This is a genomic window from Crocosphaera sp. UHCC 0190 (assembly GCF_034932065.1).
Taxonomy (GTDB): Bacteria; Cyanobacteriota; Cyanobacteriia; order Cyanobacteriales; family Microcystaceae; genus UHCC-0190.
Genome location: NZ_JAYGHP010000004.1, coordinates 230,686 through 287,970 on the forward strand (window position 1 = coordinate 230,686; position 57,285 = coordinate 287,970).

Here is a 57,285-nt window from a genome sequence, read left to right on the forward strand (position 1 = left end):
GTCCAAAAACTCTTCAACTAAATCAGCAAGCTTATCTAAATTAGCCTCTCGCTGTTCTCTATGATTAGGAATTCCTGTGGGTAAAGACCCCAAACCTCGTCGGTTTCTCAAATAATTTAACCAAGTTCTTCGCCAGGCCCCGTTATCAAAAACCCCATGTAAATAACAACCCCAAACTGACTGATTATCATTAACAATACCTAAACTAGCATCTTCAAATAAAGCATGGATCATGGTATTAGCCGGTTTCTGGGATCTTTTCGCTGCACGGGTGATTCCTTGGTGAATTTCGTAACCCGTGACAGGAAATCCTGGATAGGGATAAACCGAACAAGTTTGTCGCTGACGAACAATTTTATCAGGAGTAATTATGGTTTCTAAAGGCAGCAAATTTAACCCAGGATAAGATTCATTTTTTCCTTCTAATTGATCGGGATCAAATACCATTTCTCCTAACATTTGAAATCCGCCACAAATGCCAAAAACAACCCCTCCTGCTGCTAGATAATCTTGAATTTGTTTGGCCATTCCACTCTCATGAAGAGCAATTAAATCATTAATCGTGGTTTTTGACCCTGGAATAATCACCGCATCAGGATAACCTAAATTATCCTTAAGATTGAGATAGTTGATGGAAACAGTATTTTCAGCATCAAGGGGGTCAAAATCTGTAAAATTGGCGATGTGAGGCAGACGTAAAACACTGAGGTTAAGTTCTTTTTGCCCTTGAGAGGTTCGCCTATCTAATAAATCTAAAGAATCTTCGGCAGGAAACAACATCTCGCGCCAAGGAATGACTCCTAATACGGGAATTCCGGTGTAATTTTCTAACCATTCAATCCCCGAATCTAATAGAGATTTCTGTCCCCGAAACTTATTAATCACAACCCCTTTAATTAAAGCTCGTTCATCTTCATCTAATAATTGTAACGTTCCCACCACATGAGCAAAAGCCCCCCCGCGATCAATATCTACTACTAAAATTGTCGGAGCATTGAGATGTTTAGCAATTCTCATATTCGTTAAATCTCGATGTTTGAGATTAATTTCTGCTGGACTTCCTGCCCCTTCACAAACCACAAAATCATATTCTCTTGCTAAACGTTCTAGGGATTTTGTGATAGTTTGCCATCCCTTTTCAAAATACTTTTCATAATACTCTGATGCGGTGGTTATTCCCACTGCTTTTCCCCCCATAATCACTTGTGAGGTCATATTTCCTTGGGGTTTGAGTAAAATGGGGTTCATTTCTACCCTAGGGGTAATTCCCGCGGCCCAAGCTTGTACCGCTTGAGCATGACCAATTTCCCCCCCATTAGCAGTAACATAAGCATTAAGAGCCATATTTTGCCCTTTAAAGGGGGTGACGTGCCAGCCTTGACGGGCTAAAATGCGACAAATGGCAGTAGTAATAAAGGATTTTCCGGCGTGGGAGGTAGTTCCCACTACCATCATTGCTTTCATTAAATATTATTGACCTCTCGGTTATTCAGTTTTGGAATTTTGTAGGGGTCAACGGCCGTTGACCCCTACAGATGTTAAAACGGTAGACTAAACCAACGGGTAAACTTATTAACCAGTCGCTCCCACCAAGAGGGTTGAGGCAACTTTTCTCCTTGTGCTTTCCATTTTGCCACTAATTGCCGTCCTAACGGGGTTAAACGAAAACTATCCGTAATTCCTTGTCCATCTACTTCTCGTCGTAATAATCCTACCTGAATTAACCACATCAAGTCTTTTTCAACCCGTTGTTCTGATAAAGGTTTGAGGGTGTAACCTTGTTTAACTCCCCTTTCCCCCGCAATATTGGGCAAAGGGACACTGTCTGTCTTCATGGCTGTAAATAAGTTTAACTGAAAGGGAGCGCAGCCTAAAGCTCTTTCTGCCCGTTTTAGGGTGTTATTGGTATAGGTAAGGTTCAGGGGAGGAGTTGATGTTGTCATAAGGATCGCAGCTTTGAAAGCGTCTTCTAGGCCAATATCTTTATTATGAAAGGTTTCTTATTGTCATGTAAAGTTTTATGATCAAGAGTGACAACTCAAAATTCAGGAATGAGAAGCTATGGCTTTAGCTGTTGGAACTGTTGCACCTGGCTTTACCACCATTGATGATGAGGGCAAAACTGTCTCTTTATCAGACTATAAAGGTAAAATCGTCGTCTTATACTTCTATCCTAAAGATGATACTCCTGGTTGCACGAAAGAAGCTCAAAGCTTCCGCGATAATTATCAACAATATCAAGATAAGGATATGGTTGTCTTTGGGGTGAGTATGGATGATCAATCATCTCATAAAATGTTTAAGGAAAAGTATGGTTTACCTTTCCAATTGTTGGTTGATAAAGACGGAACTTTAACCAATGCTTATGATGTGTCTGGTGGTGCTTATTCTAAGCGTGTCACCTACATCATTGATGGGGAAGGTAAAATTAGTTATGTGGATGAAAAAGTACAAACTGCTACCCATGCTCAAGATATTTTAGGCATTGTGGGTTAATCTTTTAATTAACTCGAATTCATGTTTCCTCACCTGATGGTGGGGTTTTTTAATTTTAATAGTTCCTTTGAACTCATATCTAGTCCAGAATTTCTCTAGTGCTAGAGTTTTTTTGCTCCCGCGATCGCTAACTAATGTTTGAGAATTGTTATAATTTTCCTAGCTCTAATCCAGTCTTAATGAGGAGTGTAGTCGAGATGAAAAAGATCATACTTTCGTTACCATTTTTATTTGGGGTGATGGGAATACCTTCTCAAACCTTAGCCCATACCATGCAAACTAATTATTTGTTCTCTGATAAATTAGAATTTCAAACGGTTTACAGTACGGATGAAGTAGCGAAAAATGCTGATGTGATTATTTTTGCGCCAAATGATACGGAAAAACCTTGGTTAGAAGCGAAAACCGATGAACAAGGAAGGTTTTCTTTTTTACCTGATACCTCCATTCCTGGAGACTGGGAAGTACAAATTATTGATGAAGGCCATGGCGAAATTTTGATTGTTCCTGTTACTGAAAAAGGGGTTGAAGTGGATAAAATTAGCCATGAATCTCAACAAGATTTACATTATAGTTCTTTTCCTACATCTTCTGTTCAAAGTTTATTGATTACCGCAGGAGTCGGGGCTTTATGGTTTATGTTTCGACCTAAACGTTAAGCAGTAAAGTCAAAAATTGATGGTTAATTATTGGGTTGCTAATCCCAAACCATCAATTTTTTGGGGCTAATTAGATTTCTTGAATAACTTAAATATATTCATAAAAGCTTGATAAAAATCAAGTACAATCGCTTTATTTTGTTCTGTTAACATAAGAATGTTCCTTTTGACTGGGATTTGATTAGTAAGATAGGAATGCTAAAAAAACAAGATGGCAGGTTGCAAACTCTTTGACAATATGAGATAATAACCGTTTGTGTGTAAATTAAATTAATTGAGTGATTTGCTAAATTAAACTATGGCCAGCAAAAAAGGGGTTCGACTGATTATCACCTTAGAGTGTACAGAATGTCGGACAAATACAGACAAGAGATCGCCTGGGGTTAACCGCTATACCACCAGCAAGAACCGTCGCAACACCACTGCAAGATTAGAACTGAAAAAGTTCTGTCGTCACTGTAACGCCCATACCGTCCACAAAGAGATTAAATAATTGCCTAGCATAAAATAAGGAAAAAGTCAAGACCATGAGTTATTATCGCAAACGTCTTTCCCCAATTCCCCCCAAGCAACCCATCGACTATAAAGATACGGAACTGTTGCGGAAATTTATCACCGAACGGGGAAAAATTCTGCCCCGACGCATTACGGGGTTAACGGCCAAACAGCAAAGAGCCTTAACCAACTCAGTCAAACGGGCCCGGTTTCTAGCCTTACTTCCCTTTGTCAACAAAGAAGCATAACCTTTTTCTTTCTTAGGGTGTAAGGTGTCGTCAGTCAAAAACTTGTCCCGACACTTTACCCCCCGTACCCCTATGGCCGAGAGTCCAGTCAAGTTAGACTGGAAGATAGAATAGTAAAAGATCTGCATAAAACAATTAAGGCGAAAAGCGGGTGGAAAAAGGAAAACTCATTGAATTTAGAGTTAACGGAGAACGTCGTCTGGCGGTGGTTGATCGTCCAGAAGGCAAAAAAGACTGGATAGTGATTGATAGTGGGAGTCACGCCCATAAACTGCGGCCTCAGCGCGTAGAATATGAAATACAAGGGGGCCCCTACACCACAACGGATATTGGGCCTTTTCTCCGAGAAGTTCAACCCTATCTAGAGCCATCTAGTTTAGAGGTGGCCTGGGAATTATTGGTAGAAGAAGGAGAGGCCGTCAGTCCAGAGGAATTGGCGAATTTTCTGTTCTCTGAACAAACTCCCGTGCTATGTTATGCAGCCCATAGTTTGCTCTGTGACGATAAGATTTATTTTAAGAAAAAAGGCGACAATTACGAACCCCGTTCGGCCAGTCAGGTTGAGGAAATTAAACATCAACTCGATGTTGAACAACAACGTCAACAAGAAAAAGCGACCTTTTTTGGCCATCTTCAACAGGCGATCGCAAAAGAAGCTATTGACTGGACAGAAAGCGATCGCACCAGGTTAGAACAGTTAGAAAAATTTATTTTACAACCAGAGCAAACCCATCGCAATGCTCAAGATCTTCTCAGCGAAATTGGGCGACCCACGACCCCTGAAGCTGCCTTTCAATTATTGGTAGAGTTAGGATGGTGGAGTCGTCATGAAAACCTCTTTTTGCGGCGTAGCTCTTATCCGATCAATTTTCCGAAAAAGGTACTGGACGTGGCCTATTCTTGCTTACAAAATCTACCCCCCGACGCTGATAGTGATCGCTTGGACTTAACCCATCTGAAGGTTTACACCATTGACGATGAAAGTACGGAAGAAATTGACGACGGGTTAAGTGTGGAATTTTTAGACGGGGATAGGGTCAAGTTATGGGTGCATATTGCTGATCCCACCCGTTTTCTTACCCCAGGAGATGAGCTAGACTTAGAGGCCAGAAGACGCAGCACAACCCTCTATTTACCGACGGGCATGATCTCGATGTTCCCGACTGAGTTAGCAACGGGCCCCATGAGTTTGCGTCAAGGAAAAATTTGTCCTTCTCTGAGTTTTGGGATTATCTTAGATGAGAAAGGGGCAGCACAAGATTATTCGATTCATGCCAGTCTAATTAAACCAACTTACCGCCTCACTTATCATGATGTGGATGAAATGTTGCAGTTAGGCATTACTGCTGAATCAGAATTAGCGGTGTTGGCCAGTGCCGCAAAGCAACGACACCAATGGCGACAGTCTCAGGGTTCAATCACCATTAAAATGCCAGAGGCGGTGATTAAGGTCAAATCGGAAGATGAGATTATTATTGAATTAGTGGATAATTCCATTTCTCGTCAATTGGTGGCAGAAATGATGATTCTTGCGGGAGAAGTGGCCGGACGTTATTGTCAAGAACATAATATTCCTGTTCCCTTTCGGGGACAACCCCAGCCAGAATTACCCTCAGATGAAGAGTTGTTGGTCTTGCCAGCAGGGCCAGTTCGTGCTTGCGCCTTACGTCGTTGTATGCCCCGTAGTGAAATTGGTACTTTACCCAATCGTCATGCGAGTTTAGGGTTAAATACTTATACTCAGGTAACTTCCCCCATTCGTCGTTATACGGACTTATTAACCCATTTTCAGTTAAAAGCCCATTTACGGGGTGATCCCTTACCTTTTCCTTTGGATGTGATGCAACAGATTTTATATAGTGTCACTCTCTCAGCCCAGGAAGCAACCTTAGTGGAACGACAAACCAACCGTTATTGGGGGTTAGAGTTTTTACGTCGGAATGCGGATCAAATTTGGCAAGGAGTGGTTTTACGGTGGTTACGAGAGGATGAAAAATTAGGGGTTCTCCTCTTGGAAGAATTGGGGTTGGAATTGCCTCATCGCTTTGAACGCACGGTTTCTTTAGGCGATCGCTTGAATGTTCAAGTGAGTCGCGCTGATCCCCATCGTGATGAAATTCGTTTCCGTGAGATGCTTGAAAATGAAGTTCAGTCAACAATGATTTAGATTTTATGACTGAAGTTGCTTTATTTAGTCCTCATCAAATTGTTTGTTTAGAACATGATGATCACCGTCTTTATTGTGAAGTGATTCAAGTGGTTGAGTCACGTCAACGGTGTTGGGTTCGTCCTTTATTTTTGGCGGTTATTGCTGAAGATAGACAGGTTTATCATCGGTTATCAATGCCTAAAATTTTGATTGATGTTCGTTCAACGTCTGATTTATTATATCCCATAACTCTTTTTAGGGTGGCTTTAGATACAGAAGTTATTCCCTTATTAACTCACTTAGAAACTCAAATATCTTCCCCAGAAAGTCTACAAGAAGCTAAAGAAAAATTAAGGCAGTTTATTACTCAAGTTTGGCAAGATCATCCTGAAAAGTTTAGTAAATTATAAAAGTAAAAAGATCGCCCTTTTACTGTAGAGGACGATCTTTTTGAGGATTAGATGATTAAATCAGTCTACAAGGAGACAAAATCAGCAGAATTAATCACATTGGCATCAACTCCCGACAAATACCGCCGTCGATGTTGTCGTTACCGCTAGTGCCAACCAGGTTATCGTCACTATTACCATTACCGCCTGTAATGTTAGCACCAACAGCCACAGTAACAGCCGCAGTACCAGTCAGGCTAGCATCGCCAAGGGTGTAGTTAAAGCTGGCATTACCACTGTCAGGAAACGTCACCAAGCGTTGAATTTCATCCCCTTGTAACCCAATTGCTTGAGCTTGCCTTACCCCTGGCAACACCACCACATCAAACAATTCTTCGATCATCGTCTCAAAATACAGCCAATGGACAGGTTTTCCCGTTTTCAGGTCAATCACCATTAAGCCACAGCGCGGACTGTCTCCCATCTCCATCAGGCGTTTTTCTAAGCCTAACCCCGTAAAAGTCTGGGAACGTAACTGAGATAAACCCGAAACAATAATCTCATTTTGCGCCACATCTGATACCAAAATATTCTGAAATTCCCAGATTTGGTAACGGGTACTAAGGTATAAGCGTCCTGTATCGCCGTAGAGTCCCATAGGTTTATCTAACAGTCTTTCATGGACTTTCAGCCTGCCATCGATACCACTACCAATAAAACATAGGCGGTTGGTTTGATAGGTAGTAAAGGCCAAGCTTAAAAGCCTTTCCGTTAACCACTGAGGGAAATTAGGAGAGCAAGACAGAGTTAAACCTTGGTTGTCCATGTATTAATTTTTTTATGGTCAATTATGTCCATTTTTGCAAAACTTACCTTTTATAACATAAATTGTTTGATCTGTCAAGATTTAGTAAATTCTAGGTTGCGTAGGCAACCTTTGTTTGTATAGCTTAACTCTTTAGAGTTAAAGTCTATTTATTACTAAATATGTCAACAAATTAGTTAAAAATCTGTTTAATATTTTTAACTCCAAGAATGATTAAAAACAAAACAATCATTGTGATCCCTAAGATTAAACTATTTTGCTGTACTTTATCATTAGATGGTGTAACTTCAAATTGACTTACTATTTCAGGCTTTTGATTGAGAATTTCTGGGGTATTTTTTTCGATTTCTGCCTGAGAATAGGGGTTAATTCCATAGGTAGTTACTGTCAATTTTTGTGTTACTCTATCAATCTCGAATTCTGTCCAGCCAAAGGTATGAGTCGCCGTATAATTCCCTGATAAAAGTTTAGCATTAATTAATCCATCAGCAATCGGTAAATTATAATCTAACCCCACTGGATCATAACCTAATGGGATAATTTGTTGATTCAATAATTGTTTAACAAAAGCTTCTTTTTGTGCAATGGGTAAACTTTGATAAGTCTCTATTTGTTGAGGTTTAAGTAAATTCATTTTGGCAGCTATGTTGATAGCAGTAGGCCCTAATGGTTCATAAAATGCGATTGATCCTGTGGTAATTTCAAAGGCATTAATGGGAATTTGTTGACCCCCAGGAATCTCTTGATAGGTTAAATTATTAACAACAGTTCCATGAATATCTGCGGCAACAAAAACCACATTATTAATGTTATTATCTTTGATAAATTTAAGTATTTCTGTTCTTTCGGCGGCGTATCCTTCAAACCTATCAGAAGCAGCAGTTACCCCTAAATTTTGAATGGGTTCAGGAACCATGATAAACTTCCAAGTAATTCCTGCTTTTTCTGCCGCTAATAAATCATTTTTTAGGTCTTTAAGTTGTACTTTTCCTAACATAGTTCTTTGGGAATTAAAGGACGCTACTAAAAATTGGGCAACTTGGGCTTTATCTGTTGGATCTTGTATATTACGAAGGGCAGAATCTCGAAAAGAACGATTATCTAAGACAATAATGGCTGCATCTTTTCCATAGGTTTGAAAGCGATAGAGTTGTCGTTTATTCGCTGTTCTAGTATCACCTGTTACACCATAAAATTTATCTTCTAAGGGATGATATTCTTGAAATGCTTGCAATCCATTTTTATATAAACTACTTTCATTAATTAGGGTTCCTGGTTTATCTTTAAATCGAGGATCAGTCTTAACATCTGCACCTCCCGCAAAATCATTAATCACTTCATGATCATCAATAGTCGCTAAAATTGAAGTAGTTTCTCTCACTTTTTCCCAACTATTTACCCCAAACCTTGTGCCATAAACTTCACCATATTTTAAGCGAAATTCTTCTAAACTTTCTGCATTAGGTTTAGATAAAGCAAGAGAAGGATAATCAGCATAAATTGTATCTCCATGCAAGATAAAAACCGATAAATTCCTATTAGGAATATTCTCAATAGAAGGATAGGGACTTAATTCCCCTCGATTATCTCCAGACACCCCAAACCTTAACCCTTGATAACTATTTTGATCCGCAGCAGTAATTAATTTTCCTTTGTTAGTTACTTGCTTAGAATCTGTGACTCGATAATAATATTGTGTCCCTGATTTTAGTTGAGTAATTTTTACTTTTACAGGTATTTTAGCATCAGTTATTTTAGCGGTTATTTTTCCTGTAATTAATTGAAAATTAGGATCAGTAGAATATTCAAAAATGATGTCCCCAAGATTATCACTCTGTCCCCATAAAACCGTTGACTGTTGTGTGGTATCTCCACTAGCAATATTAATCATTCAAACTTTGTCCAAAATTGTGAGCAAACAAACTATATTCTATAATTTCAAGGATAACCTTTTAAGCCACTAAGCAATAAAACTTTAATTTTCTTATAAAAATCTCATAATGTTTCCCATAAACTGCTATATTAAATAATTCATGAGTTTAAATCGAGGTTAATTCCTTGCAAAAACTACTTCGTATTGCCAGCATTATCGACAGTATCAACGAATGGATAGGCCGACTCAGTTATTGGTTAGTATTATGGATGGTATTAATTGGGGTTTGGAATGTCGTTGGACGATATTTGGGCAGATTTCTTGGTGCAAGTTTAACCTCTAATGGATTAATTGAGATGCAATGGTATTTGTTTGATCTAGTTTTCCTTTTAGGGGCAGCTTATACTCTCAAACATGATGAACACGTTAGAGTTGATTTATTGTATAAAGATTGGTCGGTAAAACGCAAAGCATTAGTTAATTTTATTGGTGTTTTTATCTTTTTAATTCCCTTTTGTTTGATGATTATTTTTTATTCTTGGGGAACTATTATCAACTCTTGGAACAGTTGGGAAATGTCCCCTGATCCTGGCGGTTTGCCTCGTTATCCCATTAAATCTATGATTATTGTCAGTTATATTTTACTGATAATTCAAGGCCTTGCTGAAGCCATTAAAAATTGGGCTATTTTTACTGAACAATTAACCCCCCAGGAGGAACACCATGACCCTAGCTTATGAATGGTTAGGCCCTTTTATGTTTTTGGGGGCTTTAATTTTACTTTCCTTTGGTTATCCTGTTGCCTTTTCTTTGGGTGGTGTATCCATTCTTTTTGCCATAATAGGTGTGGTTTTAGGAGTATTTGATCCCGTTTTTTTAAGTGCCTTACCCAGTCGAATTTTTGGCATTATGGGAAACTATACCCTCTTAGCAATTCCCTATTTTATCTTTTTGGGTTCAATGCTAGAAAAAACAGGCATTGCAGAAAGATTATTATTAACCATGGGAATTCTATTTGGTAAACTCAGGGGTGGACTTGCTTTAGCAGTTGTATTTGTGGGGGCATTACTAGCAGCAACTACCGGAGTTGTAGCGGCAACAGTTGTGGCTATGGGGTTAATTTCGCTGCCTATTATGTTACGTTATGGCTATAACAAAGAATTAGCTGCGGGGGTCATCATGGCATCAGGAACCCTCGGACAATTAATTCCTCCTAGTGTTGTTTTAGTCGTATTAGCAGATCAATTGGGTATTCCCGTTGGCGATTTATTTATCGGTGCAATTATTCCAGGATTAATGATGGCTGGAGTGTTTGCCCTTCATGTTATTATTGTGGCATTTTTACGGCCAGATGTGGCTCCTGCTTTGCCCCCAGAGGAGAGAAATATCGGCAAAAAAGCCTTAATGAAACAAGTCTTACAAGCGATGTTTCCTCCCTTATTATTAGTTTTATTAGTGTTAGGAAGTATTTTTTTTGGCATTGCAACTCCGACAGAAGCAGGAGCCGTCGGGGCTTTAGGAACGATGATTTTAGCCGCATTTAATAAACAGTTAAGTTGGGCATCAGTTAAACAAGTTTGTGATGCAACCCTACGAATTACCACTATGGTCATTTTTATTTTATTTGGTTCCACGGCCTTTAGTTTGGTATTTCGAGGATTAAATGGAGATCACTTTATGTTGGATGTTTTAACCAACCTTCCTGGGGGAAAATATGGGTTTTTAGCAGTTAGTATGTTAACCATTTTCTTTTTGGGTTTCTTTATTGATTTCTTTGAAATTGCTTTTATTGTTATTCCAATTTTTAGGCCCGTTGCTGAAACATTAGGAATAGATTTACTGTGGTATGCAGTAATCATTGGGACCAATTTACAAACATCCTTTCTAACCCCGCCCTTTGGATTTGCACTCTTTTATTTAAGAGGTGTTGCCCCACCAGAATTAAAAACTGAAGATATTTATCGCGGGGCAATTCCTTTTATTTTGTTGCAAGTTTTAGTGCTGGCGTTAATCATTATTTTCCCTCCTTTAGTCAGTTTCTTGCCTTCTTTAAGTACCGCAGGACAATAATTGTAGTATTCTATTGACACTAAATGCTGCTTATACTGCCAAAGGTTTCAGAAAATGCTAGTTTAGTAAATATTCTCTACAGAGAAAACGCTAAACTCCGAACAATGGTGACTAAAAAGCGTCTCTTGTATTGAAGTTGCCTATTCCAAATCGCTAAGGAAACATTATTTTATGTATAAATCCATTTTAGTGGGAGGAGTGATGACTATTGTTGGGTTGTCAGTGCCAACAACCGTCATGGCTCAATTTCAAGTTCCCTTATCATCAACGGTAGAATCCTCCCAAGCTTCACAACCAGCAGTAAGTCCCTTAGAATTGCAACAATTTGTCCAAGTAATTAAGCAATTCCAAAAAATTGAGATGCAAACTCAACAACAAATGGCCAAAGCTATCGGTAAAGAAGGATTAACCCCCCAAAGATTTGTCGAAATTAATGAAAGTCAAAGAAATCGTAATCCCCAGGCGAATGTATCTTCTGATGAGTTAGACAAATTTAAAAAAGCTGTTGTTAAAGTTAACGAAATCATGAACGCATCGGAAACAAAGCGACAACGTACCGTAGAAACCCAAGGATTAGAGCTTAAGCGGTTTCTAGAAATAGAGTCCACGATTTCCCAAAATAAAGCCTTACAAGCGAGAGTACAGCAAATGTTAGAAAATTAATACCGTTGGTATAGAGACGTTATAGATAACGTCTCTACCTAATTAATTAAACGATTTATTCCTCAACAGCAACAGCTTCTGGTGCTTCTGCTTCCACTTTAGCTTCTACAGGTGCTTCTACAGGTGCTTCCACTTTAGCTTCTACAGGGGCTTGTACAGGGGCTTGTACAGATGCTTGTACAGGTGCTTGTACAGGGGCTTCTTCTTCTGGTGCTTCTTCTTCTGTCGTGTCTGAAGCCACTGTATCTAACTTAATTGTTAGATAACGCATGACTTCTTCCCCTAAACGCATCATTCTTTCTAAGGGCGCAATTTGTGTCCCATCTGCTTGATAGTTCATTTGAACGTAAATGCCATCAACCTTTTTTTGAATGGGATAAGCAAGACGACGTTTTCCCCAAATCTTGGTTTGAAGGTCTGTGGCGTTATTTTCAGTTAAAAATTCCTGATATTTGCTCACTTCTTGTTTAACCTGCTCTTCCGACAAATCAGGACGCAGGATATAAATCATTTCGTAATATTGACTCATTGAGTTAAACTCCTTATGGACAGGTTGGCTTCTTAATTGGTCATCACATAGACCTTGAGAAGCAAGGATCATGGAAACTAATCAAGACAGGAAGATGTCTTGGGAACAGATTCCTTTAAAATCATACTACGACGGCATGACTAATTGCTACTATATGGGATGGCATATAGTAGAAGTCAGAAGTTTGAAGTCAGAAGTCAGAAGTAAAACCCTTATGGGTAGTGGTTTTAAACCTAATGCTTTGTACCTCATTCAACTGCACACCGCTATATTCGTCTTTTCTTAACCTAACTGACTGCTCAATCTTATGGCGCAACGCTACGTTCGAGTAAAAACAACTCAAGGAAACATTCATTACGGCTCCCTTAATCTTAACCGCAGTGTCGCGGTTTTTGATGCTGCTCCTTGGGAGGGAGGACAACCGAGTGGAGTGGTTTTAAAAGCAGATACCTACGATTTCTTAGCTCCTTGCGCTCCCTCTAAAATTGTTGCGGTGGGCAGAAATTATCGGGCCCATGCTGCTGAGTTAGGTAATACTGTCCCAGAGGAACCATTATTATTTCTGAAACCCCCTTCCACTCTTATCGGGGAAGGACAAACCATTTATTATCCCGTACAGTCTCAACGAGTAGATTATGAGGGGGAACTTGCTTTAATTATTGGGGAAACGACAAAAGATTGCTCACCCCAAGACGCTCGCTACAAAATTTGGGGCTATACTATCGCTAATGATGTTACAGCCCGTGATTTACAGCAAAAAGATAGTCAGTGGACAAGAGCAAAAGGATTTGATAGTTTTTGTCCTTTGGGGCCTTGGGTGATTCGAGAATTAAGTGCTGGAGCGAAAATTCAAACTTTTATTAACAATGAATCTGAACCAAGACAATCCGCTTTGGTTCAAGATATGGTATTTTCCCCTCAAGCTCTTGTTTCTTATATTTCTCATATTATGACTTTGCTGCCTGGGGATGTGGTTTTAACAGGGACACCTGAAGGTGTGGGGCCGCTTCAGGTAGGGGATATCGTTAGGATTGAAATTGAAGGTATTGGTAGTCTAGAAAACTCTATCATGGCAGTGGTTGAACCGTCTTAACCTACCAACGCACCTGAGAATAGGCGGCCTCAGAAATCGTAGGAATTTCCGCATAGCGTCCTAATGCTGATTGAATCATGGAAAAATAGGACGCAGCTAGTCCCCCCAAGAAAATGACATTAAATAGGGTTTCCATGAGAATATTATTTAACCCTAATGCTGGGATGAGAACCCATTGCATTACCAAGTCTAATAGGGCTAAAAGAATTCCAATCAGAATGGATTGCATGGCATTATAACGGATAAAATGGCTGACTCTTTCGTTACGGACAACGGCCAAAAATAAAATCATAAACAGGATAAAGCTGCCAAACTGCCCAAAAAACTGTCCAAAAACCCCGTAAATAAAGCCAATAGGAACCGCAGGAATGAGCAGAAAATTGAACACGGGAAACTGATTTAATAAGAAACTGCCAAAAGACAAGGTGTCAAAAATGGCAAAACAATAGACTAATGTTCCAAAAATACGGTCTGTAATACCGATAGACCCACGCCACGTCATTGTTTATTGCTCCTTTACAAAATTATTACGGGCTATTCTTACAATGTACAACATTTGTTAGATTACGGTTAAGCTGTTGTGCATTTTACTTATTATTGATCACTTTAAATCTAATAATCCTTGTCCTTTCAGTTTTGGATTAAAGCGTATTTCCATTTGATTACCTCTATTTTTTAAAGTTTCTATGATTTCTGCTTCAACTCTTCTAGCAACTTGTTTTAAGAGTTTAGTTTGAGTCAGTTCATCGCTTTTATTATAGGTTTCTTTTTCTTCTGCTGTCATCCCAGGTTTAGCATCAATAGGTTGAGTCCAAGCAGCTTGATTTTTCTCATTATTGACACCCAAATCGCCGTTTTCTGCAATCCAATTATTTTTTATTTCTTCTAAAATGGTGCGACTGGGACGAGTAATAGTCTGAACTTTTAGCCAATAACAATAATTAGGTTGACGGATTAGATGCTGTTTTAAACTAGAATAAATATCACGGGAATAGCCAACAAATTTTAGGTTTTTTTCTTGATCAAAAATACTATAAACCCCAATTTTTCCCTGTAAATCTTCAGCAATTAGTCCATTTTTATCAAGATAGGGTAAGTATTCTAGGCTGTTGAGGGTGGGGATTTCAGTGTGAGTTGTCATAGGAAATAGTGAAGAAAATAATTAGAATTTTTAAGAGAAAATCATTTTATTTTACGATAAATAGCACAAAGACGACTGGGATTAAAAATCTTTGCCTTAAACATAAAATTAGGGGGAACATTAACAATAATGTAATCATCAGACTTGTAATACATTTCAAATTCTGGAGGCATTCCTTTGGGAGTTTGGATACTATAAGGAACAGGTTGAAACAAAAGTTCAGTAAATTCGAGGGAGGTTTCGGAGAATTGTTGACTAATTTGCTGAATAAAGTCTGAATTAGTTAATAAATTAAACAGGGTTTCTTTTGCTTCTGGGGTAAGGGTAAAACTAGCATCAAAGTTTTCAACAATTTTTAAACCCATTATTCTCAAGAGATTCAATATTAAGGAACTTTAGTTATCATACATGAAAACCATGAACCGATTACAAGCATTATGACTGATTTTGTAATGAGACTTAACATTATCTCGCTCTAGAGACGCTAGAAGTTGTCTAAAACGTCTCTATTTATCATCATTTCTTAAGTTAATTCATTAACTTTTGTGGGTTTCTGGATAAGTGGGAAAATCAATATAACCTTCTGCACCAAAAGAATACCAGTCTTTCATCTCAGCAGGAGGATTTAATGGCCAATTATTCGCAAATCTTTCCACTAAATCAGGGTTACTAATATAAGGTCTTCCAAAGGCAATTAAATCAGCATTGTCTGCTTTAATTGTTGCCTCAGCACTATCTTGACTATAACCACAATTTCCCATTAATGGGCCATCAAATACTTCTCGAAACTCCCTTAATGTCATGGGTTCTCCTAATTGATGAAAGCCAAATTCTAAGCCATCAACAATATGAAGATAACCCAATCCATAACGATTTAATTGTTGAGCAACATAGATAAATAATTCCCGATATTCAGGGGAACCCATATCATTAAAATTACCATTAGGAGACAATCTTACAGCAACTTTTTCGGGAGAAAATACTGTCAAAATTGCTTCAACAATTTCTTGTAAAAAGCGATAACGATTTTCTATCCTTCCTCCATATTTATCAGTACGTTGATTAGTTTTTGATTGTAAAAATTGGTCGATTAAATAACCATTAGCTCCATGAATTTCAATGCCATCAAAACCCGCTTTTTTAGCCCTTTCAGCACCTAAGCGATAGTCTTCAATAATGCGGGGAATTTCTTCTATTTCTAAAGCGCGAGGGGTTTCATAAGCTTGTTTACCAATAGGTGTATGAATATATTCACCATTCAGTTTAATTGCAGAGGCAGAAACAGGTAATTGATTGTTTTCTTGGAAACTGCTATGAGAAGCTCTTCCACAGTGCCAAAGTTGTAAAAAAACAGGAGTTTCTGTTTGATGAAGTGCCTTAGTTATCTGTTTCCAAGCTTCAGTTTGTTCTTCTGAATAAATCCCTGGACTTTGTACCCACCCACAACCTTGTTGAGAAATAACAGTTGCTTCCGTAATAATTAATCCGGCAGAGGCTCTTTGGGTATAATATTGAGTCATCAGGGCATTAGGCATCCTTTCTACTCCTGCTCTAGCACGGGTTAAAGGAGCCATAATTACACGGTTTTTTAGGGTCAAATCCCCTAATTTAAAGGAACTTAATAGGGTGGGTGAGGTTGTGGTATCCATATCTTATTTCGTGAATTAATTTAGTAAACATTTTAAACTAATTGGGGACAATGAATTAAAGAATATTTGAGATATTCAGTCCTTCAAACTCCCTCAAGATTAAGAATAAGTTATGATTGATTATTGATGAACTTTCTATGATTTATTTCTCAATTAAGCAGCATTATATTAGGATTCATTGTTGATGGTTGACCGTTGACGGATAACTGTTCACGATTCACGGTATAATAGGAAAACACCGATAAACCAAAGCCCCTGGAGAGGTGGCAGAGTGGTTGAATGCGGCAGTCTCGAAAACTGCTTTGTCGCAAGGCAACGAGGGTTCGAATCCCTCCCTCTCCGCTTTTTAGAAGTCAGAAGTCGTAGGGGCTTAATATTATTAAGCCCCTACAGGTTGTTGAGTAAACTTAAGAAATCCTATATATATTTAATGAGTCCATATAAAATAATTATTCCTAATAAAAGAGAAGACATTAATAAAGGCAGAACATTAAACATTCCCAAAATAATTAAAATTAATCCTAACCCATCAGCCCATAAAATAGTCAGCCGTTGAGATATTCCCCAAGATTGAATCATTATTTCTGCTGAGGGTTCGAGTTGAATTTTAGCAAATAAGTTAAAGAAAATTAAACTAACTAAAATAACGATAGCCCCCCAATATAGGGAAAAAAAAGCAAGATAAAAACCCAATAACTCTATAATTATCGTCACCATAGTAACGATAAAAAAAATATCAAGGCGATGATCTTGACATTTTTCTTTAACAATTCTAATATTTTCTAGGTCTACAACAGCCATTCTAGCTTGTTCTAAACACATCAAAAAAAGGGTAAGGGCTAATAATTGATGACTCAAAGGATTATTGAAAATTTGCCAAAGAATACCTAAACTTGCCGGAAAAAACAACAAAAACATCAATGATCTATGGTTAAACAAGGAAGAAAAAATAAATGAATTGTGTTGATTTTGCATGAATTTTAATCTGCGCTGACTTCTTTAAGGGCTTAATATTATCAAGCCCCTACTGACTTTTGACTTATTTAATCATCCATTTGCCAAGCTTCTAAAAGATTATTTTCATCAAAAATCTTCTTGGGACGTAACACAATAATCAGTTGACCCAATAAAGGAATGGATGGTTGTTCAGGAAACCATTGAAAGGTCAATTCTCCCTCATCTTCCACCAAAAAATAACTGTTATCATCCCAATCAGTTATGGCCAGATCAATTAATACTAAAACCTCCTCTGGTTTCCCTGGAATAGACTGAGGTAAGCGATCGCTTGAGGTAAAAATAGCGACAGGATTAACCGATTTTAAGACTGCCTGCCACCCTGGAAGGGGAACGATTGATCCTTCCCCAGAATAGGACACAGAATTAAAAGGCCCCACCTTGTCCAATGGCCTCACCCCTTCCACATCATTTTTGCTCAAGGGAAGGGTTCCCACCAGGGGAACGATGCAAGACATCTCTTGTTGCTCTTCCAAGCGGTAGAGGGGCATTAATGGTGCGCTACGCTGAGGAATTGCAGTGAAGTCCGTAAGCAATTTTTCAATCGCTTCCCTGGCTGTCATTGAATGGGCAAATTTTAACCCTTTGGCGATCAAACGGGTACGATCTTGGAGATCCTTTTTTTGTTTCCCTTGTTTCCAACATTGATAGGCGATCGCGTCCCCAGGATGAAGAGTAAAATTAGGGGGAAGTTGAGGCAGACGGGAAAAGGTTTGAAAGGTTTTGGCCACCTCTTTCGTATCAAGATAATCCAAACCCTTATCTTTTGCTAATTGGGCCACGATAGCTCGCTGTTCTTGGTTGAGAATGCGTAATTCGTAGAGAACATCACTTTTAGGGCCTCGATAATAAGTTAGCAGGTCTTCCGATACTTTCGATGTGACCAAACTTTCGTAAACTTGGGCCGCGACAATAATTAAGTTTTGCTGACTTGCTTGAAACCCCGTTTGTTCAAAGAGGGTTTGACTGTTATATCCTGCTTGTTGTAGCTGATGACAGGTTTTCCCCCAGTCTACCCAGGTTCCCTCTTTATGGAGGAGCGATCGCAACAGTTGATTAGCTTCTTCTTCGGAAATTTGGTTAGATGTCTCTTGGGGCTGATCGTTCATCAATTATGTCAAAGGTAATACTGCCTAATTTATATTACTCAAAGTTATCACAAGCTTGAGTAATCTTAAGCCATGATTAATGATAACGCGATACACTAAAGGATATGGAAACAATCTATTGACCGCTATAGATGCCTTGGAAACGCTTAATTTTCTTACATGACTAAACTAGCAGCTTCAAACCCACGCCAAGCCCCACGACAACGCATGAAATCATCTCACTTACCTAGTGATAGCGCCCTCGGACTTGTTTCAACTAAGAGCTTCCCTGCCATTGTGGGAACCGCAGATATGATGCTTAAGTCGGCAGACGTAACCTTAGTTGGCTATGAAAAAATTGGCAGTGGCTACTGTACCGCTGTGATCCGAGGAAAGGTGGCTAATGTTCGTCTTGCCGTTGAAGAAGGGGCAAAAACAGCAGAAAAGTTTGGTCAACTCCTTTCTAAGTTGGTTATTCCCCGTCCCATGCCTAATTTAGAAGCAATTTTTCCCATTGGTAGTCACTTAGTGGAAATTGCTCAACAACAACAGGGTTATAGCCGCTTAAGTAACCGTTCGATTGGACTGTTGGAAACGAGAGGGTTTCCGGCCATGGTGGGGGCAGCAGATGCCATGTTAAAGTCCGCCGATGTTCAATTAGCTTCCTATGAAATTATTGGGGACGGGTTATGTACAGCGATTATTCGAGGTTCGGTGGCTAATGTGGCTGTGGCGATTGAAGCGGGAATGCACGAAGCGGAGAGAATTGGGGAACTACACGCGATGATGGTCATTCCTCGGTTATTGGAAGATCTTGAACACACTTTACCTGTGGCTAGTTGTTGGGTTGACCAAGGGGACGCATTACCGATGTTAATGCCTACTACGGTGAAACAACGGGAATTAATTGCTTTACCAGAGTTGGAAAAAAGACCTTTGGTCATGAAGAAACCTGCCGAAATTGTCGAGCCTGTGGAAGTGGAAACCCAGGAAACATACGAGGATTTTTGAACCTGCTATGATAGCTAAGATCAAAATATTACAGATTAGCTTCCTAAGTTGTCCTACTATCATCAATATTCCGAAGCGTTTTCTCCCAAATACTTAAGTGAGTTACAAGGGCAAATTTTAGCCTCTCCTTATTTTACGGTTAATAATCTCAATCGTGATTTTGTGGGAACAAAGGGGTTTTCTCTTGCCTTTCAGCGATCGCATTTAAGCAATGTTATACAACGCTTTCCTTACTTCAAACTTTATCTAAACCGAGCCATACAAGAGGAGTGTAATGCGTTTTACCTCAACCCTTTATTACTAGAACAGGGTTCTCGCGTTGATCCTCATATTGATCGTTCTTTGCGTTCCTACTGTGACAAGATTTTGCCACCTCTTGTGGTTAGTGTTCTTTATATTCAGGTTCCCCTCAATTTAGAAGGGGGAGAATTGATATTGCGCTCGAAAAAACGCCAGTTAGGACAAATCTCGCCCCAAGTTAATACTTTATTATTTTTTCAGGGAGATTTAATTCATTCAGTTAATCCGGTTAAAACCCCTGGTATTCGTTTAAGTTTGGTTTGTGAACAATACAATCTTGATGAGTCACAATTAAGAGAAATTCCCGAAATTAAATTAGAATCAAGGGCAGTTAAACAGAAGCAAAAAGTAAAAAGTAAAAAGTAAAAAGTAAAAAGTAGATGCTGATATCCGAAAGGATTCACCTATCAATCCCCAAGCCCGCGAAGGCGGACTTTTTTTGTATAGCCCCAGGCTTTAGACTGCGGGAATAGGAAAGAATGAAATGCCCCTATAGAGAAATCATCAAACAAAACGAATATTATCTTCTGTTTCAGTCAAATGGGATGTATCTCCTTGTAATTCTATTTGCCAATTATTCCCTTCTTTTACGATTTTAACCAAACAACATAAAGAAGCTTTAAATGGTGGATTATCAGGCATTAATCCCTGAGTAATTCCTATCACTGATGCACCATGACCAACTAATAAAATATCCTCGGAATAATCAGTTACTAATTTCCCGACAATTTTAGCCATTCTCATCATCATTTTTGCTTCATTTTCAGGATATTCAGGAACAAGATAAGAGGCATAATTCCAGTCAATCCGAGGATAGTCTTTTTCTAATAATTCTCTGGGATGAATTTCTGGATTTTCACTCATCCACTCAGGATTATGCCATTCCCCTAACCCTGCTTCTAGTTTAATGGGTAAATCAAGCATTTCTGCCACTTGATTTGCGGTTTGAATAGTGCGTAAAAAAGGAGAGGCGAAAATATGGGCTATCTTCTCTGATTGTAGTCTTTTTCCTAATTGTTGGGCTTGAATTACCCCATCTTCTGATAAGGGGGGATCGTAACGTCTAACGGCAGTATTAAACCACTCAGGATTGACAAAATCAAGACGGTTTCCATGTCTTGCGATCCAAACAGTTTGTTGAAATGACATTGAACTATATAATTAGTAAAGGTGTTAGGAAAAATTATGTAACGAAAAAGAAACATTTCATGATTTACTAATTTTTGGTCAAAACAGGCCTGAGATTGTCATTTTTGATAATAGCACAAGGGGGTCAAATGGCGCAAACTCATTTGCTTATTGCTAATACTTCTCAGGAAGTTTTCCCCATCAAGGACTTAATTCAATAGATTAAAAATTTAAAACAGTTTCTAAGATTTAATTTAAAAAAATTATATTATCAGATTTTCTAGGGATGAAGGGGATCTAAAAATCCTGTGACCAAGTTGAGGTAAACTCAAAATGATAGTCATGTTTGTAATTATAACTTTTATGAATCAGACAACAACTTATTCCGCCAATCATCAACAGTTATCTCAACTGATGCAGTCAGCTAATATCACCAATTTTGATCAATTGAGTGAGGTTTCTGGGGTATCTCAATGGCAGTTAAATCGACTATTGGTGGGGTTAATGCCCAAACTACCTATTGAAACTCTATTAAAGTTATCTAAAACCTTACAAGTTACCTTAGAACAGTTGTTGACTTCTTTTAAAATCGATGACTCCTTAGCAGAAGATTGGCAAATAGGCAATCAATTAACCTCATCCTTTAGCCCCTCAAGTGCCGAGCATTTACAACAAGAATATCAACATCTACAACAACAACTAGAGCAACAAAAAGAAACCTTAGAACAAGAGTTTCAAAAATCAAGTTTAGCTGTCTTAGAATCTTGGTTACTTCAATGGCCAACGGCGGCAATTGTTTCTCAAAAAAATCCCCAACTTTCTGCGGTTAAATTATTACCGTTAGTTAAACCTATTTTTGAGTTACTGAAACAATGGGGACTAGAAATGAACGCCACCGTTGGGGAAACTATTCCCTACGATCCGCAATTTCATCAACTCTTAGAAGGAGGAGGAACCGCAGAACCAGGGGAGCTTGTTGTCGTTCGTTACGTGGGTTATCGCCAAGGAGACAAACTGCTACACCGAGCAAAAGTTAGTCCTGTCAAAAAAGATGAAGAATAGCGACTCAAACCCTCATTTTCGTTACAAAGATTCATAGAATGCTCAATTTTTTTCTGGGTTTGAGGCGTTTTTTGTCAGAATTAAATGACATTTAGAAGAAAAGGCTCGTTTTAGTTACATTTGATACTTACAGCAAGGACGACCTCTTTCTATGCTTAATGGCTAAGGTGTCTGATGAGTTTGTCTCTATCGGGCTTTTGCCTGAGTTGAATTGGGAATTAATGACCTATGGCCCATCATGGAATTTTCATGCTTTTAGAAAAATATCCCCATTTACGGCCAATTATTGAACAAGGTCGCTTTTTACTGGGATATACTGATGGCCGTGCTGATGCAAAACAAGTCCCTGTGTTTTTGCTGCGTTCTCCCTGGACTCAATTTTGTATTTGGGCCACCGCTAGTGATTTGCTGATTCCTGCGGGTGGGGTGTTAGTGCTGACAGATGATCCACAATGGAGTCTGGAGAGTCACTGGAAAGCCTATAGTTTAGTCACCCCTCGTCCTCACTCTCCCCTCGGCAAAAATGCTACTCAACGGCGTTATCGTGGTCGTCAGCGAAGGGAAAATACAGTTTCTCCTCTGACAACCTTAGCTGCTGAAATTGCCACAGAAGCTGTGCAAAAATCTTCATCCCGTACGCGGGAAATGACTTCCTTACACTGATTAACAAATTCTGGGTAATTGTTCCCCACTTAACATATCAACGATACGGTTTGCCCCAATTCTACTCTCTAAGGTGACTAAGCCTGTTTTGCTTTTTTCTGGGGCAACTTGACCAATAATACAAGCATCTTGAGCAAAAGATTGCATAATTTCTAAAGCTGTATCGACGGAATTTGGGGGAATAAACGCCACAAATCGGCCTTCATTGGCCACATAAAGGGGGTCAAATCCTAAAATTTCACAAGCCCCCTGCACGTCTTCTCGCACCGGAATCGCCGTTTCTTTAATGTTAATCCTTACACCTGCACTAACGGCGATTTCATTTAAGGCACTGGCTAACCCTCCTCGCGTCAAATCTCTTAAACAGTGAATGTCAACCCCTTGATTGATCATTGCTAGGATAATCTGATGTAGGGGGGCGCAGTCACTTTCAATGGTGGTTTCAAATTCTAATCCTTCTCTCACTGCCATGATAGCAATTCCATGACGACCGAGATCTCCACTGAGTAAAATAACATCTCCTGGTTGCACACTTTGGGGGGCAATTGTTTGATTATGTTCAATAATTCCCACTCCTGCGGTATTAATAAATATGCCGTCTCCTTTACCCCGATCAACGACTTTTGTATCTCCTGTAATAATCTTAATGTTAGCAGTTTGAGCCGCTTTTTGTAAGGATTGAACTACCCGCCATAGGCTTTCCATTTGTAGTCCTTCTTCCAGGATCAATCCTACACTTAAATATAGGGGACGGGCCCCACTCATGGCTAAATCATTGACGGTTCCATTAATAGCTAAACTGCCAATATCTCCCCCAGGAAAAAAGAGGGGATGAATCACATAAGAATCAGTTGTAAAGGCGATTTTATCCCCAGGAAGGGTGATTACAGCAGAGTCATGGGGGGGGGAATCATTAGAGGTTTTAAAGGCAGGAAAAAACATCTTTTCTAGTAACTGCTGCATGAGCTTACCACCCCCACCATGAGCGAGTAATACTTGGGGATATTGATCGAGGGGAATAGGACAGGAAAGGTTAAAATTGGTCATTCTTTCTTTTTAAACAGAAACAATTTCATTTAATAATTGGTTAATTAGGGAATTTTTTTACCCTGTTATAGTCATAATAATATAAATTATCAACTTTAAAATGGGATAGGAGCAATCTGATAATAATTAGGATTAGTTTTATGAAGGCTAATAAAAAGACACTCAATGTCTCTCTTGCGAGCTATTAAGCAATCTTGACCAATGAGTAGATTTTTCTCAATAATAGGAGGAAGTAATGGATAAGCTTGTATGCTAATGATGCCAGGGCGATAAATCTCAAAATCGTGCCGATTGATAACTTGATTTTCTAATTTATCAACAATTGTGGCGTTTTGCTGATAGTTACATAAATCTGCAATAACGATCAAACTGCCTGATGGTACCTGATTAATTAAGAAATTAAAATTGTCTTGAACAGTGGATAAATTGTAAATTTCATTAAGGCAATTTTGAAAAATAAATATTTTGCTTTCGCTGATTTTTTTATTTAACGCATACAAACAGTTAGATTTACATAAATCAAGTTGATCACTATGAAATTCTAATTGCCCTTGCCATATTTGAGGTATAACAAATTTTTCTGTAACTGCTCTACTCAAACTCCATTCATCTGAAGCAATATCATATACATTAGCAACCAATTTTTTAACGCCTTGATAATAGATTGACAATAGCTTAGCTAATCCTACTATTTCTGGACAAGGGCCAGCACCAAAAAAACAGATTTGTAAAACTGTATCCATTAAGTTTCCTAATACATTCTGGTTATGTAAAATATTGAAAATCTGCAAAGTCATATAAGCATAATGTGGATAATATCTGATTAAATAAGCAGCTTGAATCGAAGAATCAGAATACTCAACTTTTACTCGATCAAAGCGATAAGATTTCCATAGTTTTTTGGCAGGTTCTTGTAGTGATTGCAAATAATATTCAAATGTTCTATGGACATTTTGATCGTAGAAGTTACCTGAATTCTGTAGTCCTTCAATTATATAATCATATAATGTCATTAATTTTTTTAGCCTTTAATTGGTAGTAACTTTTTCTATCAACTACCAGTTTAAAGCTCTTAATGACTTTTAATTTCAGTATTTTTAGTAAAATAAATACATTAGCTAAAAGCTTCTCTCAGTAATGATACTGATGATCAGTTAATAATTCTAAATGTTAAATTAATTCTTGGTTTAACAGCTTGTTGAGTTTTAGGGATTTGATGTAACCAATGATGCTGAATTTCTCCTTTCATCAGCAAAAAACTTCCATGGGGTAATTCAATATCAACTTTTCGCTCAGGTATATTTTTATGTTTTAAGCAAAAGCGACGAGTACCACCAAAACTAACCGACCCAATAATGGGATTTATTCCTAGTTCTGGTTCATCATCACTATGCCATGATACGCTATCTTTTCCACTGCGATAAAAATTAAGTAAAACACTATTAAATTTTACATTAGCAACCTCTTCAATTCTCGATTTAATCTTTTTCAGTGTTGGAGTCCAAGGAGAGGGATGTTGTTCTATTCCTGAATAGATATAAGATTTTCCTTCATCTCCATACCAAGCTGTTAATCTTGGTAAATCTATAGATTTACCATAAAGTTTAATATGGTCTTGTCTCCAATTTATACTATTTTCTAACTCGCAAAAGAATTGATCACTTTCTTCAATCGTAAAAAAAGTACGATAAAAAATAGCTTCACCATCAAGGTTAATGACTATTTTTGCTTGACAGGATTCTTGCTCTCCAAACAAGTTTAGTTGCTGTTGATACATAACGTTAATTCAAATTAAAGAAATTTTTAGGATTTTCGATTTGAGTAATAAGTGGTAAAAGTGTACTCTGATATTATACCAAACTACAAGTGATTTTTTCAATGAGAAAATGAGGTTTTGAGACTTTTACTTGTGGCGAGTTTTCGACAAATTGCCTTATGTCGAACTCAGATTATAAAGTAAATGTTAAGGTGGCTGCAGGTTTTCTTGATGGTGGGTTACGGTGGATAATTAATTAACAACTTAGCTGCATAGGATATCCCCACCTAACCCACCCTACTCATCTAAATATGATTCCTAGACTTTCGCCCCAAATAACTATTAATCAAAATATTGCTGATTTTTTGAGCCGTTTACAAGATACTCCATTTTCTGGGGATATTAAAGGTGATTTTGCTAATCGTTTAATTGCTTCAACTGATAACAGTATTTATCAAATTTTACCCCAAGCAGTTGTATTTCCTCACAAGGCACAAGATGTGATAGAAATTTTTAAATTAGCCAATCAATCTCAATTTGAGTCTATTACTTTTTCTCCCAGAGGAGGGGGAACTGGAACGAATGGACAGTCACTTTCTCCTAGTATAATTATAGACTGTTCTAAATATATGAATCAGGTTTTAGAAATTAATTTAGAAGAACAATGGGTAAGAGTTCAACCAGGAATAATATTAGACCAATTAAACCAAATTTTAGCCCCTCACGGATTCTTTTTTGCTCCTTCCCTTGCTCCTAGTAATCGCGCTACCATTGGGGGAATGATTAATACAGATGCAGCAGGGAAAGGTTCACGTATTTATGGCAGAACGAGCGATCATATTTTAGCCTTAACTTGGGTTTTATCTGATGGCACTGTTGGGAGTTCTTCTCAAGTTAATCAAAAAAATTTAGAACAATTAAAACAACAGTCAGGACGGTTAGGTAATGTTTATCAAAAAGTTGATCAAATTGTTAGTGATAAAGCTGATTTAATTCAAGATATCTTTCCTAAATTAACCAGATTTATGACAGGCTATAACTTAGCTAAAGTTTATGATAATACTAGAAAATATTTTGATATAAATCGAATTTTAGCTGGTTCAGAAGGCACATTAGCTGTGATTACAGAAGCAAAATTAAAACTAACGAAAATCCCGAAAGCTACTCAATTATTAGCCATTCATTATCAAAGTTTTGATGATGCTTTAAATGATGCAGATATTTTGCTCAAATTTAATCCATCTGCCATAGAGACTATTGATGAAACCATTTTAGAATTAGCCAAGCAAGATAGTATATTTCAAGAGGTAAAAGACTTTGTCAAAGAAGCAAAAGCTATTAATCTAGTCGAATTTATTAGTGAAACTCAAGATATCATAAACCAGGAAACTGCTCCATTAATTAAACAATTAAATCAAGCAAATAAACCAGGTATTATGGGTTATTATTTAACCGATAAATCACTAGAAATCAAACAATTATGGATGTTAAGAAAAAAAGGATCTGCTTTATTAGGAAGTATGCCAGGCGATCGCAAACCCATTCCTTTTATTGAAGATACCGCCGTTCCCCCTTCAAGTTTAGCTAATTATACTCGTGAATTTAAAGAATTATTGAACAGTTATCAGCTTAATTATGCTATGTTTGGTCATGTCGATGTCGGGTGTCTTCATGTGCGTCCTGCTTTAGATATGAAGTCTCCTGATGATGAAAAATTAATTAGAGAAATATCGGATAAAGTTGTTAATTTAGTCCGAAAATATGGGGGTATAATGTGGGGAGAACATGGGAAAGGTTTCCGCAGTGAATATACAGCTTTATTTTTTGGGAAAGAACTTTATCAAGACTTACGAAAAATCAAGTCAGCATTTGATCCTAAGAATAAATTAAACCCAGGTAAAATCGTCACTCCTTATGAAAGTTCAGAAGAAATTGTCAGCATAGAATCAACCTTAAGGGGACACTTTGATCGTCAAGTATCTCAACAGTTAAGAAACGACTATGAAGCGGCCTTTAATTGTAATGGCAATGGGGCTTGTTTTAACTTTAATCCTGATGAAATTATCTGTCCTTCTGCCAAACAAACCCGCGAGCGTATTCATTCCCCAAAAGGTAGGGCAATGTTATTAAGAGAATGGTTAAGATTACTCTCAAAAACTGAACCTGTAGAGACGTTTCATGAAACGTCTCTACTACCCAAAAAACTTTGGCATACCCTAGAAAAATGGGGAGGAATAGAAGATTATTCCCATGATGTTTATGACGCAATGGAAGGATGTCTTGCTTGTAAAGCTTGTGTCAGTGAATGTCCTATTCATGTTGATATTCCTGCCCTTAAATCTCAATTTTTAAACCGTTATCATAGTCGTTATTTACGTCCCTTAAGAGACTATTTCATGGGGAATATAGAAACCTTAGCTTATTATCAATCTTTTGCTCCTAACTTTGTCAATTATTTTCTGCAAAATCCAGTAATATTGTGGTTAATAAAGCAAAGTTTAGGTATGGTTAACCCTCCCTTAATAAGTGTCAAGACGGTAAGACAAGAATTATCCCTAAAAAAAGCTCCTCAATTTAGTCTAAAAACTCTTGAAGACTTATCAATACAAGAGCAAAAAAATACAGTTATTTTAATTCAAGATGCTTTGACCAGTTTTTATGAATCAGAGTTAGTTATTGATATTTATAACTTTTTAGATAAATTAGGATACAATGTTTATGTTGTTCCCTTTTTTATCAATGGCAAACCGTTACATTTGAAAGGATTTTTAGCAAAATTTCAGTCAATTGTTAATCAAAATACTGAAAATTTAAAATATTTAACTCAGTTGAATATTCCAATTATTGGAATCGAACCCAGTATGACACTAACTTATCGAGATGAAGGGGAAAAAATTACTGAAACAAAAAATATTCTTAACCGAGTGCAACTAATTCAAGAATTCATCATAAATCAGGATAAACCCCTACCGAAAATTAAGACATCACAGTCTTATTATTTATTAGGACATTGCCATGAAAAGACCCTTGCTTTCAATTCACAAAAACAATGGCAAACTATCTTTAATAGGATGGGAATTAACTTAAATTTAGTTTCTGTGGGTTGTTGTGGAATGGCCGGAATGTATGGTTATGAAGTTGAACATTACAAGAATTCTCAAGCAATATATCAGAGCAGTTGGCAACAACATTTACCCGAAAAGATTGAAGATAGGCCCTATTATTTAGCAACCGGATATTCCTGTCGTTCTCAAGTGCAAAGATTTTCAGGATGGACACCAAACCATCCCCTTCAAACCTTGAATCAATTTTGAATATCAATTTCTATCACCAAAAATAATTCTTCCCAGACGTATCATTGTTGCCCCCTTTTGTATAGCGAGTAAATAATCATTAGACATTCCCATGGATAAATGTTCTAATTTTAACGAAGATTTTTCTGTAATAGTTTTCGCCAGTTCTCTTGTTTTGCCAAAGGTTTCTAAACAGTCTTTTTCTGATAAACCCAAAGGTAAAATCGTCATCAAACCTTCAATTTTCAGGTGTTGCAGAGCTTCTAACTTCGGCAAATCTTCCCAAAGTTCTGTAACCTGCCACCCATATTTATTCGGGTCAGGTAAAATTTTAACTTGTAAACAAACTTGAGGATAAATAGAAGATTTGGCGGCTAACTCATCAAGACGCTGTGCCAAGTTAAGACTATCCACAGAATGAATCCAATGAAAATGTTCTAACACCTTTTTGGCTTTATTTGTTTGTAAATGACCAATAAAATGCCAACAAATATCATTGTATTCCTGTAACTGTGCCTGTTTTTCTAACCCTTCTTGAAGACGACTCTCAGCAAAATCCCGAATACCAGCATCATAAGCTTCTTTAATTGCCTCAACAGGCATCTGTTTGCTAACAGCAACAAGACGAACTGAGGCCGGAATTTGAGGGTGAATGTGGTCAAGGTTTTGGGAAATCGTCATAAAACTTAGGGGAAACTCTGCTTATACATATCGTAGAAATCTTTATAATCTTGGGTTGTCCCTAGACGGCGCAGATTACGCAACCTCTTTTCTACTAATAGCCTAGCATCAGAGCGACTAATTGGTTCTAACGATGTATTCTGTTGTGTTGTTGTGACAATAAAAAATAACCGTTGAGCATACAGTGTCGTAAACAATTCTTGGTTATCATCAAGTACACACACACGATAGAGGAGTCCGAAGGTAGGATGATTAAAATAAATTTCGTTGCTCATTCTGTGCAGTAGACATTTTGGGACATTATAAAACCCATAGGTATAATTATCCTATGGGTTGTTGGTTGACTTTATGTTAACTCATTAACTAGCTTGTCAAATAAAAGTCTAGCTTGGTACGCTGCTACCTTCATTCTCACGAGTTTGATGAGGGTAAAAAACAGAAGCTAAAAACCCACTCAAATCTGCTCATTTTCAACCTTTGGGTTTCTTCATAGAGTGCGTCACTAATGTCCTCAGAATAGGGAACCTCTGTCTTTATCCACTGATAATCCCACATTCCCTCTACAAAAAATTGCCAATTCCTGTTATTGTCCATGGGTTTCCAGCGCACTGCACCTTCTCCTGTTCCCCGTCTCGCATTCGGTAAAATTTCCTGTCAAAATCGGTTCTGCTTCATTGGTTCCCACTCTTATCACGGGAATGCCAATAATATTATCCATGTTTATTTGTTATTTTTTAGAATTTTTTCTATTATTTCAAAAACTTCTCGAAATGCGCTAAATTCAAAATCATTAAATCCTTCTTCGTTGTTGTATATGTAGGTTGCAAAGTCATCTTTTGACAATGCTACATTATTATTTTCAGAATCAAAAACTTTATCATCTATTATTTTTATTTGCTCAGATTTGAATTTATTTATTTCAGTAGTATTTAAGTTGATATCATCTAAATGCTTACCACTTTCTTTATGAAATTCGTTGCTGAGAAAAAGTCTTCTATTGTCTTTGTCTTTGCGTTTAATTTCTAAATCTTGATAATAATGTTCAATACAAATCTCTTGTATATTTGCACGATGGTTAGGGATAGGTAACGCAAATGAATAGACTCCATTTCCCCAATTTTTGAACCCGTTAGAGTCATCATGAACTTGCTTGGTTATTTTTTGTTCATCTCGATCAAAAATTGCAATTATAGGAATATGTTCCTTTTTCTTACAATACTGTTTACATACCTCAAGAAGTTGACTACTACATTGTTTTTCAGAAGGTAAATCATCTTTAAAATCCAATTCAAAAGGATAAACGTTACCCTGTTTTTGTAACCATCTAAAAGCTGCTTTTAAATGTTTAATATCTGTTTTTCCTTCAGTCCAAATACTTGCTTGAAGTAAGTTACTTTCTGAATTAACATTGGAAGGACTATATTGCTCAATAATAGATTTTACTTCATATTCAAATGCTTTTGTTTTTTTATAATAGTCAAAGGATGTTTTAAACTCTGAGAATCTTTCAATTGTAATTTCTTGTCCTTGAGGCATTTCAATTACTTTAAAATCTTTTCCTTGATATTCATTTTCCATCCCTAAAATAAATAAAGGTGAATGAGTAGTAACAATAAATTGTACTTTAGGGAATAATTTAATTAGTTTAGGCAAAATTTCATACTGTAAATCAGAATGTAGATGAACATCAATTTCATCAATGATAACAATTCCTTCTATTTGATCAAGTTGAATACTTTTATTAATATCTCCTTTATCTGCATAGCGAATAATCGTTGCAAAAAGATTGAATAAAATAGATTGACCAGAAGATAAGTTATCTAAACTTGGAATAAATATTTTATCTTGTTTGGTAAGACATAAACGATAAGGTGAAATTTGTCTATAGTTAACTGCTAATTTAAGAGAGTTATCTTGAAAAATTGATTGTAGAATTTTCTCTATATTTAAGCGACTTTGTGTGAGCAAATTTTTATCATTTAATATTTTTTCTGACGCATTTTTAATTAAATTTGAAGATGATTGAAAGTCTCTAGCTATAAGTAGCTGATATGTTGGAATATCTATCATTGAATCTAAAAAAACATCAAGTATCCATGACTTATTATCTTCTATACTACTTTCTATATAAATAGGTTTATTAAGTACCCCAGAATGTTTAAGATCTAATTTAAAAGAAGGAGATTGATTAATTCCTTGACGGTTTAACCAATGGGGACACTCATTACGGTTAGGTGGAAAGTAACAAAAAACATTTTTATCAAAACAAGTCTCAAAAACTTGTTTATTTTGAGGATTGATAATTTTTTGATTTCCGTGTATATCCCATAATTCAATTTTTTCAAAACGATTTTTTCTTTTCTCTATGTATAAACTAGGATCTATATTTCCTGATTTATCAAGATAACAATATGTTTCTTTATTACTTATAAATTCAAGTAACCCAATACTAAATTCTGAACCAATTTTTTGATTTATTACTCCACAAATTTTAAAATAAGGAGAATCAGTAACAGATTGTCCAGGAACAATATCAGTATAAGCTGTCTTAGCAAATTCAATTAAAGCATCAGCTATATAAGACAATAAAATGCTTTTACCTGAACCATTAACCCCAACAATAATAACAGGTTGTGGTGTCCCATCATCATTAAAAGGTAAGGTTACATCCAAAAAGTCAATAGATGCGACATTTTCTAGCAAAATCTCTTTTAGATACATTATAATATAACCTGATTAAACTCTCAAAAATTGACCTATTATTATCATAATATAGCTCTTTTTCTAAATTACGGGATTAATCAAAATCTATCTTTTAGTAACATTGAGAATAGTTAACCCAATAATCTCATCTCCTTGATAACGAATAATAATATCATCATCAGTTAATTCACTATCATCAGCAGACAAAGCAGGTTGATGAAAATTAATATAAAGCACATCTGCTTCTGCATCATAAGCTGTCCAGAAATCTTGTTTAGGAAGATAACTAACAACTTTAGCAAGCTGTAGATAAGATTGTAGATCAATACTGGTTACGGCCATAATTGTGTTCTCTTTGCTAATGAACGAAGACGACGGGTTAAATAAGCAGTAATAATAAATCCATCATTTAATAATTCTCGATAAACAACAACTAGATATTTACCTATAATTATTTCTTTGATGGCTAACAATTCATTCTGATTACCTTCTAATATTTTATCAGGGTTTTCAATTGTTGTTAAAACTTCCAATTTATAACTAATTAATTCACTATGGTTATTGGTAATATGTTTCCATCTTTCCTCTGTTAAACGAATTAAAATTCTGTTTTTAGAAATGGCATTGATAGTCATATAATCATTCTCTATTAGACTAGGAGTATTGAAAATAGCAATACTCCTAAGACTATCAATCTTATTCCACTGTAACACTCTTAGCTAAATTACGCGGTTGATCCACGTCTAACCCGCGTCTGGCAGCAATATGATAGGCTAATAATTGCAAGGGAATCACTGCAATAATAGGTGATAATAATTCATCTACATGGGGAACAAATAACAGATCATTAAACGTTGATCTTGCTTCCGTATCATCAATAGATGTTACCCCAATTAACCGCGCATCCCTTGCTTTTGCTTCTTGGGAATTGGATAATACTTTATCATGAACATTCCCAGGCATAGCGATCGCAACTACGGGAACTTTAGCATCTAATAAAGCAATAGGGCCATGTTTCATCTCTCCTGCGGGATAGCCTTCTGCATGAATATAACTGATTTCTTTTAATTTTAAAGCCCCTTCTAAGGCAATGGGAAAATTAATACCTCGTCCCAAAAAGATAAAGTCTTGCGTCTCAGCAAAATCATGGGCTAATTCTTCAATTTGTTCCCCTTGTTTTTCTAGAATTAATTCAATTTTGGCTGGTAATTCTCGTAACCCTTTAATTAACCCTTCCAGCTTATCTAACCCTAACTTACCTCGGCGATAAGCTAAATGCAAAGCTAAGAAATAAAAGCCCATTAATTGCGCTGTAAAACTCTTAGTTGCCGCGACTCCAATTTCGATCCCTGCTTGAGTATTAATAATTCGATCTACCATGTGAGCGAGGGTACTTTCGGGACGGTTGGTAATGCCTAAAATTCGGGCATCATGAGGAAATTTTAAGCCCATTCTTCGCTGTTTTTCCATCTCCAAAGCGGCCAAAGTATCGGCAGTTTCCCCTGACTGTGTTACCCCAATAGTTAAGGTATTTGCTAACATGGGTGCAGGAGAATAACGAAACTCTGAAGCATACTGTACCATCGTGGGAATTCCTGCTAATTGTTCTAGCAAATATTTCCCAACCATACTGGCATTCCAACTGGTACCACAGGCCACAATTTGAATATAATCTACATTCTCACAAATGTCTGCTGCTAACCCTAAATCAATGGGACTATTTTCACTCCCATCTTGAACATTCCAGCTAGGATTAAGATAGGTTTCTAGACAACTTCTGATCACCGAAGGTTGCTCATAAATTTCTTTGAGCATGAAGTGACGAAACCCTTGTTTCTCAACCGTCGTCAAATTCCAATCAAGGGTACGAGGCAGCTTTCTGAGACGTTTTAGGTTGAAATCGTAAACTTCTACCCCCAGGGCGGTTAAACGGGCAATTTCCCCATTCTCCAGGGATAAAACCGCAGGGGTATGAGGGACAACTGCTGTCACATCAGACGCACAGAAAAATTCCCCTTGGCCAAACCCAATAATTAACGGGGCCTGATTTCGTGCCACAATAATCTCATCAGGGTAGTCTGCACAAATAACGGCGATCGCAAAGGAACCATTAAGACGATGAATGGTCTTTTGTACTGCTTCTAGGAACCCTTCATAATCAAAGGTTTCAGGGAGATGTTGAGCGATTAAATGGGGAATAACTTCTGTATCGGTTTCTGAGGCAAATTCACACCCTTTACTGATTAATTCTTCCCGTAATTCTTGATGGTTTTCGATAATGCCATTTTGTACCACAGCCACCCGTTTGTTATTATCAGTGTGAGGATGGGCGTTATTTTCTTCGGGTTTTCCATGGGTGGCCCAACGAGTATGGCCGATACCCATTTGAGAGGGGTTGACTTCCCGTTCTAATTTTTCCTTTAAGTTATACAGTTTACCTTTGGCTCTGGTACAGTGTATATTACCTTCTAAAACGGTGGCAATACCCGCCGAATCATAGCCTCTGTATTCTAACCGTTCTAAACCCCCGATTAATACCTCGGTTGCTGTTTGAGTGCCAATATAACCAACGATTCCACACATAAGTTTAATTTAGAAATTTATAATTTTATTAATTATCAATGATTCGGTGAATCATGACCATGTATTTTAGAACATCGTAGGGGTCAACGGCCGTTGACCCCTACCTTAACCTATGAAGACGTAAACTATCAATTTTGGGTTTCATCGAACTTTTAACAGTTGCGATCGCTGAATTTTCAATAACCATAAAATTAATTATACTCACCTAACTTAAATAACACCAGCATTAATGACTGTAATAACCTTAGATAGTTGTTGTGGGTAGTGCATCGGCCTACAGTTCTTATCCAATTAATTATACTCACCTACTTAAATAACACGAGAATTAATAACGGTAATAACCCCTAGAATATTCCGTTTTTAAACAAATAATTGACAAAATAAGCGGGGGGGTACGATATTAGGGTTATTTGCCATAACATCAGGTCAATTCTAGTTTAAGGGTTATTTTGCTCTTAGATCCTGACTAATTTAACAATTTTATTTATTTCCTTTGAGGACTTGCATTGAATGAAAACTTTAACTAAACTTGCATTAGGTACTGTCGCCGCTTCTACTGGTTTGATGGTAGGTTACGCCCCTGCTCAAGCTGCTTTAATCGGTGATACTGTAATGGCAGAATATGTCTTAAATGGTAATTTATTTGCCAGTGGAACTGAGGTTGTCGTTGATCCAGGAATTGAGTTTGCTTTTCCCACTGGTAATGGTGGTAATATCAGTCTTGATGTTAAAAATGATTCTTTTGATATTGTTTTTGACTTGACTGGTTTTTCTGGAATTGGCTACTATCCTGAAGATCGGACATTTGATAGTGCGTTATGCCGTGCGAATAATGATTTAAAACCTAATTATACACTTAACCTTGGTAATGGCCCTACGACTGCTGGTAAGACAAACCTTCTTCCTAGTGAAACTGTGGAGTGCAATGTGGCCACTGAAACCATTAGATAACCTGAGTTCGGTGTTAGGAGTTCGGAGGTGGCGAAGTTATGATTTTTTCAAGGAGAGAATCAGGGTTATAGACTCCCACTTGTGGCGAGTTTTCCACAAATTACCTTATGTCGAACTCAGGTATTAGATAATACTTAGATTTTGCACCTCCAAATTTTATCCTAGCTTCTGCCTCTGATAATTAAGTATTTTTGTTCTGGTGCAAGATCTAAGTTAATTGCGAAATACATTAAAAAAGTTAAAGAAACCCGTCAAGGCCCCAATCGGACTAAAGACAGTAACTAAAGTATCTGAGACAGTTGTCAAAATATTGCGGTTAACCACCACTACGTCATTATTACGCAACGTGGGGTTATCCGTTTCCGTGATTCCTTGAGCAAAATCCACATCAATCTCCCGTTTTGTCACGCTTCCATTAGGATTCAGGCGAATTAGTTCAATGGTAGCCTCATTGGCCCTTCTGGTGTCAAAGCCCCCGGCCGCTAAAAGTCCTTGGTTTAAGGGGGTATTAGGGGGAATTTCCACGATTCCTGGTCTTCTTACCTCTCCGACTACATTAACTCGGATCACACCAGGGGAAAAACTAGCGGCCGCTAAGGGTTCAGATTCTTCCGTGGGAATATCTTGGGCCACCGGAATAACAATGGTATCCCCTTCTTGCAAAATAACGTCTTCTTCAATATTGCCCGTTTTCAGCAGATTCCATAAATTAACTGCAATCATTTGTTGGGAACCATCGCGGTTGAAACGACGAATTTCTACCTCACGGACATCCGCTAAGGGTTTAATTCCCCCCGCTAACTGAATGGCCGAGGTGAGTCTAGGGGGTTGTCTGCGGGTACTGTTACCTCCCGTATTACTGCCTCCCGTTTGGGGAACGACTCGGTAGGAACCCGGCCGGTAAACTTCCCCCACAATGGCCACGTTAATTTCTTGGTTTGCCGATAGGCCAAAATTAGCATCGGATAACAGTCGCGTTTGGGCCAAGTCAATGGTTGTTTGGGTAGGAATCATAATTCTATCCCCATCTCTTAAGGTGATATCTTGCTGTAGTTGTCCGTTTTTGAGCAAGTTCCACAAATTGAGGTTAAAAATCCGATTTTCTCCCTTAAATTGTCGCTGAATTTGTACTTTACCCAGATCGGCCACCGTCGTCAGTCCCCCTGCTTGTTGTATTAGTTGGGTAACACTGGGGAATTTTTGTCCGCCTTCAATGGGGAGAACATAAGAACCAGGACTATTGATTTCCCCGGCGATCGCTAATTTGAGGGGACGAGGAGCGGTTAAACTAACAGTAACGACCGGACGTTTGACATATTGGCCGTATTGTTGGGTTAATAAGTTAGTCAGTTGGGTTAAGGTTTGTCCTTCGACGGTAAAGGTTCCCATCAGTGGTAAGGAAAGGGTTCCATCCACTAAAACTTGGTATTCCCCACTAAATTCTTCAACAGGAAAAACGCTAATTTTAAGGCGATCGCCTGGCCCCAAAGTATATTCAGTTTCCGCAAACACCTCAGATGTCCCAAATCCTTGGTCTGGTAAGGGTTTTAAGGGGGGTATAGAATCTAAGGGGGAAGTTTGGCCCCAGACGGGAACCAACATCCAAGGTGATACTATCAACCCATTGAGACTCATCAAAGAACAAAGAATTCCTCGACACCATAAACGCTTTACAACCATTAGATTAAACCCTATCACCACACGATCAGCTAATGACTGATTATAACCATTACTTTTTGGGAATGGCCTAACCTCTACTTTGACTGCTCAGCAGTTTAAATGTAGAATAACTTAGACAAGAAGAAACGATTAAAAAGCAGGATTAATTGAGGTAATTCCCAGTAATAAACCAGGAATTAAAAAGAAAACACAAACGATATAAATAAAGGCTAGATATTTTCTTTCACTCGATATATTTGCTAAAGTTGTCGCTCCCAAAATGGGCAGATTTCTTAACCAAGGAATCCCATAAATAATGATCACACCAGTCACATTATACAGTAAATGTACCAGGGCAATTTCTAGGGCCGCAATCTGATTTTCTGTCACGGCAGTAGCCGCCAATAATGCAGTTATACAACTGCCAATATTAGCCCCTAAAGTAAAGGGATAAACTTGTTCTAAAGTGAGTAAATCTGTCCCCGCTAGAGGAACAATTAGACTGGTGGTGGTTGATGAAGATTGTACTAAAATTGTGACCAGGGTTCCAGCAAAAATTCCAGTCATTGGCCCTCGTCCCATAGCCATTTTTAAGATTACTTTTGCTTGTCCAACCATTAATAATTTAAGCAGTTTTCCGATATAAAAAATTGCAATAAATATTAAAACAATTCCGATACAAATCGATCCTGTTCCATCAAACGGTTTAGGAAATATTCTGGTAATTTTTTCAAAAATATTAACCAGAGGAAGGGTTATTATCTGAATAAAATTAAACTTGTCCAAGTTAATTGTTTCGCCACCAATAAAAAAATTAGATAAGAATAATGCTGTTTTTTCTAAAAAATGAGTTGTAATTTCTAAAGGTAAGAAAATAATTACACTAAGTAGGTTAAAAAAGTCATGAATAGTAGCAGCAGCAAAAGCTTTTTTAAATTCTTCTTTGCTATGAATATGACCTAAACTGACTAAAGTATTGGTGATAGTTGTCCCAATATTTGATCCCATAATCATCGGGACAGCAACCGTGACAGGTAGACCACCAGCCACTAAACCCACTATAATAGACGTAACCGTACTTGAAGATTGAATTAAGGCTGTGGCCATGGTTCCCACAATTAACGCCGCAAAGGGATTAGTCGCAAAGGCAAATAATTCTTTTGCTTGTTCCCCGGCTGTTGACTTAAATCCTAAACTAATTAAACTAACGGCTGTAATTAGTAAATAAACTAAAAAAAGAACCCCTAACCATGATAAAATGGATTGCAGTTTGCTAATTAATGTTTCTCTCTGTCTTTTATCAACTAATTCTAATTCACTCATAATAAACTGCTCTCAATTAGTAATTAATTTATTTGCTATTTCATGGTAACTTCATTTTGCATAAACAGGCTATTCATCTTAAATTCATTAAGAAAATTTGCCGACATAATGTAGCTGGCTAAACTATCAAAAATTTAATTCTTTATAATAGGTAAGACTATGGCTAAAAAACAAAAATTTCCTCACCTATTAGGCTCAAAATGGACAGCCAAACAAAAAACTTGGGGATGGCGACATTTTCAAGTTATTAATCGTAAAAATCAGGGACAATGGGTATTTGCTGAAATGATCGCATCTTGTGATTCTCAAGTGCGTTTTTGGATTAATGCTCAACAATTTAAAGACCGTTCTTTATGGCAACCTGGATGGCAAACCTTAGAAGAAATGAATGACCCTGAAGAAGAGTTAGAAATTCTTTGATCAGACAAATTTATAGTAGTAGGTTGATAAAATATTCTTCTATGTTTTATAATTATAGAAGTCTAATTAATCTTTAATTTGTCATGGTAACTGAGAAAAAAATCCCAGAAAACATCAATGATTTTCAAGCCAATTGGCAAGAAGAAGAAAACCTATTTCAATGGACAAAACAATGGTATCCTGTCGCTGTTGTTGAGTTCTTAGATGCTGCTCGTCCCCAGGGTATTCAATTATTAGGTAAATCCTTAGTAATTTGGTGCGATCAGACGGGAAAATGGCACTGTTTTGCTGATTTTTGTCCCCATAGAGGAGTTCCTTTGTCTGAAGGAAGAGTGGAAGCAGATGGGACATTATTATGTGCTTATCATGCTTGGCGTTTTAATGGTGAGGGTAAATGTGTTAAGATTCCTCAGTCATTTGACACAGAAAAAGAGTCCAAAAATTGTGCTAATTCTAATGCTTGTGTCGTCACTTATCCCACTCAACAAAAACAAGGATTATTGTGGGTTTGGCCAGAATCAGGAGAGCAAGCAATCTTAGAAAGTCAGTTAAGATTACCACGAATTATTCCTGAACTAGAAGAGAAATCTGAGGGCGTAGAAAAGAAATTTTGGAACATTAGAGATTTGCCCTATGGTTGGGATTATTTCCTCGAAAATGTCGCTGATCCCGCCCATGTTACTGTCTCTCATCATGGACTCATGGGCAGTCGCTATTCTGAGGGAAAATACTACGATATGATTCCCACCAAAAAGTTATCAACTCAAGAAGGTTTTGCCTTTGAAATTGTCCCAACTGCCTCAACCATTGAACAGGCAATTCATGATTTTCAACCCCCTTGTCACATGAGAATTGTGTCCACATTTAAAGATGGGGGAAAATTCATTTTAGCTTTGTATGTCATTCCCACTCGCCCTGGATGGTGTCGCCATATTGGTTGTCAAATTTTGGTTAAAAACGATCAAGGTAAATTGCCGAAAGGAATTGCTTTTTTTGCCTTACCAATGCCCATTTGGTTAGGACATATTTTAGCCTCTTTATTCTTACATCAAGACTTAGTTTTTCTACACTATCAAGAGAAGAATTTGGCCCAACAAAGTCACCAGAAATGGATTGAATCTGTTTATACACCTAATCCTCAAGATAAGATGGTGATTACCTTTCGTAAATGGTTAGAAAATAGAGCAGGTGGGGGCATTCCTTGGGAGGGAAATAGTCAACTTCCGACCGCAGAATTAGACAAACGAAAATTATTTGATGTCTGGGAAACTCATACGAAAGATTGTCAAGTTTGTCAAAAAGCTTTAAGCAATCTCAATCGTTTAATTTGGGGATTGTGGATAGGGGCGATCGCATCTCTTTGTTTAGGATTATTGCTTGATGCGCGTATTGTCGCTGTGGAAAAAACTTTCGCCCCTAGTGCTGCTTTTTTGTGGGGATTAGCCATAGCATTAATATTAGCAGGAGGGGGATATTTTCTGAAGAAACTAACCCGATTATTCTATGTTTATGAATTTGAACACGCTCATAATGATTAGAAGTTGATAAGTGGTAACTTCCTAACCACGAGAGACGAAATTATCTCTTAATGCTTCAAAATAAAGAGCCATGGGAAACTGATAATATTCTAAAATCAACCACACAATACAACCCAAATGAGCGAGAAAAGTAAAGCCAACCCAAAAGTAAGGAAACCAGCATAGGGGACTATCAGGTAAAGGGGGGAATAGATAAGCCCCTAAACCAACAATTGTTGTTGGTAAAATCACAAAAGCAAGGGCAAAAAAACGATATCCCCATTGTATTCTCTGAGAGGAGCGAATGCCTTGCCAACTTTCTCCCGTCCAATACCAAGTTAAAGGAACTTGACTATCCGCAATTGTAATCGCCTGTTTATCTAAATTAGCTGTAAAAATATGACGGCAAAAGTTACAAGCAAAAGCTTCCATTAAAGGTAAGGTAGCAATTTCACCATGACGACAAACAGGACAGTGATAAGCACCGTAATAGTTCAATGAAGTTCGAGATTGAGAGGAATGAGACATGAGTAAACTTGAAAAAATCTTAAGCCAGATTAGGAGGAATATTAGTTAATTTTGCAGGAATCGTCAACTTTAAGCGGCGTAATTGTTGCTGAATAATATTATGGAGTTTATCTCGCTGAATCTCGATTTGTTGTTCCTTATTACCAGGGGTTTCCCGAAAAATGATACTGTCAATATATTCGACCGAAAACAGTTGAAATAATAGATGAGTGACCGGAATAGAAATAATCCGAATGTCAGGATTAACAATGCCTTGAAAAGTTTCTGCATCCCTTCGCGTCGCAAACGCATAAATGACCCGTTTTTCCTCTTGGGGCTTTTTACGATTACTGAGGGTTGTCACTAACCAAGAGCGATTTTGCCCATGTAAAACATAATATTTACCATATTGCAGTTGACTCGCAAACAATTTGAGGGTGGGAGCGACTGCTTTTTCCATCACGGGGGAAGGAACACCGTGTTGAGGAGCTTCGTTAATGAGAATTTCTAATTGCTCGTCTAAATACATAGGGGACTTTCAAGAATATATAATTGTTTTGGGAGTTTAAGGAAGGGTGTTTCCTTTAGATACATTATCTGCAATCGTTTTGAGAATCAGGTTAACCATTTCCGGAAATTTTACTAATTCTTGCGCTAAGGTTATCTTTTCTTCAGGAGAGAGATTGCCAATCATTTTGAGGATTTCAGTCAGACTTGACTCTGATGGTAGCGTATCTTGGTTGACATCGATAACCAGGGTCATATTTTCTTCATGAAATAATGACTCTCCCAGTGATTCTGATTGATCTAAGCCAGGGATTTCTCCGTCAGACGCTTCAGGGGAGTCAATGTCAGAAAGTTTAAAGGTTTCAAAGACATTGGGTTCAACCTCAGGGGGACTTGATGACTCAGGGGGCTTCTCAACGACATTATCCAGTTCAGACAGCAAGGAAATCAAAGGTTCAGAAGAAGTTTCTGGTTCAACGGACAAGTGAGGGGGTAGGTTCAAGGCCTCTTCCCAGGGCAATTTTTCCACGGCTCTGGGATCAAAAGTCTGTTCTAAATTTACCTTACGACAAGCCATAAGAGGCGGCAAGCCCCGTAAATGCCAGCGATACATTTGGGCTAAATTTTCTTCATCTCCTTGCCATTGTAGGGCGATCGCATCTCGCACTTCTAGGGGAATTAACGCTCTTAGTTCTGAGAGAGACTTTTGTGTCCACTCATCTGGTTCAGTCGTCAGTTGACGATAATCTTCCTCGGTGGCTTGATTTCCTTGTTGTATTAAGTGAGCGATCGCCAAGGAAAAGGATTGAGAAACTGATCCTTGATGTTCTGGTTTTTCCCGACCTAATGCTTCTCCAATACACCGTTTTACGGCTGATTTCGCGGGGCGGTTTTGGTCTGGTGAAATCCATTCTAAGGAAATTTTTTCAAAAGAGCGCATTAATTTAATCGCAGTACGATAAAGTCTGATTAGTCTTTCTTCTGTCACAGGGGTTAACCCATTGACTTGATTGAAAACCAGATCGCTGTCACCTTTAATTTCTAGACCACTAAGTCCCAGTTTTTGAGCCTTTTTTAAGCCAATAATTAAGCCAGTGTATTCTGCTTCCTCTTTACTGGTAACAGAAATTAACTGACTGACGGTGTATCGCCTACCGTTGGGCATCAATAAGATGGCGGCCGCTGCTCCTTGACCTGAATTTCCCTGAGATGCCCCATCAAATAGCATGATCGGTGTATCCTTGGCGATAATAGGTTGGTTGGTATAGCTAGACATCGTAGGTTGCTCGAATGGGGATAGTGATGAGTTAACCAGGCATTCATGAAGTCAGTGGTTCGGCTGATCGCTCACCAACCAGTGAGAAGTAACAATTAGTTAATTGTTCGTATCCCAATTTTAATCGTTGACGACCATCCTAGGAGTTATTTATCTGATCAAGAAGGCTTTGGGAGGAAAAAAACCACAAAAAACTCCCTCAAATTGATTGGAGTGAACTTGAGGGAGTTTCATGATAATGATTAGTTTATTCTTCTTGCCAATGGGATCTGATAGAGAGTTTAGGCATATTTTGACGGTCAGAACGAGGCCGAGTTGGGGCAAATTGTCGGTCAGTCTCCTGTCGTCGGCGATGATTGGGGCGTGAGTTTTGATTAGTGGAACCTTCGTAAACATCGAGGCAAAGAGATTGACCCGCCGCCATCGCTGCTTTGGTCAGGACTGTGCGAATGGATTGCAGGTTGCGTCCTCCTCTTCCATACACTCGCCCTTTGTCACTGTCTTCAAAGGCCAACCGAATCCAAATACGCTGATTATTGTTAACCTTTTCACAGTCAATGCTCAGGGCTTCTGAAGCTTCTAGTAAAGGTTTCACCAAAAACGCGAGCAGCCCTAAGTAGTCAGGGGTGGGGGAATTGTTTGGATTATTCCCATTCGTAGATTTAGGCATTAACTTGTTCAAATACGTTCGCTTTTTGGAGAATGCTCCGCACTGTGTCCGTGGGTTGCGCCCCCTGCTTCAGTCTGGTGACAATGGCTGGCACATTTAACCTGGTTTCATCGGTTCTGGGATTGTAAAAGCCTAATTCTTCCAGGGGACGACCGTCCCGACGGCTTAAACTATTGATGGCCACGATCCGATAACTGACTTCTCGCTTTTTGCCGTATCTTTTTAAGCGTAATTTAATCATTTGGGTTTGTCTGACTCCTTGTTCAACAGTCGCTAATGGTGATTAGATGTCGTTATAATCTCCATTGTGAACTTCTAATTCTACCATAAAATCTCTCGGTCTTGAGCCGAATCTTTAGCACTGTCTCTGACGTTTTCTCCTGGATTAACAGGGTTAAACTAATTAAACGGTAGTGATAATCTTACTCTTTCTTCTGGCTCAGGTTGTTCTTGACGAACATCAATGGCCGGTGAACCATCTCCCCCAAATAATCTTACTCTGGTTTGGGGTCGTCGTTGTTCTTCTATACCGACATTTAAGCGACCATTGTCTTCTATGACTCGGACATTCGTTCTTCTATGACGATCATTGGATAAGTCTACTCTGACCCCATCCCCTAGTTCAATGATCTGTGCTTTAACCGGAGAAACGGCTAACCACATTGAACTCCCTAAACAGCCAGCTGTGACAAGATTAATTATCCAAATTCCTTTCATGGGAAAGATTCTCCTAAAAGACAAAGAGTCAAACGGCCTACTTTCTAGTCTAAGGGGCTTGCTATCCTGATTACTTCCCCTAGATGGATGAGTCGTGATCCAGGTTTCATGAGATAAAAAAACTACACAGAAAAGCACTAACTAAGATATGATAGGTCTTGCAGCAGTTTAAGATTTTCTGAAATTTTCCCAGACTCATGAAGGACATCGCCCTAAGTCAACCTGTTCGGGATCTTAGAAGCGAGTCTATTTCTCAAGTTGATGGGATCAAAATACATTTGGCATGATATAACATTTTCAAATCTTGTCTGCTGTTAAGGATTAATCCAAATTCAGACTTTATGCCTCCCTAGAGAGGAAATTACCCATTGTTAGGAGAAATCATTGTGATGAAAACTGTCGTTCGTTTGCTGGCTGTTGCCCTCGTCATGATCAGTTCTTTCGGATTCATCGGACAAGCGATCGCTGCCAGCACCCTTAACCCCGTTGATGCGAAACTGACCACGGAATTTGGTCAATCTATTGACTTAAACAATAGCAATATTCGTGTTTTTCGTGAGCTACGGGGTTTTTATCCCAACTTAGCCAGCAAAATCATTCTAAATTCCCCCTATGACAAGGTGGAAGATGTCCTAGAAATTCCTGGACTCAGTGAACGTCAAAAACAACGTTTACAAGCCAATTTAGACAAGTTTGTTGTTACCCCTCCTGCCAGCGAACTCATTGAAGGCGATGATCGTCTCAATCCTGGTGTTTACTAACTATCCTCATTGATAGTTTTTTTCTGTGAACCCGCTTTTTAAAAGAGTGGGTTTTATTTTTTTGAGCAAAACTCGTTAAATTATAGACATAACTCTCTGAGACATCATTCATTTATGAGCAGCGAAACTGAGTATATTAAAGAAGCCGATGCCACTCGCGTAAGGGTTTTAAGTGAAGCCCTTCCCTACATTCAACAATTTGCTGAACGTACCGTTGTCATTAAATACGGAGGGGCTGCCATGAAAGATAGTTCCCTCAAAGATAAAGTAATCCGAGATATTATCTTTTTGGCCTGTGTTGGCGTTCGTCCTGTCATTGTTCATGGGGGTGGCCCAGAAATCAATAGTTGGCTCGATAAACTAGGCATTGAACCTCAGTTTAAGGATGGTTTACGGGTGACTGATGCACCGACAATGGACGTAGTGGAAATGGTGTTGGTGGGTCGCGTCAATAAATCATTAGTTTCTCTCATTAATCAAGCTGGGGGGCAGGGCGTTGGACTCTGTGGAAAAGATGGCAATTTAGTCAAAGCTCGCCGGGTTGATCAAGAGGGAATTGGCTTTGTGGGTGAAGTCAGTAAGGTCAATGCCAAAGTTGTTCACTGTTTAGTCAATAATGGCTATATTCCCGTTATTTCCAGTGTGGCCGCTGATGAAACGGGACAGGCTTATAATATTAACGCTGATACCTTTGCCGGGGAAATTGCCGCAGCCTTGGGGGCAGAAAAATTGATTCTATTGACAGATACTCCGGGAATTCTGGAAAATTATCACGATCCCTCCACTTTGTTGCCTAAATTAGATATTAAACAAGCTAGAGACTTAATCGGCCAAGGCATTGTGGCCGGGGGCATGATTCCTAAAGTGAATTGTTGTGTGCGATCGCTGGCTCAAGGGGTGCGGGCCGCTCATATTATTGATGGTCGCATTCCTCATTCTATCCTGCTGGAAATCTTTACCGATCAAGGGATTGGCTCAATGATCGTCGCCTCAGAATACCAAGCTTAAGGGTAGTCGGTTCGGCTGATGGCAGGGATGATTAGGTAGTAATTACCGTACTTCTAGGTCAAAAGACTTGCCAAAATCGAACCGATCAGGTAACAATAAGGAGATGAAGATACTTCTCACTGTCTCTGTTTAGATAAATATCTACAACCTAATAAAACACACCCATACAAGAGAAGTATTGCTCTTAGAGCATTTGTACAATTTAGTAAACGCAAGTTGATTGAGTCTATGACTAAACAAGTCGCTCATCCGATGTTGAAGTTTCAACGAAAGGTGTCTTCCCTTGTGGAATCGAAAGTCCTTAAATCCAGTGATAGTATTTGGAAAGTTGCCCTACTCTATGGAGATGATTGGGCCTATTGGAAAAGGGAACTCTTAGAATTTGGCTTTACCATGCAAGATCCCGTCAGTGAAGTGCTAGTGGTAGAAGGTTGGGACGAAGATTAGTCCTCATTGCACCTAAGGGATGCAGATAATTGTCCCAAGTTTTCTAGGGAATTTATCTACATCCTTGCAATCTTCCTATCACTCCCCAGGTGAATGATAGGAAGGCCTTATTTTTGTCCACAAAGAAGGCCGAAACGGATTAACCCTCGTTCATATCCATGACGCATTAATCCCAAGGATAATGCCCCTTCTAGGGTTGTCCGGCCGCTGTTCAATAAACCAACGATTGCTGGTAAGTCTAAAGCTGAATCGATTACCACCTGCCAAAACGGTGCAACAGCTAGGGACCAATCATCAACCCGAATATTATTCAATCCACAGTCGCGGGCAATAGTTTCATACTCTGGCAAAGAAATAACATAGGGCAAACAATAAACCCGATAAATTTCTTGTAAATGCCGTTTTTCATCCGGTGTCAATTCCCCTGCCCAGGAATTGGTTGGACGATGACACCAAGTAGCACAAATAAAGGTTCCCCCTGGTTTTAAGACACGATAACATTCTCGGAAAAATTGGTGTTTGTCGGGCATATGTTCGCCGCTTTCTAATGACCATACCAGGTCAAATTGATTGTCGGGAAAGGGCATATTGAGGGCATCAGTCACGCGGAACTGTACCTTTTCATCTAATTTGACCTCATGGGCCCGTTCGGTGGCTCTATTGGCTTGTACGGGTGAGAGGGTAATTCCTGTGGCGGTGGCGTTGAATTTTTCGGCCAAATAGAGGGTACTGCCGCCAATTCCACAACCCACATCTAGGAGATTATCAACCGTTTTAATATTAGCCCAAATCAATAATTCTTCAATTAAATCAATTTGTGCTTGACGACGATTAATTTTATAATTTCCGGCCCTTCCATAGTAGCCGTGGTGCATATGTTCACCCCAAATTTTTTCCCACAGTTCACTAGAAGTATCATAGAATTGGGCAATTTGTTGAGATAAAGTTGAAGTCATCTATCAGTCCTATTTTATACAATTAATTTTAATTGATCCCTAACAAAAAGTGGGTTAAATAATAGCCATTTCAGCGATTTAACCCACTCAGTTGTTTGAGGCACATTGCCGCAGTATTAAGCGTCTTCTGACATTAATATGTTATGCGGAATGATTTTCTTAATTATTCTCAGTTTGATCGCCATAAAGTTCTATTAACTTAATTAAGCGTTCATCTTGCCAATAACTATCAAAAACAGAGTTATTTTTGGCCAATTCAATACAAATTTCAGGACAGATATCAATGGCTTCTTCTAAACAATGAATTGCTTCATCTCTCTTGTTTAAAATTGCCTGACAACACCCTTGATAATACCAAGCATACTCATCATTGGGTTCAGCATCAAGAGCTTTTTGGTAACAATTAACTGCCTCATCTAGACGGTTTAACTGTTGTAAAATTTGTCCCTGTTGATACCAAGACCAATAATCACGAGGTTTTGCGTCTAAGGCTTTTTCGTAATTATTTAATGCCGCTTCTAATTGTCCGTCATTGCGTAAACAATCTCCGCGACGATACCAGGCCCAATAATCATTAGGCCGAATTTCGAGGGCTTTGTCAAATGCAGCGATCGCCTCTGCATATTTTTCTGATAAACGATAGGCTTCTGCAATGCGATATTGCGCCCAATAATCGTTAGAATAAACCGATAACGCTTGATTAAAGCATTCAATGGCTTTGTCATACTCTTTTAATTCTTCGAGATGAACACAGCCTTGATCATACCAAGCCCAGTAATTGTTCGGTTGAATTTTAGCAGCGTTTTCATAGCTGTCGACAGCTTCATCATAGCGTCCGAGTTCTTCTAGTGTCATACCCCTTTTATACCAAGCCCAATAATCATTTGGATAATATTCTAAGGCTTTTTCGTAACACATTAACGCATCTCGATAAAGTTGTCCTAAACGGAGTCTATTTCCTTGCTGATACCAACTAAGATAACTGTCAGGACGACATTCTAAAGGAAGGTAAAGAGTGGCTTGAGTCTGTATCATGGCTGTTAGAGATGGGGTGAGATTTATTTTATGATGATTCGTTAAGCAATATGCAATAATTGCATTAAAGCGATTGAATATTTACACAATACACAATTTCCGTTGATTATTATTATTTTATGTTACCTTCTGATTTACTAATTTATCGCTATAGTGGGGAATCAATTGTTCCGAAACACTTACCCCTAAATTCTACCGCGATCGCGTTAGCTTCTGAACAAATTGATTGTTTTCAGGATTCTTTGGGAAATACCCAAGGACAATTAGATCAAAAACTTTTAGAATTAGAAGGAGACAGTCCTAATTATCGGGTAAAAAGAGGTTTGGCTCATCTTTTAAAAAATCATTTTTCGACTTTTGAAATTGTTAGTCCTCTGGAACCAGAAGATTTACGAAAAAGAGTATTTAGTCGTTCTGCTGAATCTGTACCTATTCCTCAAAATCGTCCCCATTTACTAGAAAATTTAGCTAGTTTACTCAGTGAAGAATTAAAGCGAGAAGTTTTACCCAGTGAAATTGAAAGAGGATTATATGCAGATTTAAAAGAGAATCGTATTTTAGTAAGCTTTGAACCACCAGAACCTGAAACTTTGATTCATCGTTATAATTTATCCCAAATTCAAGGGGTTTTTTATCGAGCAACTTATATTGTGATTAATGCTCATCGTAATGATCCAGGGGAATATAAACTCTTGTTTCGCTATCTTAAATTATTCCAATTAATGACCTATATTGAAGGGGATGCGGACACGGGATTTACCATTACGATTGATGGCCCTACCAGTTTATTTAAAGCCAGTACCCGTTATGGGTTATCCTTAGCAAAAATGATTCCCGCATTACTTCATGTCAGTAAATGGAGTCTCAAAACTAAGCTACAAAGTCGAGATTCTTATACAGGAGGCATCAAAACCAGTTACTTTAATTTAGACGATCATTGCGGCTTAACGACTCATTATTCTAGGGGTAAAACCTATGATAGTATGTTAGAAGAATCCTTTGCAAAACGATGGGAAAAATTAAAAACAGAGTGGAAATTAGAACGAGAAGTAGACTTAATTCCCTTACCTGGAAGTGTGATGATTCCAGACTTTCGTTTAGTTCATCCTGATGGCCGAGATTTCTTGTTAGAAATTGTGGGTTATTGGCGGCCTGAGTATTTACAAAAGAAATTTTATCAAGTGCGTAACGCTGATGTGAATAATTTAATTTTAGCCGTGTCTGAACGTTTAAATTTAGAGAAAGCTGGCGTTAATTTTAATGATACTCCTGCCAAAGTTATCTGGTTTAAAGATAAGTTAAATCCTAAAGCTGTTTTGTCTCTATTGGAAGAGAATTTATCGAATAAATGAAACATGATTACTTTAAAGAATCTACAGCAGTATATTTATATTAAGAGATGCTGGCAATCCTAATTTTGCGATTATTGATTTTAGTTTGTTTGGTGGTAATGGAACACAAAAAAGTATTACAGGCGATCGCTTTTTTATCAATTTTAATAAAATAAAAGGAGTACCCTATTTGCTAAGATCAAATCTATCTGGAGTTTAACCTATGAATCAAGATCCCCCCCCCATCACCGTCACTTATACTCTTGAAGAAATGTTCTCTAGATTAGAACAGAAAATAGAGAAGCAGTCAGAATTAACAGCAACGAGTCTCAACACACTATCAGAGAAAATAGAAACGGTTAAAAATGAACTAGAGAACAAAATCGACAAAATAGAGGACAAAATAGATAAAATAGAGGACAAAATAGATAAACAATCAGAAGAAATAGCAGGAATTAAATCTACATTCATTACAAGCACAACAGCCATTAGTTCAAAAAATACCTGATTTAGCTGAAAAAGTAGGAGAATTAAAGAATTGGAGGCAAATCGTCTTTATTCTGGCAACCGCTACAGTGAGCGGTGTCATCGGTTGGTTTATTCGAGGGGGAAATCTCAAACCTTAGCTTAATCTATTTCAGAACAGTCGAAAACGAACAAGACAAATGCACTACTCTAGAGGGAACTTGGGAAATTTTGACCAAGGGATCAATAATTTGCATTTGGCAAACTTATTTACCCTAAAACCCAACTATCCTCTACAATAAAGGAAAGCAATAAGTAAATGTACTACGGAAAAAATACCTATGGCGAGTGGTAAATTTGAAACCCCTGCGTCCCTATCTGGCCGAGAAATGGAAATTCTTGACCTACTTTCTACAGGTTTAACCAATCTGGAAATTGCTGAGAAATTAGACATTAGTAAACGGACAGTAGATAATCACATTAGCAACATTCTGACCAAAACGAAAACAGAAAATCGGGTAGAATTGGTGCGTTGGGCTTTGCAATGGGGTAAAGTGTGCCTCAATGATGTTAATTGTTGTTTGTTACCATCAAGTAGCGAAATGCTATCATAAATGGGTTAATGTTGCCTTAACAGTCCTTGTCAGCAGTGTTGCCATCAACTTGAGTGGTTGCACAGAAGGTACTTTTGTGACACCCCCAACGCAACCCTTAGGAAATACCTTAAATAGCACATCAGCAGAACAGCATCCTCGTTTATCCTATGAGGGTCGTTATATGGTTTTTGCCTCGGATCGTCAGGGAAAGCGGAGTATTTGGTTATATGATACTCAAAATGGCCGTTTGCTACCCTTACCAGGACTAAACCAACCTGGAACAGTTCAGGATCAACCTGATATTAGTGCGGACGGGCGATATATTGTTTATGTTTCTGAGCAAGAAGGTAAATCTGATATCTTTATTTATGATCGCCAAAGTCTAGAGGGTAAGAATATTACCCAAGATTTGCTCGGAGAAGTTCGTCATCCTACTATTAGTGGTAATGGCCGTTTTATTGCTTTTGAGTTTAACCGTTCGGGGCAATGGGATATTATTATTTATGATCGGGGTTTAAATACACCGTTATCGTTACCAGGGAACCCAGAAACTGATATAAAATGAACTACCCTATAGCCAAGTCCCTTCGCTCCAATTCAAAATTATTAAGTCACAATATCGGGGTTCATTGTCTAAATTAACACTATTTTGAGTAACTTTGGCAATCATTTATTCCAATTTTTTGTCCCTTTATTGGGGGGAAATATTAATTGTTGTAACCTAATCCAAAAACCAAACAACCGCCTCATTATACTGATAGCAGAAGCATTATAAGTAAAATTGTTAGACTCGATTTTGGTAAGCAGTTCTCAAACTCAATAAGTTTAATAGGTTCAATCAATGGAGTGATGAAATTGCATCTGTTGAGCTAGGAGAATGTCCAGGTTTTTCCACTTAGCTCTAGCTACTTTATTCATGATGCAGGACAAGTTGATCGAGCATAAGCATTACATCAACAAGCACGGCGAAGACTTGCCGGAAATCCGCAACTCGAAGTGAGAGAAAGGACGGAATGTCGAGGTTTGGAAAGAAAGGCAGGCAGATCCCAGTCATTCCATCTGAATATTAAGCCAATCACAATTACAACAGAAGAATATCATGCAAATCCAAATTAATACTGGACATAACATCGAAGGTCACGAAGCACTAGCCACTCAGGTTAGTGATGTAGTGGAAGATAGCCTAAGCCGATTCAGCGATCGCATCACTCAAGTTGATGTTCACCTGAGCGATGAGAACAGCGACAAGAGGGGCGGCGGTAATGATATGCGGTGCATGATAGAAGTCCGTCTCGCAGGACACCAACCCCTCGCGGTAACACATCAGGCAGCGACCTTAGACCAAGCTGTTGAGGAGGCTGCGGAGAAAGTAAGCCACTTGATTGAGCATACTATTGGGCGACTTGAGCATCAAGCGAGTCATCGGACTGACCCACCTCTGTCTAGCTGAATGAATAGTTAATAAATTTTCCCAGGAGTCAGAGATGAATGTAGAAGACCTGAAAGGAAATAGATCGAAACCTGAGACAAGCTTGAGCAAAAAATTTACGAAAGAGGTACACCATGAACTTATTAACGATTGATGAATTAACCACTTTAACCACCGCATCAAACCCAACCTGTATCTCGATCTATGCGCCCATTGTGCGTTTAGGAGTTGAAACTCCGCAAAATCAGATTCGACTGAGTAATCTACTACGGCAAGTGGAAGAAAAATGGGTGGCACTGGGACTTCGGGGACAAGATATCAGAGATTTGCTTCAACCCATTTATGATCTAGATAATGATGACTTCTGGCGACATCAAAGCAATGGATTGGCAATTTTTCTCTCTCCTAATTTTTTCCGTTATTACTGTTTGCCGATCACTTTTCCTGAATTAACAGTTATTGCCGATCGCTTTCACCTCAAACCACTACTGCAACTAATGTCGGGAGATGGGACGTTTTATGTTTTAGCCTTGAGTCAAAAGCAAATTCGCTTATTCCAAGGAACCCATTATCACCTTAATGAAATTGAGTTAACGGATGTACCGACCAATATGGCGGCCGCCTTGCAATACGATAATCCTGAAAAAAGCCTCCAATTACATACAGGTTCCTCTAAGGGGAGTAGTGGCGATCTCAGTGCCATTTTTCATGGTCAGGGAGGCGGAAACGAGGAACATAAAGATGATTTATTGCGTTACTTGCGCGAAGTTAATAACGGTCTAGAGTCTTTCTTGAAAAACCAGCAAGCACCGCTAATTTTGGCAGGGGTTGATTATCTATTGCCTATTTATCATGAGGTAAACACCTATTCCCACTTGCTACCCTATGGTATCTCTGGTAATACAGAAACCTTGCCCCTAGAAGAACTGCATACCCAAGCATGGGAAATTGTACAGCCCTATTTTGATCTCACCAAAAAATCAACAATCTCCCACTATCAGGAACTACAAGGCGGCGATCAAACCGCCAACACCATCGAAAAAGTTGTCCCAGCCGCCTATTTCGAGCGTGTTGAAACCTTGTTTATTCCGATTGGTGAAAACGTTTGGGGAGTATTCGATCCAGAGAAAAATTCCGTTCAGATTCACCCTCAAAGGGAAGTTGGGGACGAAGATTTGCTCGATCTAGCTGCACTACATACCCTAACCAATGGGGGAACTGTTTACGCAGTAGCGCAGGAAGATGTTCCTGAACATCAAGCGATCGCTGCTGTTTTGCGTTATTAAAACTTAGATGTTTTATCCCCTCTTTCAAAGGAGACTAGGGGGGATACAATACTGCTCGGTTAAACTGCAAAACATTCTAGAGATGGGGGGGTGTGGGAGGTGTGGGGAGCAATCTTGTAATAGTCAGGTTTTTATCTTCCCCTTCTTCCCCCCCTTCCCACCCTTCCCTATCCCTGCCTCAACCGACTTTTTTTGTTAACCGAGCAGTATTGAGGCGGGATAAAGTACCTTGTCGAGTAATCTTCGGGAATAGGATTGAGGAGATTTCATGTATTACATCGTTGAAACCAGGAAATCATTCAACCAAGCATCGACAGACCTTGAATTGGCGGTTATACATCATGGCTTTGGGGTTTTATGCGTCCATGACTTAGGAACGACACTTCGTGATAAAGGTATTGCCTTTGATGAGGAGTGCAAGATTTTTGAAGTTTGCAATCCGGGACAAGCTGCAAAGGTTTTGTCCACCGATATGCGCCTCAATATGGCGTTACCGTGTCGTATCTCAGTGTTTACGGAGAAAGGCAACACGAAGATCGGACTGATTAAGCCTGTGCAAATGCTTTTAGCTCTATCTCAGGATGTGGCATTAGCTCAAATTGCCAAAGAAGTTGAAGAAAAGACTATTCAGATGGTTGACGAGGCGAAATGAAGACTCGCAGCCTTAATCATCGAAATTTGTACTGTGAAATTACAAACCATTACTCACGATGAATGATTAGCTAAAGCTTTGATAACTTAGATTTAAGGGGTCATTCTATGACTATAACTCTCGATCAAGAAAAGCTTTCCGAGCTATCCTTAGAAGACCTAAAAAAGAAGTTAGGTACATCTAATCAGGGATTAAGCAACACAGAAGCAATCCAACGACAATCTCAAGAAGGCTATAACGAGTTACCCGAAGAAACCGTTAGTCCAGTGATGCAGTTTCTCTCCCACTTTTGGGGGCCGATCGCCTGGATGATTGAAGCGGCGGTTGTTCTGTCTGCACTGGTGGGCGACTGGGTGGATTTTGGCATTATTTTGGCCCTGCTCATTGGGAATAGTGTGGTGGGGTTTTGGGAAGAATTTCAGGCAGGAAATGCGATCGCTGCTCTTAAGGCAAAACTCGCACTTAAAGCTAAGGTTAAACGAGATAATACTTGGACAACGATTCCATCTCGTGAACTGGTTTCTGGCGATCTGATTCGATTGCGTTTAGGAGATATTGTTCCGGCGGATGTGCGGTTTTTAGCAGGTGATCCTGTAAAGGTTGACCAGTCGGCCTTGACGGGGGAATCCCTACCCGTAGAATGCAAGGTGGGAGGGGTTTTGTACTCTGGTTCTATCCTGAAACAAGGAGAACTTGATGGCATTGTCTATGCTACTGGGGTTCATACTTATATCGGCAAAACTGCCCATCTGGTACAGTCTGCCCATACTGTTAGTCATTTCCAACGTGCGGTCTTAAAAATCGGCGATTACCTGATTTTAATTGCGATGGTGCTGGTAGTCCTAGTGTTGATTGTGACGTTGTTTCGGGGTGATCCCTGGCTAACTACTCTGCGGTTTTTATTGGTGTTGACGGTGGCTTCTATTCCCGTCGCTATGCCTACAGTTTTATCGGTAACAATGGCTGTCGGGGCCCAAAAATTAGCGAAAAAAGATGCCATTGTTAGTCGTTTAGCCGCGATCGAAGAAATGGCAGGTATTGACATTCTTTGTTCCGATAAAACCGGAACTTTAACTCTGAATCAGTTAACATTAGGGGAGCCTTTTTGTCGGGAAAATACGACCCCAGAAGATGTTATTCTCAATGCCTCCCTTGCTTCTCGTGAAGAAAATGAAGACCCTATTGACCTAGCAATTCTTAAGGAACTGAAACCTGCTCAACATTTGGATAATTATCGGATTGTCCATTTTCAGCCGTTTGATCCCGTCAGTAAACGCACAGAAGCCACCGTTGAAAACTCTAATCGTGATCGCTTTAAGGTGAGCAAAGGTGCGCCTCAAGTTATTCTCAAACTTTCAAGTAATGTGGAGCAGGTACAGCCTCAAGTTGATCAGGCGATCGATGAATTTGCTCGACGGGGATTTCGCTCTCTGGGGGTTGCTCGTACTGATGCTCAGGGAAATTGGCAATTTTTGGGAATTTTGCCCTTATTTGACCCCCCCCGCAGCGATTCTCAATTGATGATTCGGGAGGTACGCAAACTAGGCATTAGCTTGAAAATGTTGACGGGAGATCAACAGGCGATCGCCAGCGAAACAGCCCATCAACTCGGACTCAAAGGAGACATCCTCGATGCCAGTTTACTAGAAAAAGCGGCTCCCCACCAAGCCGGACAAGTTGCTGATAAGATCGAAGCCGCCGCAGGTTTTGCCCAAGTTTTCCCAGAACATAAATATCACATTGTAGAAGTCTTACAACAACGGGGGCATCTCGTGGGCATGGCTGGTGATGGGGTTAATGATGCTCCTGCCCTCAAAAAAGCTGATGCTGGTATTGCAGTTTCGGGGGCCACTGATGCCGCCCGTGCTGCTGCTGATATTGTCTTACTCACTCCTGGACTCAGTGTCATTGTGGAGGCAATACAAGAAAGTCGCCGCATCTTTCAGCGCATGAATAATTATGCCATTTACCGAATCACCGAAACGATTCGGATTTTGTTGTTTATGACCCTTTCTATTCTGGTCTATAACTTCTATCCTGTGACGGCTATCATGATCGTGCTGTTGGCTTTATTGAATGATGGTGCGATTATCTCCATTGCCTACGATAACACCCGTCCCGCCAATCGTCCCGAAACCTGGAATATGCCCATTGTTCTTGGACTAGCAACTATTCTGGGGGTAACTGGGTTAGCCAGTTCCTTTGGGATGTTGTATTTGGGGGAACGCTACTTTAACCTCGATCGCAGCATTCTGCAAACGCTGATTTACCTGAAGCTCTCCATCGCTGGACATCTCACCATCTTCGTAACACGCACTAAGGGGCCTTTCTGGTCGATTAAACCTGCCCGAATTTTGCTAATAGCTGTACTAGGAACGCAATTTTTAGCAACCCTGATCGCAGTATATGGCATCTTTATGACTCCTCTCGGATGGGGTTTGGCTGGCTTTGCCTGGATTTATGCGTTGATCTGGTTTTTGATTGCAGACTGGGTGAAACAGCGTGCCTACGGTGTGTTTAATCATGCCAAACCTGTCTATGTAACCAAGGGTTTTAGAACCTTGACTCAATGGTTTTCTCATTTTCTTTTTAACTGATCTGAACTCAATGAGTGTACCAACTCAAAATCAAATATCTTACTTCAAAAATACATTTTTAACATGAACCATGAACCGAAAAATCAAAATTATTTTTAATAGCTTGTTAGCAATAATTATCACCGTACTACTTGTGACTTGTGCATCACACCCGCCGTCGGTTGTGTCAAGTGGGACAAATACCTTTCAATCAAACGGTGAACGCATTTATTTCACGGCCACGAGCGATCGCGGCACAAACATTACTTATACTTCGGGGCCGGATTTGGGCGGGTTCAGGGGGGATAATGGCTCATCAGGTGGCACAATGGGGGGTTCATCAGGTGGCATGATGGGGGGTTCGTCAGGTGGCATGATGGGTCGTGGCTACCTGACTTGTGCTTCCTGTCATGGTCCCAATGGTCGTGGGGGTATACATACTATGATGGGAATGCAGACAATGAATGCACCCGACATACGCTGGTCAACATTGAAAGATGAATTCACCCCTGAGAAATTCCGCTTAGCAGTCACGCAAGGGCAAGATCCTGACGGAACACCATTAAATAATTATATGCCGCGTTGGA

Annotated in this window: 61 protein-coding genes, 1 tRNA gene and 1 pseudogene (2 of these 63 cut by a window edge); 32 read left to right on the top strand and 31 right to left on the bottom strand. The window is 38.7% G+C overall.

The window, feature by feature from the left end:
* Both cobQ and VB715_RS08645 read right to left on the bottom strand, forming a co-directional pair.
* On the bottom strand, positions 1-1,464 hold the 5' portion of the coding sequence (gene cobQ / locus VB715_RS08640) for a cobyric acid synthase CobQ (RefSeq protein WP_323300791.1). The gene continues 24 nt to the left of window position 1, outside the view; 1,464 of the gene's 1,488 nt are visible here — the first part of the coding sequence; its start codon is at positions 1,462-1,464; the stop codon falls past the left edge of the window.
* Positions 1,465-1,538: 74 nt separating this feature from the next.
* On the bottom strand, positions 1,539-1,943 hold the full coding sequence (locus tag VB715_RS08645; RefSeq protein WP_323300792.1) for an Npun_F0494 family protein: 405 nt from the start codon (positions 1,941-1,943) through the stop codon (positions 1,539-1,541).
* A 118-nt stretch (positions 1,944-2,061) separates the two neighbouring features.
* Here VB715_RS08645 and VB715_RS08650 point away from each other — a divergent pair, with 118 nt between their 5' ends.
* From VB715_RS08650 to VB715_RS08675, 6 genes are all read left to right on the top strand, one after another.
* Positions 2,062-2,496, top strand: coding sequence for a peroxiredoxin (locus VB715_RS08650; protein ID WP_323300793.1), 435 nt, complete (start codon positions 2,062-2,064; stop codon positions 2,494-2,496).
* 197 nt (positions 2,497-2,693) lie between these two features.
* Positions 2,694-3,155, top strand: a complete 462-nt coding sequence (locus VB715_RS08655) for a hypothetical protein (protein ID WP_323300794.1) — start codon at positions 2,694-2,696, stop codon at positions 3,153-3,155.
* A gap of 298 nt (positions 3,156-3,453) precedes the next feature.
* On the top strand, positions 3,454-3,648 hold the full coding sequence (rpmG, locus tag VB715_RS08660; protein ID WP_323300795.1) for a 50S ribosomal protein L33: 195 nt from the start codon (positions 3,454-3,456) through the stop codon (positions 3,646-3,648).
* Positions 3,649-3,682: 34 nt separating this feature from the next.
* Complete coding sequence (rpsR, locus tag VB715_RS08665; RefSeq protein ID WP_323300796.1) at positions 3,683-3,898, top strand: 30S ribosomal protein S18; 216 nt, start codon at positions 3,683-3,685, stop codon at positions 3,896-3,898.
* Between the two features lie 151 nt (positions 3,899-4,049).
* Positions 4,050-6,065 carry a ribonuclease R family protein gene (locus VB715_RS08670; RefSeq protein WP_323300797.1) on the top strand — a complete coding sequence of 672 codons (2,016 nt, stop codon included), beginning with the start codon at positions 4,050-4,052 and terminating at the stop codon, positions 6,063-6,065.
* Between the two features lie 5 nt (positions 6,066-6,070).
* Entirely contained in the window at positions 6,071-6,457 is a 387-nt protein-coding gene (locus VB715_RS08675) for a hypothetical protein (RefSeq protein ID WP_323300798.1), read from the top strand.
* 94 nt (positions 6,458-6,551) lie between these two features.
* Here VB715_RS08675 and VB715_RS08680 read toward each other — a convergent pair whose 3' ends face one another.
* On the bottom strand, positions 6,552-7,262 hold the full coding sequence (locus VB715_RS08680; RefSeq protein WP_323300799.1) for a DUF4915 domain-containing protein: 711 nt from the start codon (positions 7,260-7,262) through the stop codon (positions 6,552-6,554).
* A 172-nt stretch (positions 7,263-7,434) separates the two neighbouring features.
* Positions 7,435-9,153 carry an alkaline phosphatase D family protein gene (locus tag VB715_RS08685; RefSeq protein WP_323300800.1) on the bottom strand — a complete coding sequence of 573 codons (1,719 nt, stop codon included), beginning with the start codon at positions 9,151-9,153 and terminating at the stop codon, positions 7,435-7,437.
* 167 nt (positions 9,154-9,320) lie between these two features.
* Between VB715_RS08685 and VB715_RS08690 the strand changes: the two genes are divergently transcribed.
* The 3 genes from VB715_RS08690 (at position 9,321) to VB715_RS08700 (ending at position 11,868) form a co-directional block, all read left to right on the top strand.
* Entirely contained in the window at positions 9,321-9,875 is a 555-nt protein-coding gene (locus tag VB715_RS08690; RefSeq protein WP_323300801.1) for a TRAP transporter small permease subunit, read from the top strand.
* Positions 9,859-11,205, top strand: coding sequence for a TRAP transporter large permease subunit (locus VB715_RS08695; protein ID WP_323300802.1), 1,347 nt, complete (start codon positions 9,859-9,861; stop codon positions 11,203-11,205). The genes VB715_RS08690 and VB715_RS08695 overlap by 17 nt, the downstream gene beginning before the upstream one ends.
* A gap of 171 nt (positions 11,206-11,376) precedes the next feature.
* Positions 11,377-11,868 carry a DUF4168 domain-containing protein gene (locus tag VB715_RS08700; RefSeq protein WP_323300803.1) on the top strand — a complete coding sequence of 164 codons (492 nt, stop codon included), beginning with the start codon at positions 11,377-11,379 and terminating at the stop codon, positions 11,866-11,868.
* A gap of 169 nt (positions 11,869-12,037) precedes the next feature.
* Here VB715_RS08700 and rpsF read toward each other — a convergent pair.
* Positions 12,038-12,397 (bottom strand): annotated as a pseudogene (gene rpsF / locus VB715_RS08705) (30S ribosomal protein S6); the annotation flags it as partial.
* 94 nt (positions 12,398-12,491) lie between these two features.
* On the opposite strand from rpsF, the gene VB715_RS08710 reads away from it, so the two are divergent.
* Positions 12,492-12,683 carry a hypothetical protein gene (locus VB715_RS08710; RefSeq protein WP_323300804.1) on the top strand — a complete coding sequence of 64 codons (192 nt, stop codon included), beginning with the start codon at positions 12,492-12,494 and terminating at the stop codon, positions 12,681-12,683.
* Positions 12,684-12,704: 21 nt separating this feature from the next.
* Positions 12,705-13,490, top strand: a complete 786-nt coding sequence (locus VB715_RS08715) for a fumarylacetoacetate hydrolase family protein (RefSeq protein ID WP_323300805.1) — start codon at positions 12,705-12,707, stop codon at positions 13,488-13,490.
* A 1-nt stretch (position 13,491) separates the two neighbouring features.
* Here the strand turns inward: VB715_RS08715 and VB715_RS08720 are convergent, their stop codons facing one another.
* From VB715_RS08720 to VB715_RS08735, 4 genes are all read right to left on the bottom strand, one after another.
* The gene (locus VB715_RS08720; protein WP_323300806.1) at positions 13,492-13,992 is read right to left on the bottom strand and encodes a Tic20 family protein; all 501 of its coding nucleotides are present in this window, start codon (positions 13,990-13,992) and stop codon (positions 13,492-13,494) included.
* Between the two features lie 99 nt (positions 13,993-14,091).
* Positions 14,092-14,631 carry a GIY-YIG nuclease family protein gene (locus VB715_RS08725; protein WP_323300807.1) on the bottom strand — a complete coding sequence of 180 codons (540 nt, stop codon included), beginning with the start codon at positions 14,629-14,631 and terminating at the stop codon, positions 14,092-14,094.
* Between the two features lie 41 nt (positions 14,632-14,672).
* Positions 14,673-14,996 (bottom strand): hypothetical protein, encoded by a 324-nt coding sequence (locus tag VB715_RS08730; protein ID WP_323300808.1) that lies wholly within the window; start codon positions 14,994-14,996, stop codon positions 14,673-14,675.
* A gap of 171 nt (positions 14,997-15,167) precedes the next feature.
* A complete protein-coding gene (locus VB715_RS08735) occupies positions 15,168-16,280 on the bottom strand; it encodes an alkene reductase (RefSeq protein ID WP_323300809.1) in 1,113 nt (370 codons plus the stop codon).
* Positions 16,281-16,537: 257 nt separating this feature from the next.
* Between VB715_RS08735 and VB715_RS08740 the strand changes: the two genes are divergently transcribed.
* A tRNA-Ser gene (locus VB715_RS08740) sits at positions 16,538-16,622 on the top strand.
* A 75-nt stretch (positions 16,623-16,697) separates the two neighbouring features.
* Here VB715_RS08740 and VB715_RS08745 read toward each other — a convergent pair.
* Positions 16,698-17,255, bottom strand: a complete 558-nt coding sequence (locus tag VB715_RS08745; RefSeq protein ID WP_323300810.1) for a hypothetical protein — start codon at positions 17,253-17,255, stop codon at positions 16,698-16,700.
* A gap of 68 nt (positions 17,256-17,323) precedes the next feature.
* Positions 17,324-18,403 carry a RuBisCO accumulation factor 1 gene (locus tag VB715_RS08750; RefSeq protein ID WP_323300811.1) on the bottom strand — a complete coding sequence of 360 codons (1,080 nt, stop codon included), beginning with the start codon at positions 18,401-18,403 and terminating at the stop codon, positions 17,324-17,326.
* Between the two features lie 159 nt (positions 18,404-18,562).
* On the opposite strand from VB715_RS08750, the gene VB715_RS08755 reads away from it, so the two are divergent.
* Together VB715_RS08755 and VB715_RS08760 are read left to right on the top strand one after the other, a co-directional pair.
* Positions 18,563-19,393 (top strand): carbon dioxide-concentrating mechanism protein, encoded by an 831-nt coding sequence (locus VB715_RS08755; RefSeq protein ID WP_323300812.1) that lies wholly within the window; start codon positions 18,563-18,565, stop codon positions 19,391-19,393.
* A gap of 48 nt (positions 19,394-19,441) precedes the next feature.
* Positions 19,442-20,059 (top strand): 2OG-Fe(II) oxygenase, encoded by a 618-nt coding sequence (locus VB715_RS08760; RefSeq protein WP_323300813.1) that lies wholly within the window; start codon positions 19,442-19,444, stop codon positions 20,057-20,059.
* 138 nt (positions 20,060-20,197) lie between these two features.
* On the opposite strand, the gene VB715_RS08765 is transcribed toward VB715_RS08760, so the two are convergent.
* Positions 20,198-20,842: a histidine phosphatase family protein gene (locus VB715_RS08765; RefSeq protein ID WP_323300814.1), complete on the bottom strand. Its 645-nt coding sequence runs from the start codon at positions 20,840-20,842 to the stop codon at positions 20,198-20,200.
* Positions 20,843-21,184: 342 nt separating this feature from the next.
* Here VB715_RS08765 and VB715_RS08770 point away from each other — a divergent pair, with 342 nt between their 5' ends.
* Positions 21,185-21,883 carry a helix-turn-helix domain-containing protein gene (locus VB715_RS08770; RefSeq protein WP_323300815.1) on the top strand — a complete coding sequence of 233 codons (699 nt, stop codon included), beginning with the start codon at positions 21,185-21,187 and terminating at the stop codon, positions 21,881-21,883.
* 228 nt (positions 21,884-22,111) lie between these two features.
* Complete coding sequence (locus tag VB715_RS08775) at positions 22,112-22,546, top strand: hypothetical protein (RefSeq protein WP_323300816.1); 435 nt, start codon at positions 22,112-22,114, stop codon at positions 22,544-22,546.
* Here VB715_RS08775 and hypE read toward each other — a convergent pair whose 3' ends face one another.
* The 3 genes from hypE to VB715_RS08790 form a co-directional block, all read right to left on the bottom strand.
* Complete coding sequence (hypE, locus tag VB715_RS08780) at positions 22,547-23,593, bottom strand: hydrogenase expression/formation protein HypE (RefSeq protein WP_323300817.1); 1,047 nt, start codon at positions 23,591-23,593, stop codon at positions 22,547-22,549.
* A 95-nt stretch (positions 23,594-23,688) separates the two neighbouring features.
* Complete coding sequence (locus VB715_RS08785) at positions 23,689-24,606, bottom strand: hypothetical protein (protein WP_323300818.1); 918 nt, start codon at positions 24,604-24,606, stop codon at positions 23,689-23,691.
* A gap of 137 nt (positions 24,607-24,743) precedes the next feature.
* Positions 24,744-25,370 carry an alpha-ketoglutarate-dependent dioxygenase AlkB family protein gene (locus tag VB715_RS08790; RefSeq protein WP_323300819.1) on the bottom strand — a complete coding sequence of 209 codons (627 nt, stop codon included), beginning with the start codon at positions 25,368-25,370 and terminating at the stop codon, positions 24,744-24,746.
* 290 nt (positions 25,371-25,660) lie between these two features.
* On the opposite strand from VB715_RS08790, the gene VB715_RS08795 reads away from it, so the two are divergent.
* On the top strand, positions 25,661-28,663 hold the full coding sequence (locus VB715_RS08795) for an FAD-binding and (Fe-S)-binding domain-containing protein (RefSeq protein WP_323300820.1): 3,003 nt from the start codon (positions 25,661-25,663) through the stop codon (positions 28,661-28,663).
* Between the two features lie 3 nt (positions 28,664-28,666).
* Here the strand turns inward: VB715_RS08795 and VB715_RS08800 are convergent, their stop codons facing one another.
* The 6 genes from VB715_RS08800 to glmS form a co-directional block, all read right to left on the bottom strand.
* Positions 28,667-29,323, bottom strand: coding sequence for a YggS family pyridoxal phosphate-dependent enzyme (locus VB715_RS08800; RefSeq protein WP_323300821.1), 657 nt, complete (start codon positions 29,321-29,323; stop codon positions 28,667-28,669).
* 5 nt (positions 29,324-29,328) lie between these two features.
* On the bottom strand, positions 29,329-29,598 hold the full coding sequence (gene pipX, locus VB715_RS08805; RefSeq protein WP_323300822.1) for a transcriptional coactivator PipX: 270 nt from the start codon (positions 29,596-29,598) through the stop codon (positions 29,329-29,331).
* A 445-nt stretch (positions 29,599-30,043) separates the two neighbouring features.
* Positions 30,044-32,044 carry an AAA family ATPase gene (locus VB715_RS08810; protein WP_323300823.1) on the bottom strand — a complete coding sequence of 667 codons (2,001 nt, stop codon included), beginning with the start codon at positions 32,042-32,044 and terminating at the stop codon, positions 30,044-30,046.
* Between the two features lie 87 nt (positions 32,045-32,131).
* The gene (locus VB715_RS08815; RefSeq protein ID WP_323300824.1) at positions 32,132-32,368 is read right to left on the bottom strand and encodes a DUF2283 domain-containing protein; all 237 of its coding nucleotides are present in this window, start codon (positions 32,366-32,368) and stop codon (positions 32,132-32,134) included.
* Complete coding sequence (locus VB715_RS08820; protein ID WP_323300825.1) at positions 32,359-32,661, bottom strand: hypothetical protein; 303 nt, start codon at positions 32,659-32,661, stop codon at positions 32,359-32,361. Before VB715_RS08820 ends, VB715_RS08815 begins: the two co-directional genes overlap by 10 nt.
* A 61-nt stretch (positions 32,662-32,722) precedes the next feature.
* Positions 32,723-34,609 (bottom strand): glutamine--fructose-6-phosphate transaminase (isomerizing), encoded by a 1,887-nt coding sequence (gene glmS / locus VB715_RS08825; RefSeq protein ID WP_323300826.1) that lies wholly within the window; start codon positions 34,607-34,609, stop codon positions 32,723-32,725.
* 510 nt (positions 34,610-35,119) lie between these two features.
* Here glmS and VB715_RS08830 point away from each other — a divergent pair.
* A complete protein-coding gene (locus VB715_RS08830) occupies positions 35,120-35,560 on the top strand; it encodes a hypothetical protein (RefSeq protein ID WP_323300827.1) in 441 nt (146 codons plus the stop codon).
* Positions 35,561-35,773: 213 nt separating this feature from the next.
* On the opposite strand, the gene VB715_RS08835 is transcribed toward VB715_RS08830, so the two are convergent.
* Both VB715_RS08835 and VB715_RS08840 read right to left on the bottom strand, forming a co-directional pair.
* Entirely contained in the window at positions 35,774-37,240 is a 1,467-nt protein-coding gene (locus VB715_RS08835; protein ID WP_323300828.1) for a polysaccharide biosynthesis/export family protein, read from the bottom strand.
* A gap of 129 nt (positions 37,241-37,369) precedes the next feature.
* Positions 37,370-38,542 (bottom strand): Na/Pi symporter, encoded by a 1,173-nt coding sequence (locus VB715_RS08840; RefSeq protein WP_323300829.1) that lies wholly within the window; start codon positions 38,540-38,542, stop codon positions 37,370-37,372.
* A gap of 159 nt (positions 38,543-38,701) precedes the next feature.
* Between VB715_RS08840 and VB715_RS08845 the strand changes: the two genes are divergently transcribed.
* Together VB715_RS08845 and VB715_RS08850 are read left to right on the top strand one after the other, a co-directional pair.
* Entirely contained in the window at positions 38,702-38,962 is a 261-nt protein-coding gene (locus VB715_RS08845; RefSeq protein WP_323300830.1) for a TIGR02450 family Trp-rich protein, read from the top strand.
* An 83-nt stretch (positions 38,963-39,045) separates the two neighbouring features.
* Positions 39,046-40,500, top strand: a complete 1,455-nt coding sequence (locus tag VB715_RS08850) for a Rieske 2Fe-2S domain-containing protein (protein ID WP_323300831.1) — start codon at positions 39,046-39,048, stop codon at positions 40,498-40,500.
* A 21-nt stretch (positions 40,501-40,521) separates the two neighbouring features.
* Here VB715_RS08850 and VB715_RS08855 read toward each other — a convergent pair whose 3' ends face one another.
* The 6 genes from VB715_RS08855 to VB715_RS08880 all read right to left on the bottom strand — a co-directional run bounded on the left by VB715_RS08855 (position 40,522) and on the right by VB715_RS08880 (position 44,156).
* Positions 40,522-41,007 carry a hypothetical protein gene (locus VB715_RS08855; protein WP_323300832.1) on the bottom strand — a complete coding sequence of 162 codons (486 nt, stop codon included), beginning with the start codon at positions 41,005-41,007 and terminating at the stop codon, positions 40,522-40,524.
* Positions 41,008-41,026: 19 nt separating this feature from the next.
* Positions 41,027-41,515, bottom strand: a complete 489-nt coding sequence (locus VB715_RS08860) for a hypothetical protein (RefSeq protein ID WP_323300833.1) — start codon at positions 41,513-41,515, stop codon at positions 41,027-41,029.
* 36 nt (positions 41,516-41,551) lie between these two features.
* Complete coding sequence (locus VB715_RS08865) at positions 41,552-42,769, bottom strand: ribonuclease HI family protein (protein ID WP_323300834.1); 1,218 nt, start codon at positions 42,767-42,769, stop codon at positions 41,552-41,554.
* 247 nt (positions 42,770-43,016) lie between these two features.
* Entirely contained in the window at positions 43,017-43,439 is a 423-nt protein-coding gene (locus VB715_RS08870; protein ID WP_323300835.1) for a KH domain-containing protein, read from the bottom strand.
* Positions 43,432-43,680, bottom strand: a complete 249-nt coding sequence (gene rpsP, locus VB715_RS08875) for a 30S ribosomal protein S16 (RefSeq protein ID WP_323300836.1) — start codon at positions 43,678-43,680, stop codon at positions 43,432-43,434. Before rpsP ends, VB715_RS08870 begins: the two co-directional genes overlap by 8 nt.
* Before the next feature lie 158 nt (positions 43,681-43,838).
* Positions 43,839-44,156 carry a hypothetical protein gene (locus VB715_RS08880; protein ID WP_323300837.1) on the bottom strand — a complete coding sequence of 106 codons (318 nt, stop codon included), beginning with the start codon at positions 44,154-44,156 and terminating at the stop codon, positions 43,839-43,841.
* Between the two features lie 389 nt (positions 44,157-44,545).
* Here VB715_RS08880 and psbU point away from each other — a divergent pair, with 389 nt between their 5' ends.
* The 3 genes from psbU to VB715_RS08895 all read left to right on the top strand — a co-directional run bounded on the left by psbU (position 44,546) and on the right by VB715_RS08895 (position 46,372).
* Positions 44,546-44,917, top strand: coding sequence for a photosystem II complex extrinsic protein PsbU (gene psbU / locus VB715_RS08885; protein WP_323300838.1), 372 nt, complete (start codon positions 44,546-44,548; stop codon positions 44,915-44,917).
* 114 nt (positions 44,918-45,031) lie between these two features.
* Complete coding sequence (gene argB, locus VB715_RS08890; protein WP_323300839.1) at positions 45,032-45,925, top strand: acetylglutamate kinase; 894 nt, start codon at positions 45,032-45,034, stop codon at positions 45,923-45,925.
* 228 nt (positions 45,926-46,153) lie between these two features.
* Entirely contained in the window at positions 46,154-46,372 is a 219-nt protein-coding gene (locus VB715_RS08895; RefSeq protein ID WP_323300840.1) for a DUF4327 family protein, read from the top strand.
* A gap of 107 nt (positions 46,373-46,479) precedes the next feature.
* Here VB715_RS08895 and VB715_RS08900 read toward each other — a convergent pair whose 3' ends face one another.
* Entirely contained in the window at positions 46,480-47,328 is an 849-nt protein-coding gene (locus VB715_RS08900) for a methyltransferase domain-containing protein (RefSeq protein WP_323300841.1), read from the bottom strand.
* 159 nt (positions 47,329-47,487) lie between these two features.
* Positions 47,488-48,363, bottom strand: coding sequence for a tetratricopeptide repeat protein (locus VB715_RS08905; RefSeq protein WP_323300842.1), 876 nt, complete (start codon positions 48,361-48,363; stop codon positions 47,488-47,490).
* 119 nt (positions 48,364-48,482) lie between these two features.
* Between VB715_RS08905 and VB715_RS08910 the strand changes: the two genes are divergently transcribed.
* The 9 genes from VB715_RS08910 to VB715_RS08950 all read left to right on the top strand — a co-directional run.
* Positions 48,483-49,715 (top strand): DUF790 family protein, encoded by a 1,233-nt coding sequence (locus VB715_RS08910; protein ID WP_323300843.1) that lies wholly within the window; start codon positions 48,483-48,485, stop codon positions 49,713-49,715.
* A 202-nt stretch (positions 49,716-49,917) separates the two neighbouring features.
* A complete protein-coding gene (locus VB715_RS08915) occupies positions 49,918-50,202 on the top strand; it encodes a hypothetical protein (RefSeq protein ID WP_323300844.1) in 285 nt (94 codons plus the stop codon).
* Positions 50,203-50,500: 298 nt separating this feature from the next.
* Positions 50,501-50,773, top strand: a complete 273-nt coding sequence (locus VB715_RS08920; protein ID WP_323300845.1) for a helix-turn-helix transcriptional regulator — start codon at positions 50,501-50,503, stop codon at positions 50,771-50,773.
* Entirely contained in the window at positions 50,724-51,320 is a 597-nt protein-coding gene (locus tag VB715_RS08925) for a biopolymer transporter (protein ID WP_323300846.1), read from the top strand. The genes VB715_RS08920 and VB715_RS08925 overlap by 50 nt, the downstream gene beginning before the upstream one ends.
* A gap of 534 nt (positions 51,321-51,854) precedes the next feature.
* Positions 51,855-52,205: an HPF/RaiA family ribosome-associated protein gene (locus VB715_RS08930; RefSeq protein WP_323300847.1), complete on the top strand. Its 351-nt coding sequence runs from the start codon at positions 51,855-51,857 to the stop codon at positions 52,203-52,205.
* A gap of 113 nt (positions 52,206-52,318) precedes the next feature.
* On the top strand, positions 52,319-53,470 hold the full coding sequence (locus tag VB715_RS08935) for a hypothetical protein (protein WP_323300848.1): 1,152 nt from the start codon (positions 52,319-52,321) through the stop codon (positions 53,468-53,470).
* A gap of 268 nt (positions 53,471-53,738) precedes the next feature.
* Positions 53,739-54,122, top strand: coding sequence for a DUF302 domain-containing protein (locus tag VB715_RS08940; protein ID WP_323300849.1), 384 nt, complete (start codon positions 53,739-53,741; stop codon positions 54,120-54,122).
* 107 nt (positions 54,123-54,229) lie between these two features.
* Positions 54,230-56,719 carry a plasma-membrane proton-efflux P-type ATPase gene (locus VB715_RS08945; protein ID WP_323300850.1) on the top strand — a complete coding sequence of 830 codons (2,490 nt, stop codon included), beginning with the start codon at positions 54,230-54,232 and terminating at the stop codon, positions 56,717-56,719.
* 163 nt (positions 56,720-56,882) lie between these two features.
* A protein-coding gene (locus tag VB715_RS08950; protein ID WP_323300851.1) for a cytochrome c crosses the window boundary here: on the top strand, positions 56,883-57,285 show its 5' portion. It continues 56 nt past the right edge of the window; only the first 403 of its 459 coding nucleotides appear in the window; the start codon lies at positions 56,883-56,885; the stop codon falls past the right edge of the window.

Bases quoted from the DNA above. Each gene is read 5' to 3' on its own strand.
- VB715_RS08645 (WP_323300792.1), bottom strand. From the start codon at position 1,943: ATGACAACATCAACTCCTCCCCTGAACCTTACCTATACCAATAACACC.
- VB715_RS08650 (WP_323300793.1), top strand. From the start codon at position 2,062: ATGGCTTTAGCTGTTGGAACTGTTGCACCTGGCTTTACCACCATTGAT.
- VB715_RS08655 (WP_323300794.1), top strand. From the start codon at position 2,694: ATGAAAAAGATCATACTTTCGTTACCATTTTTATTTGGGGTGATGGGA.
- rpmG (WP_323300795.1), top strand. From the start codon at position 3,454: ATGGCCAGCAAAAAAGGGGTTCGACTGATTATCACCTTAGAGTGTACA.
- rpsR (WP_323300796.1), top strand. From the start codon at position 3,683: ATGAGTTATTATCGCAAACGTCTTTCCCCAATTCCCCCCAAGCAACCC.
- VB715_RS08675 (WP_323300798.1), top strand. From the start codon at position 6,071: ATGACTGAAGTTGCTTTATTTAGTCCTCATCAAATTGTTTGTTTAGAA.
- VB715_RS08680 (WP_323300799.1), bottom strand. From the start codon at position 7,262: ATGGACAACCAAGGTTTAACTCTGTCTTGCTCTCCTAATTTCCCTCAG.
- VB715_RS08685 (WP_323300800.1), bottom strand. From the start codon at position 9,153: ATGATTAATATTGCTAGTGGAGATACCACACAACAGTCAACGGTTTTA.
- VB715_RS08695 (WP_323300802.1), top strand. From the start codon at position 9,859: ATGACCCTAGCTTATGAATGGTTAGGCCCTTTTATGTTTTTGGGGGCT.
- VB715_RS08700 (WP_323300803.1), top strand. From the start codon at position 11,377: ATGTATAAATCCATTTTAGTGGGAGGAGTGATGACTATTGTTGGGTTG.
- VB715_RS08710 (WP_323300804.1), top strand. From the start codon at position 12,492: ATGTCTTGGGAACAGATTCCTTTAAAATCATACTACGACGGCATGACT.
- VB715_RS08715 (WP_323300805.1), top strand. From the start codon at position 12,705: ATGGCGCAACGCTACGTTCGAGTAAAAACAACTCAAGGAAACATTCAT.
- VB715_RS08720 (WP_323300806.1), bottom strand. From the start codon at position 13,992: ATGACGTGGCGTGGGTCTATCGGTATTACAGACCGTATTTTTGGAACA.
- VB715_RS08725 (WP_323300807.1), bottom strand. From the start codon at position 14,631: ATGACAACTCACACTGAAATCCCCACCCTCAACAGCCTAGAATACTTA.
- VB715_RS08730 (WP_323300808.1), bottom strand. From the start codon at position 14,996: ATGGGTTTAAAAATTGTTGAAAACTTTGATGCTAGTTTTACCCTTACC.
- VB715_RS08735 (WP_323300809.1), bottom strand. From the start codon at position 16,280: ATGGATACCACAACCTCACCCACCCTATTAAGTTCCTTTAAATTAGGG.
- VB715_RS08745 (WP_323300810.1), bottom strand. From the start codon at position 17,255: ATGCAAAATCAACACAATTCATTTATTTTTTCTTCCTTGTTTAACCAT.
- VB715_RS08750 (WP_323300811.1), bottom strand. From the start codon at position 18,403: ATGAACGATCAGCCCCAAGAGACATCTAACCAAATTTCCGAAGAAGAA.
- VB715_RS08755 (WP_323300812.1), top strand. From the start codon at position 18,563: ATGACTAAACTAGCAGCTTCAAACCCACGCCAAGCCCCACGACAACGC.
- VB715_RS08765 (WP_323300814.1), bottom strand. From the start codon at position 20,842: ATGTCATTTCAACAAACTGTTTGGATCGCAAGACATGGAAACCGTCTT.
- VB715_RS08770 (WP_323300815.1), top strand. From the start codon at position 21,185: ATGAATCAGACAACAACTTATTCCGCCAATCATCAACAGTTATCTCAA.
- VB715_RS08775 (WP_323300816.1), top strand. From the start codon at position 22,112: ATGGCCCATCATGGAATTTTCATGCTTTTAGAAAAATATCCCCATTTA.
- hypE (WP_323300817.1), bottom strand. From the start codon at position 23,593: ATGACCAATTTTAACCTTTCCTGTCCTATTCCCCTCGATCAATATCCC.
- VB715_RS08785 (WP_323300818.1), bottom strand. From the start codon at position 24,606: ATGACATTATATGATTATATAATTGAAGGACTACAGAATTCAGGTAAC.
- VB715_RS08790 (WP_323300819.1), bottom strand. From the start codon at position 25,370: ATGTATCAACAGCAACTAAACTTGTTTGGAGAGCAAGAATCCTGTCAA.
- VB715_RS08795 (WP_323300820.1), top strand. From the start codon at position 25,661: ATGATTCCTAGACTTTCGCCCCAAATAACTATTAATCAAAATATTGCT.
- VB715_RS08800 (WP_323300821.1), bottom strand. From the start codon at position 29,323: ATGACGATTTCCCAAAACCTTGACCACATTCACCCTCAAATTCCGGCC.
- pipX (WP_323300822.1), bottom strand. From the start codon at position 29,598: ATGAGCAACGAAATTTATTTTAATCATCCTACCTTCGGACTCCTCTAT.
- VB715_RS08810 (WP_323300823.1), bottom strand. From the start codon at position 32,044: ATGTATCTAAAAGAGATTTTGCTAGAAAATGTCGCATCTATTGACTTT.
- VB715_RS08815 (WP_323300824.1), bottom strand. From the start codon at position 32,368: ATGGCCGTAACCAGTATTGATCTACAATCTTATCTACAGCTTGCTAAA.
- VB715_RS08820 (WP_323300825.1), bottom strand. From the start codon at position 32,661: ATGACTATCAATGCCATTTCTAAAAACAGAATTTTAATTCGTTTAACA.
- glmS (WP_323300826.1), bottom strand. From the start codon at position 34,609: ATGTGTGGAATCGTTGGTTATATTGGCACTCAAACAGCAACCGAGGTA.
- VB715_RS08830 (WP_323300827.1), top strand. From the start codon at position 35,120: ATGAAAACTTTAACTAAACTTGCATTAGGTACTGTCGCCGCTTCTACT.
- VB715_RS08835 (WP_323300828.1), bottom strand. From the start codon at position 37,240: ATGGTTGTAAAGCGTTTATGGTGTCGAGGAATTCTTTGTTCTTTGATG.
- VB715_RS08840 (WP_323300829.1), bottom strand. From the start codon at position 38,542: ATGAGTGAATTAGAATTAGTTGATAAAAGACAGAGAGAAACATTAATT.
- VB715_RS08845 (WP_323300830.1), top strand. From the start codon at position 38,702: ATGGCTAAAAAACAAAAATTTCCTCACCTATTAGGCTCAAAATGGACA.
- VB715_RS08850 (WP_323300831.1), top strand. From the start codon at position 39,046: ATGGTAACTGAGAAAAAAATCCCAGAAAACATCAATGATTTTCAAGCC.
- VB715_RS08855 (WP_323300832.1), bottom strand. From the start codon at position 41,007: ATGTCTCATTCCTCTCAATCTCGAACTTCATTGAACTATTACGGTGCT.
- VB715_RS08860 (WP_323300833.1), bottom strand. From the start codon at position 41,515: ATGTATTTAGACGAGCAATTAGAAATTCTCATTAACGAAGCTCCTCAA.
- VB715_RS08865 (WP_323300834.1), bottom strand. From the start codon at position 42,769: ATGTCTAGCTATACCAACCAACCTATTATCGCCAAGGATACACCGATC.
- VB715_RS08870 (WP_323300835.1), bottom strand. From the start codon at position 43,439: ATGCCTAAATCTACGAATGGGAATAATCCAAACAATTCCCCCACCCCT.
- rpsP (WP_323300836.1), bottom strand. From the start codon at position 43,680: ATGATTAAATTACGCTTAAAAAGATACGGCAAAAAGCGAGAAGTCAGT.
- VB715_RS08880 (WP_323300837.1), bottom strand. From the start codon at position 44,156: ATGAAAGGAATTTGGATAATTAATCTTGTCACAGCTGGCTGTTTAGGG.
- psbU (WP_323300838.1), top strand. From the start codon at position 44,546: ATGAAAACTGTCGTTCGTTTGCTGGCTGTTGCCCTCGTCATGATCAGT.
- argB (WP_323300839.1), top strand. From the start codon at position 45,032: ATGAGCAGCGAAACTGAGTATATTAAAGAAGCCGATGCCACTCGCGTA.
- VB715_RS08895 (WP_323300840.1), top strand. From the start codon at position 46,154: ATGACTAAACAAGTCGCTCATCCGATGTTGAAGTTTCAACGAAAGGTG.
- VB715_RS08900 (WP_323300841.1), bottom strand. From the start codon at position 47,328: ATGACTTCAACTTTATCTCAACAAATTGCCCAATTCTATGATACTTCT.
- VB715_RS08905 (WP_323300842.1), bottom strand. From the start codon at position 48,363: ATGATACAGACTCAAGCCACTCTTTACCTTCCTTTAGAATGTCGTCCT.
- VB715_RS08910 (WP_323300843.1), top strand. From the start codon at position 48,483: ATGTTACCTTCTGATTTACTAATTTATCGCTATAGTGGGGAATCAATT.
- VB715_RS08915 (WP_323300844.1), top strand. From the start codon at position 49,918: ATGAATCAAGATCCCCCCCCCATCACCGTCACTTATACTCTTGAAGAA.
- VB715_RS08920 (WP_323300845.1), top strand. From the start codon at position 50,501: ATGGCGAGTGGTAAATTTGAAACCCCTGCGTCCCTATCTGGCCGAGAA.
- VB715_RS08925 (WP_323300846.1), top strand. From the start codon at position 50,724: ATGATGTTAATTGTTGTTTGTTACCATCAAGTAGCGAAATGCTATCAT.
- VB715_RS08930 (WP_323300847.1), top strand. From the start codon at position 51,855: ATGCAAATCCAAATTAATACTGGACATAACATCGAAGGTCACGAAGCA.
- VB715_RS08935 (WP_323300848.1), top strand. From the start codon at position 52,319: ATGAACTTATTAACGATTGATGAATTAACCACTTTAACCACCGCATCA.
- VB715_RS08940 (WP_323300849.1), top strand. From the start codon at position 53,739: ATGTATTACATCGTTGAAACCAGGAAATCATTCAACCAAGCATCGACA.
- VB715_RS08945 (WP_323300850.1), top strand. From the start codon at position 54,230: ATGACTATAACTCTCGATCAAGAAAAGCTTTCCGAGCTATCCTTAGAA.